39 protein-coding genes and 1 riboswitch are annotated in these 43,937 nt (G+C 72.3%); of the genes, 26 read left to right on the plus strand and 13 right to left on the minus strand.

The features are described from left to right. Positions 1-152 precede the first annotated feature (152 nt). The gene (locus ACFC09_RS40510) at positions 153-395 is read left to right on the plus strand and encodes a bacterioferritin-associated ferredoxin (RefSeq protein ID WP_376537179.1); all 243 of its coding nucleotides are present in this window, start codon (positions 153-155) and stop codon (positions 393-395) included. 51 nt (positions 396-446) lie between these two features. Here the strand turns inward: ACFC09_RS40510 and bfr are convergent, their stop codons facing one another. Next, entirely contained in the window at positions 447-926 is a 480-nt protein-coding gene (gene bfr, locus ACFC09_RS40515) for a bacterioferritin (RefSeq protein ID WP_376537181.1), read from the minus strand. A 169-nt stretch (positions 927-1,095) separates the two neighbouring features. Here bfr and ACFC09_RS40520 point away from each other — a divergent pair, with 169 nt between their 5' ends. After that, positions 1,096-1,737 carry a sulfite oxidase-like oxidoreductase gene (locus tag ACFC09_RS40520; RefSeq protein WP_376537183.1) on the plus strand — a complete coding sequence of 214 codons (642 nt, stop codon included), beginning with the start codon at positions 1,096-1,098 and terminating at the stop codon, positions 1,735-1,737. Between the two features lie 6 nt (positions 1,738-1,743). Here ACFC09_RS40520 and ACFC09_RS40525 read toward each other — a convergent pair whose 3' ends face one another. The 6 genes from ACFC09_RS40525 to thiO all read right to left on the minus strand — a co-directional run bounded on the left by ACFC09_RS40525 (position 1,744) and on the right by thiO (position 7,864). Then, on the minus strand, positions 1,744-2,223 hold the full coding sequence (locus ACFC09_RS40525; RefSeq protein WP_376537184.1) for a DUF4396 domain-containing protein: 480 nt from the start codon (positions 2,221-2,223) through the stop codon (positions 1,744-1,746). A gap of 197 nt (positions 2,224-2,420) precedes the next feature. Next, the gene (locus tag ACFC09_RS40530; RefSeq protein WP_376537186.1) at positions 2,421-3,323 is read right to left on the minus strand and encodes a deoxyribonuclease IV; all 903 of its coding nucleotides are present in this window, start codon (positions 3,321-3,323) and stop codon (positions 2,421-2,423) included. Between the two features lie 110 nt (positions 3,324-3,433). After that, positions 3,434-5,362, minus strand: coding sequence for a Stk1 family PASTA domain-containing Ser/Thr kinase (pknB, locus tag ACFC09_RS40535; RefSeq protein WP_376537188.1), 1,929 nt, complete (start codon positions 5,360-5,362; stop codon positions 3,434-3,436). A 343-nt stretch (positions 5,363-5,705) separates the two neighbouring features. Beyond that, entirely contained in the window at positions 5,706-6,500 is a 795-nt protein-coding gene (locus ACFC09_RS40540; protein ID WP_376537190.1) for a thiazole synthase, read from the minus strand. A 3-nt stretch (positions 6,501-6,503) separates the two neighbouring features. Next, positions 6,504-6,704 (minus strand): sulfur carrier protein ThiS, encoded by a 201-nt coding sequence (gene thiS / locus ACFC09_RS40545; protein ID WP_376537192.1) that lies wholly within the window; start codon positions 6,702-6,704, stop codon positions 6,504-6,506. Beyond that, positions 6,701-7,864 (minus strand): glycine oxidase ThiO, encoded by a 1,164-nt coding sequence (gene thiO, locus ACFC09_RS40550; protein WP_376537194.1) that lies wholly within the window; start codon positions 7,862-7,864, stop codon positions 6,701-6,703. The genes thiS and thiO overlap by 4 nt, the downstream gene beginning before the upstream one ends. Beyond that, positions 7,862-7,973, minus strand: a riboswitch (TPP riboswitch). (Overlaps the previous gene by 3 nt.) Before the next feature lie 342 nt (positions 7,974-8,315). Here thiO and ACFC09_RS40555 point away from each other — a divergent pair. From ACFC09_RS40555 to ACFC09_RS40575, 5 genes are all read left to right on the plus strand, one after another. Continuing rightward, entirely contained in the window at positions 8,316-9,557 is a 1,242-nt protein-coding gene (locus tag ACFC09_RS40555) for an NAD(P)/FAD-dependent oxidoreductase (protein ID WP_376537250.1), read from the plus strand. Positions 9,558-9,624: 67 nt separating this feature from the next. Further along, on the plus strand, positions 9,625-9,990 hold the full coding sequence (locus ACFC09_RS40560; protein WP_028803215.1) for an Rv2175c family DNA-binding protein: 366 nt from the start codon (positions 9,625-9,627) through the stop codon (positions 9,988-9,990). 309 nt (positions 9,991-10,299) lie between these two features. Continuing rightward, positions 10,300-11,058 (plus strand): thiamine phosphate synthase, encoded by a 759-nt coding sequence (gene thiE, locus ACFC09_RS40565; RefSeq protein WP_376537197.1) that lies wholly within the window; start codon positions 10,300-10,302, stop codon positions 11,056-11,058. A gap of 107 nt (positions 11,059-11,165) precedes the next feature. Further along, positions 11,166-12,089, plus strand: a complete 924-nt coding sequence (metF, locus tag ACFC09_RS40570; protein WP_376537199.1) for a methylenetetrahydrofolate reductase [NAD(P)H] — start codon at positions 11,166-11,168, stop codon at positions 12,087-12,089. A gap of 57 nt (positions 12,090-12,146) precedes the next feature. Further along, positions 12,147-13,175 carry a hypothetical protein gene (locus tag ACFC09_RS40575; protein WP_376537201.1) on the plus strand — a complete coding sequence of 343 codons (1,029 nt, stop codon included), beginning with the start codon at positions 12,147-12,149 and terminating at the stop codon, positions 13,173-13,175. A gap of 25 nt (positions 13,176-13,200) precedes the next feature. Here the strand turns inward: ACFC09_RS40575 and ACFC09_RS40580 are convergent, their stop codons facing one another. Together ACFC09_RS40580 and ACFC09_RS40585 are read right to left on the minus strand one after the other, a co-directional pair. Beyond that, positions 13,201-14,739 (minus strand): phytoene desaturase family protein, encoded by a 1,539-nt coding sequence (locus ACFC09_RS40580; protein ID WP_376537203.1) that lies wholly within the window; start codon positions 14,737-14,739, stop codon positions 13,201-13,203. 582 nt (positions 14,740-15,321) lie between these two features. Next, positions 15,322-15,951, minus strand: a complete 630-nt coding sequence (locus ACFC09_RS40585) for a TetR/AcrR family transcriptional regulator (protein ID WP_376537205.1) — start codon at positions 15,949-15,951, stop codon at positions 15,322-15,324. A 203-nt stretch (positions 15,952-16,154) separates the two neighbouring features. Between ACFC09_RS40585 and ACFC09_RS40590 the strand changes: the two genes are divergently transcribed. From ACFC09_RS40590 to ACFC09_RS40600, 3 genes are all read left to right on the plus strand, one after another. Further along, positions 16,155-16,718, plus strand: a complete 564-nt coding sequence (locus tag ACFC09_RS40590) for an SAV_6107 family HEPN domain-containing protein (RefSeq protein WP_376537207.1) — start codon at positions 16,155-16,157, stop codon at positions 16,716-16,718. A 186-nt stretch (positions 16,719-16,904) separates the two neighbouring features. Continuing rightward, positions 16,905-17,732, plus strand: coding sequence for a methyltransferase (locus ACFC09_RS40595; protein ID WP_376537209.1), 828 nt, complete (start codon positions 16,905-16,907; stop codon positions 17,730-17,732). A gap of 276 nt (positions 17,733-18,008) precedes the next feature. Beyond that, a complete protein-coding gene (locus ACFC09_RS40600) occupies positions 18,009-18,407 on the plus strand; it encodes a DUF3040 domain-containing protein (protein ID WP_376537211.1) in 399 nt (132 codons plus the stop codon). 279 nt (positions 18,408-18,686) lie between these two features. On the opposite strand, the gene ACFC09_RS40605 is transcribed toward ACFC09_RS40600, so the two are convergent. From ACFC09_RS40605 to ACFC09_RS40620, 4 genes are all read right to left on the minus strand, one after another. Next, positions 18,687-21,071, minus strand: coding sequence for a DUF3488 and DUF4129 domain-containing transglutaminase family protein (locus tag ACFC09_RS40605; protein ID WP_376537213.1), 2,385 nt, complete (start codon positions 21,069-21,071; stop codon positions 18,687-18,689). A gap of 397 nt (positions 21,072-21,468) precedes the next feature. Next, complete coding sequence (locus ACFC09_RS40610) at positions 21,469-22,851, minus strand: DUF58 domain-containing protein (protein WP_376537215.1); 1,383 nt, start codon at positions 22,849-22,851, stop codon at positions 21,469-21,471. Beyond that, positions 22,851-23,882: an AAA family ATPase gene (locus ACFC09_RS40615; protein WP_376537217.1), complete on the minus strand. Its 1,032-nt coding sequence runs from the start codon at positions 23,880-23,882 to the stop codon at positions 22,851-22,853. Before ACFC09_RS40615 ends, ACFC09_RS40610 begins: the two co-directional genes overlap by 1 nt. Before the next feature lie 242 nt (positions 23,883-24,124). Next, the gene (locus ACFC09_RS40620) at positions 24,125-24,673 is read right to left on the minus strand and encodes a beta-class carbonic anhydrase (RefSeq protein WP_376537219.1); all 549 of its coding nucleotides are present in this window, start codon (positions 24,671-24,673) and stop codon (positions 24,125-24,127) included. A 437-nt stretch (positions 24,674-25,110) separates the two neighbouring features. On the opposite strand from ACFC09_RS40620, the gene rsmH reads away from it, so the two are divergent. From rsmH to ACFC09_RS40700, 16 genes are all read left to right on the plus strand, one after another. Beyond that, positions 25,111-26,115 (plus strand): 16S rRNA (cytosine(1402)-N(4))-methyltransferase RsmH, encoded by a 1,005-nt coding sequence (rsmH, locus tag ACFC09_RS40625; protein ID WP_376537221.1) that lies wholly within the window; start codon positions 25,111-25,113, stop codon positions 26,113-26,115. Positions 26,116-26,832: 717 nt separating this feature from the next. Continuing rightward, positions 26,833-27,402 (plus strand): septum formation initiator family protein, encoded by a 570-nt coding sequence (locus tag ACFC09_RS40630; RefSeq protein ID WP_376537223.1) that lies wholly within the window; start codon positions 26,833-26,835, stop codon positions 27,400-27,402. Between the two features lie 5 nt (positions 27,403-27,407). Further along, a complete protein-coding gene (locus ACFC09_RS40635; RefSeq protein WP_376537225.1) occupies positions 27,408-29,405 on the plus strand; it encodes a peptidoglycan D,D-transpeptidase FtsI family protein in 1,998 nt (665 codons plus the stop codon). Positions 29,406-29,579: 174 nt separating this feature from the next. After that, on the plus strand, positions 29,580-31,097 hold the full coding sequence (locus ACFC09_RS40640; RefSeq protein ID WP_376537251.1) for a UDP-N-acetylmuramoyl-L-alanyl-D-glutamate--2,6-diaminopimelate ligase: 1,518 nt from the start codon (positions 29,580-29,582) through the stop codon (positions 31,095-31,097). A 4-nt stretch (positions 31,098-31,101) separates the two neighbouring features. Further along, positions 31,102-32,514 (plus strand): UDP-N-acetylmuramoyl-tripeptide--D-alanyl-D-alanine ligase, encoded by a 1,413-nt coding sequence (gene murF / locus ACFC09_RS40645; protein ID WP_376537227.1) that lies wholly within the window; start codon positions 31,102-31,104, stop codon positions 32,512-32,514. Further along, entirely contained in the window at positions 32,514-33,584 is a 1,071-nt protein-coding gene (mraY, locus tag ACFC09_RS40650; RefSeq protein WP_376537253.1) for a phospho-N-acetylmuramoyl-pentapeptide-transferase, read from the plus strand. Before murF ends, mraY begins: the two co-directional genes overlap by 1 nt. After that, a complete protein-coding gene (gene murD, locus ACFC09_RS40655; protein ID WP_376537230.1) occupies positions 33,566-34,990 on the plus strand; it encodes a UDP-N-acetylmuramoyl-L-alanine--D-glutamate ligase in 1,425 nt (474 codons plus the stop codon). Before mraY ends, murD begins: the two co-directional genes overlap by 19 nt. A 133-nt stretch (positions 34,991-35,123) precedes the next feature. Then, a complete protein-coding gene (gene ftsW / locus ACFC09_RS40660) occupies positions 35,124-36,485 on the plus strand; it encodes a putative lipid II flippase FtsW (RefSeq protein WP_376537232.1) in 1,362 nt (453 codons plus the stop codon). 6 nt (positions 36,486-36,491) lie between these two features. Further along, positions 36,492-37,583: an undecaprenyldiphospho-muramoylpentapeptide beta-N-acetylglucosaminyltransferase gene (gene murG, locus ACFC09_RS40665; RefSeq protein ID WP_376537234.1), complete on the plus strand. Its 1,092-nt coding sequence runs from the start codon at positions 36,492-36,494 to the stop codon at positions 37,581-37,583. 136 nt (positions 37,584-37,719) lie between these two features. After that, positions 37,720-38,511 (plus strand): cell division protein FtsQ/DivIB, encoded by a 792-nt coding sequence (locus ACFC09_RS40670; protein WP_376537236.1) that lies wholly within the window; start codon positions 37,720-37,722, stop codon positions 38,509-38,511. Positions 38,512-38,788: 277 nt separating this feature from the next. Continuing rightward, a complete protein-coding gene (gene ftsZ, locus ACFC09_RS40675; protein WP_376537238.1) occupies positions 38,789-39,985 on the plus strand; it encodes a cell division protein FtsZ in 1,197 nt (398 codons plus the stop codon). After that, complete coding sequence (gene pgeF, locus ACFC09_RS40680) at positions 39,982-40,710, plus strand: peptidoglycan editing factor PgeF (RefSeq protein ID WP_376537240.1); 729 nt, start codon at positions 39,982-39,984, stop codon at positions 40,708-40,710. The genes ftsZ and pgeF overlap by 4 nt, the downstream gene beginning before the upstream one ends. 6 nt (positions 40,711-40,716) lie before the next feature. After that, on the plus strand, positions 40,717-41,475 hold the full coding sequence (locus ACFC09_RS40685) for a YggS family pyridoxal phosphate enzyme (RefSeq protein ID WP_376537242.1): 759 nt from the start codon (positions 40,717-40,719) through the stop codon (positions 41,473-41,475). A 128-nt stretch (positions 41,476-41,603) separates the two neighbouring features. Continuing rightward, a complete protein-coding gene (locus tag ACFC09_RS40690; RefSeq protein ID WP_376537244.1) occupies positions 41,604-42,245 on the plus strand; it encodes a cell division protein SepF in 642 nt (213 codons plus the stop codon). Between the two features lie 49 nt (positions 42,246-42,294). Then, the gene (locus ACFC09_RS40695; protein ID WP_376537246.1) at positions 42,295-42,579 is read left to right on the plus strand and encodes a YggT family protein; all 285 of its coding nucleotides are present in this window, start codon (positions 42,295-42,297) and stop codon (positions 42,577-42,579) included. 52 nt (positions 42,580-42,631) lie between these two features. Continuing rightward, complete coding sequence (locus ACFC09_RS40700) at positions 42,632-43,858, plus strand: DivIVA domain-containing protein (protein WP_376537248.1); 1,227 nt, start codon at positions 42,632-42,634, stop codon at positions 43,856-43,858. Positions 43,859-43,937 lie beyond the last annotated feature (79 nt).

Consider the following 43,937-nt stretch of genomic DNA (forward strand, 5'->3'; position numbering starts at 1 on the left):
CCCATACCCCATAGGGGCGCGGGGACCTGCGCAACACCCCCCACCCCCCCCCCCGCCGCTCTTGCTACGCTGCTCGCGACAGGTAAGGTTAGGTTTGCCTCACCGAGAATCGGGGTGGCGTCAGTGACCGGCCCCGGTGGGAGGTGGACCCCGTGTACGTCTGTAGTTGCTTCGGCATCACCGAGCAGCAGGTGAAGCGGCACACGGAGGACGGCGCCCGCACCCCCCGCCAGATCGCCGGCGCCTGCAAGGCGGGCACCGACTGCGGGTCCTGCGTGCGTCGGATCCAGGCGCTCCTCGGCCGCGCCGCGAGTCCGCGGCGCGCAGCGGCCGAGCCGGGCCGCCCGGTGCCGGCCGGCGTCGAAGCGGTCGGGGCCCTGGACGAGGCCGCGTAGCTCCGCAACGACGCGCGGAGCCCTGCCGGCCAGGCTTCCCGCCGGGGCTTCTCAGCCCTTCGGCTGCCTGATGATCTGTGCGATGTAGAGCGCCTCGCCCAGCTTGTCCACCAGCTCAAGCTGGGTGTCCAGATAGTCGATGTGGTGCTCCTCGTCCTCCAGGATCGCCTCGAAGATGTTCGCCGAGGTGATGTCGCCCTTGTCGCGCATCGTCCTGATCCCGCGCCTGAGCCGGTCGATCGCCTCCACCTCGATCTGCCGGTCCGCCTCGAACATCTCCTTGACGGTCTGCCCCACCCGCACGTGGAACAGCCGCTGGTAGTTGGGCAGCCCCTCCAGCAGCAGGATCCGGTCGGTCAGCACCTCGGCGTGCCGCATCTCGTCGAACGACTCGCTCCGCGTGTACTTCGCGAGCTTGTACCAGCCGAAGTTCTCCTGCATCTTCGCGTGCAGGAAGTACTGGTTGATCGCGGTGAGCTCGCCGGTGAGCTGCTCGTTGAGGATCTCGATGACCTCGGGGTCGCCCTGCATCGCCAAGGCTCCTTCCACAGGGGATGGGGGGTGCGGCCGCACGGTGGTACTGGCAACAGAAGATCGGGTGGTAAGTGCGCTCTTAGCAAGTAAGTACATGCCTGTGATCTATTGTCCTGTTTTAGACTCCTGGTCGGGTGCATCGCTCCGGGTCTGTCAGGATGGAGCCATGGGGCATCCGGTGGAGCGCTGGTCTGGAGAGTCAGCAGAGGGCGTACGGTCCGAGCTTCCGCCGGGGCAGCGGCCGCAGCGCGGCTGGCCGGTCACGCACTACGGCCCGGTGCCCAAGTTCCGTCCCGAACGGTGGGAGTTCAGGGTCTTCGGCGCCACCGCCGACGGGGCGAAGCGCTGCTGGAACCACGAGGAGTTCACGGCCCTGCCGTACGCCACGATCGTGGCCGACCTGCACTGCGTGACCAAATTCAGCATGCTCGGGGCCGAGTGGGGCGGCATTCCGGCGAGCGTGATCCTGGAGATCGCCCCGCCCGCCCCGGATGTCACCCACGTGATGGTCTGGGCGGAGTACGGCTTCAGCTCGAACCTCCGCCTCTTCGACTTCGCCGCCGAGCGCACCGTCTTCGCGACGCACAAGGACGGCGAACTGCTCACCGCGGAGCACGGCTTCCCGGTCCGGCTCGTGGTGCCCCACCTGTACGCCTGGAAGGGCCCCAAGTGGGTCCGCGGCGTCGAGTACATGACCGCCGACCGCCGCGGCTTCTGGGAGGAGCGCGGCTACCACAACGTCGGCGACCCCTGGCGGGAGCAGCGCTACTCCTACCAGGAGGAGCCCGGGGACGGTCCGGAGCCCTGACCGGCGTCAGTGGTGGTACTGGTGCACCACCGCGTGGCCCTTGCCCCGCCCGATCGTCCACTTGTTGACCGGCGTGGTGATGACGAAGGCGGCCGCGAGCGAGAGCGCCAGCGTGGACCAGAACAGCGGGTCGCCGAGGTGCGCGTCCATCGCGTCCGGCCACAGTGCGATCACGCCGTTGTCGATCAGCTCCATCACGGCGATCGACAGGGTGTCCGCGGCCAGCGCCACGCGCAGGGCGGTGCGGAAACCGACGCCGGCCTTCAGTACCCCGCGCAGCGTGAGCGAGTAGCCGAAGAAGAACGCCAGCACGATCGCCAGGATCATGGTCGGCAGGTTGCCCCAGCCGAGCGCGGTGCCGACGACCATGCCGAGCACTTCGCCGATGGCGCAGCCCGTGAGGCAGTGCAGGGTGGCCTGAACGGCCATCGGCCAGTCGGCCGCCGGTGCGTGGGTGTGCTGGTGGGCGTGTGCCTCGTGGTCCATGGGTACCCCCGGGGTCGAGTGACGATTCCTCGTGCGACGGGTAGGAACCGTATACCCCTTGGGGGTATTCCCGGAATGGGGGCGACCATATAGGTGGGATCGGTGGGGTTGGTGGGGCTGAGAGGGCGCTGGGGGCTGGCGGGGCTGGTGGGATTCGAGGGGCGGCGGGGATCGGTGGGGCCGATGGGTGTGTGCCGTCAGCCGGCGGCGGTCCGCAGTTCCTTCAGCCGGGCCACGTCCGCCGCGTGCCCCTCCTTGCCGCCCGGCGTCTCGATGACCAGCGGTACGCCCGCGGTCGCCGGGTGCGTCATCAGTGCCCGGAACGGATCCGCGCCGATGTGCCCGGCACCGATGTTCTCGTGCCGGTCCTTGTGGGCCCCCGCCACGTCCTTGGAGTCATTGGCGTGGATCAGCTTCAGCCGCCCCTCGCCCACCGTGTCCACCAGCAGGTCCAGCGTCCGGTGCATGCCGCTCGGCCCCGTCAGGTCGTGCCCGGCGGCGAAGATGTGACAGGTGTCCAGGCACACGCCCAGCTTCGGGTGCGCGTCCAGCGCCGCGAAGTACGGCCCGAAGTCCCAGGTCCGGAAGCACAGCGAGGCTCCCTGCCCGGCGGTCGACTCCAGCAGCAGGAACGGGTCGTCGTCCAAGGTCAGCTCGTCCAGCAGCGGCAGCATGTGCTCGCGCACCTGCTTCAGAGCCACCTCCCGCGGCCGTCCGCCGGTCGCGCTGCCCGTGTGCACGACCACGCCCAGCGCGCCGATCTCCCGCGCCCGCCGCAGCGAGTGCCGCAGCGACGCCACCGACCTCTCCACGGTCGCCGCGGTGTGCGAGCCGAAGTTGATCAGGTACGGGGCATGCACGTACACCGGGACGGAGTCCTCCGCGCACGCCGCTCGGAACGCCTCGTCCTGCCGGGGATCGCCGATGGGGGTGGCCCAGCCGCGCGGGTTGGCCACGAAGACCTGCACGGTCTCCGCCTTCAACTCCCGGGCGTACGACAGCCCCACGGAGTGCAGCCCACCGGCCACGGGGACGTGACCGCCCACGGGATTGCGGGAACGACCGTGCGCGGGGGCGGAACGGGACTGCTGACGCTTCACCCGTTCAGCCTGTCACGCCGGCCCGCTCCCAGGGAAAACGGGCCCGCCGTCCGCCTCCGCGCCTCGTCACCTGACGGACCTGACGGACCTGACGGCTGTCGTGAACGTCGTCACCGGATCGTTATCGTGATCGTCGAGCCCTTGGGTGCCGTCTTGCCGGCGTCCACCGACTGCTTCTGCACGGTGCTCCCGAACAGCCCCAGCAGCCCGCGGTCCTCCGAGACCTTGAACCCGGAGGCTTCCAGCTGCTTCGTCGCGTCGTTGACACCGGTCCCGACCACGTCCGGGACCTCGACCATCTCCGGGCCCTTGGACAGCGTCAGCCGCACCGTGTCGCCCTCGGCGGCCTCACTGTCGCCCTCCGGGGTCTGCTCGGCCACCTCGCCCGCGTCGTGCTCCGAGTTGACCTGCTCGGCGGAGACCTCCACCTTGAGCCCGGCTTCCTCCAGTCGCTCCCGCGCGCTGTCCAGGTCGTCACCGGTGACGTCGGGCACGTCGATCGGGCTGCCCTTGCTGACGGTGAGCGTGATCGCCGACCCCGCGCGCCGCACGGTGCCGGGTGCCGGGTCGGTGCCGATCACCGAGTCCTTGGGCACGCTGTCGCTGAACGCGCGCGTGACCATGCCGGGCTCCAGGCCGCCCTCCTTCAGCAGCGCCTCGGCATCGGCCAGGCCACGGCCCGCCAGTTCGGGCACCTTCACGGTCTCCGGGCCGTCGGAGACGGTCAGCGTCACCGAGTCGTTGTTGCGGATGCGGGCGCCGGCCTCGGGGTCGGTGCTGATGACCGTGCCGCGCCGCACCGTGTCGCTGTAGGCGTGCTCGACCTGCTTCACGTCGAGCCCGTCCGCCCTGAGCCGCTCCCGTGCCTGTGCCTCGGTCTTCGCCAGCAGCGGCGGCACCCGTGTGAACTGCCCCGAGTTGATGTACCAGACGCCGATCCCGCCGCCGAGGACCACCAGCACGGCGACGACCAGCGTGACGAGCCTCCGTCCCGGCCGCACGGACCACCGCCGGGGCGGCAGCGCCGAGGTCTCGAACCGGGCCGTCCGGTTGCCGACCGCACCGGGGAGGTCGTCGTCGTTCACCGGCAGCAGCCGCGGGATCGCCAGCGAACGCGGAATCACGCTCGTACGGTCCTCGGTGATGTCGTGCTCCGCGGTGAGCGCCTGCGGAGGCACCGCGTCCAACTGCTGGGCGGTGAGTCCCGCGCGGGCCCGCCGCACCTGGGCGAGCAGTGCCACGGCGTCCCGCGGCCGGCCCTCCGGATCACGGGCGGTGGCCGAGGCGACCAGCCCGTCCAGCTCGTACGCCAGGCCGGGCACGGTGGCGGACGGCGGCGGCACGTCCTCGTGGAGGTGCTTGTAGAGCACCGCGGCGGGGGAGTCCCCGTCGTGCGGCTTCGCACCGGTGAGCATCTCGTGCAGGACGACACCGCACGCGTACACGTCGACGCGCGGATCGGTGGTCCCGTTCTCGATCTGCTCGGGCGCGAGGTACGAGACGGTTCCCAGCACGGCCCCCGTCGTACTGGTCACGGTGTCCACCGACCGCACCAGCCCGAAGTCCGCGACCTTGACCCGCCCGTCGTCCCCGATGAGCACGTTCTCGGGCTTCATGTCCCGGTGCACGAACCCGGCGCGGTGCGCGGCGCCGAGCGCGGCCAGCACCGGTTCCAGGATGTCCAGCGCGGCCCGCGGCTGCAACGCGCCCCGCTCGCGCAGCACGTCGCGCAGCGTGCACCCGGCGACGTACTCCATGGCGAGATAGACGTACGCCCTGTCCATGCCCTGGTCGAAGACCTGTACGACGTTCGGGTGGGCGAGCCGGGCCACCGACTTCGCCTCCCGGATGAACCGCTCGACGAACGACCCGTCGGCGGCGAGGGCCGGATGCATCACCTTGAGCGCGAGGATGCGGTCCAGACGGGTGTCCAGGGCCCGGTAGACCGTGGCCATCCCGCCGACCGCGATCCGGGCGTCGACGCGATAACGGCCGTCGAGCACCTGCCCGACCAGGGGGTCCTGAAGGGTCGTATCCACGCAGGTGAGTCTACGAGCCGGTACCGACAGTCCTCCTCGTTACCGAGAGATCGGACCGGGACTGCGGCCGACCTGTGACCCGTCCCGCGACACCCCGTCACCCCGTCACCCCCGGAACCCCCCACCCGCCACCCACGGCCCGTGACCGGGCCCGACGCCCTCACCGCCCCACCCGGACCGACGGCCCTCTCCGACCCTTCACCGGCCCCGGAATCCCCGGCCCCACGAACCCGCCCCCCGCAGCCACCACCGACGCCGGGCCCCCACGGGAAACGTCCACCGCTCGGCGGACGGCAAACGGGTGGCGCGTGGTGGGCAGCGCGTCCCGGCACGACCGCCCCGCTCAGAACGCGGGCCGCTCCGGATCGAGCACGGCCAGGCCCTCCGGGGGAGACGACGCCTCGGCGAAGTGCCGACGAGGGATCCGCCCCGCCAGCCGTGCCAGCCGCCCCGCGTCCACCGCGTGCCGCATCGCCTCCGCCATCCGCTCCGGTTGCTGCGACCGGGTGACGGCCGAGGCCAGCATGACCCCCGCGCACCCCAGCTCCATCGCAAGCGCCACGTCCGACGCCGTACCGGCTCCCGCGTCCAGGATCACCGGTACGCGCGCGTGCTCCACGATCAGCTGGAAGTTGTGCGGATTGCGGATCCCGAGCCCGGAACCGATCGGCGAGCCGAGCGGCATCACCGCCGCGCACCCCACGTCCTCCAGCTTCCGCGCCAGCACGGGATCGTCGTTCGTGTACGGCAGCACCGTGAAACCGTCGTCCACCAGGGTCTCCGCCGCGTCCAGCAGCTCGATCGGGTCCGGCAGCAGTGTCCGCTCGTCGGCGATCACCTCAAGTTTGATCAGATCGGACCCGAGCGCCTCCCGGGCCAGCCGCGCGGTCAGCACCGCCTCGCCCGCGGTGAAGCAGCCCGCCGTGTTGGGCAGCACCCGGATGCCGAGCCGTTCCAGGACCGAGAGCACGGACCCGTGCACATCGGGGTCGACCCGGCGCATCGCCACGGTGGTCAGCTCCGTTCCGGAGGCGACCAGCGCCCGCTCCAGCACGTCGAGGCTGGGCGCACCGCCCGTACCCATGATCAACCGGGACGTGAAGGACGTACCGCCGAGGACGAAGGGATCGTCGGCCATGGCTCAGCCTCCTTGGACGGCGGTGAGGACTTCGACGCGGTCCCCCTCGCTCAGGGCGGTGGCGGGCCACTGCGCGCGCGGGACGACGGTTTCGTTGAGCGCGGCGGCCACTCCGCCGGCCGCCGTGGTGAGGGTCTGCACGAGGGCGTCGAGGGCCGTGCCGGGCGCGATCTCCCGGTGCTCCCCGTTGACGGAGATGATCATGCGGGCTGCTCCGTGAGGGCGGCGGCGCCGAAGCGCGCGGGGGTGAACGGACGGGCCTCCTCCGGGAGCGTCCCGGTGGCCAGGAGGTGCGCCATGACATCCCCGGTGACCGGGGTGAGCAGCACACCGTTGCGGTAGTGCCCGGTGGCCACGTGCAGCCCGTCGAGCGCGGTCGGGCCGAGCAGCGGCGCGTTGTCCGGGGAGCCGGGCCGCAGCCCGGCCCGGGTCTCGGTCAGCGGCAGTTCGGTGATCCCGGGCACCAGCTCGTGCGCGTCCCGCAGCAGCTCGTACACGCCGCCCGCGGTCACCGTGGTGTCCCAGCCCAGTTCCTCGTCGGTCGCCCCGACGACCAGTTCACCGTTCTCCCGCGGCACCAGGTAGACCTGGCTGCCGCGCACCACGGCCCGCACGGTCCGGCTCAGGAACGGCGCGTACCGCTTCGGCACGGTCAGCCGCAGCACCTGGCCCTTCACCGGCCGCACCGGCGGCAGCACGGCCTCCGGCAGGCCCGCCAGCCGGCCGCTCAGGCTGCCGGCCGCGAGCACCAGCTGACCGGCAGCCAGTTCGGTGCCGTCCCCGGTGGTCACCCCGACGGCCCGGTCCCGGCGCACCGCGCAGCGCTCGGCCCAGGCGCGATGGAACACCACTCCCGCCCGTTCGCAGGCTGCCAGCAGTGCCGCCGCCAGCCGCCGCGGGTCGATCTGGTGGTCGCCGTCCACCCGCAGCCCGCCCCGCACCCCCGGCGCGAGCATCGGCTCCAGACGACGGCAGTCCCGGCCGGACAGCCACTCGGACTCAAGACCGGAGCGCTGTTGCAGTTCGTGCAGGTCGCGCAGGTGCGCGCGGTCGTCGGCGTCCAGTGCGACGGCGAGCGTGCCGCACCGGCGGTAGCCGAGGTCGCGGCCGGTCAGCTCGGTCAGCTCGGCCGCGAAGTCCGGATAGCGGCGCGCCGAGGCCAGGTTCAGGCCGAGCAGCGTCTGCTCGCCGTGGTGCAGTTCGGTGACCGCGGCCAGCATGCCGGCCGCGACCTGCGCGGCCCCGCCACCCGGCTCGGGATCCACGACGGCCGTGGCGAATCCGCGCTGCGCGGCCCGCCAGGCCGTGACCAGGCCGATGATTCCGCCCCCGATGACGAGGACATCTGACGTACGTGACGACATGGGCGTCCAGCCCCTCCCTTCGCCGGCATGACCCGGATCAGGTTCGTACGGTCGGAGGCCGCCAGCCTCCCTCTCAGCCCGGTGCGTCCGGGCTCCCGCGAGTGCTTGTACGGTGGCCACCCTAGCCCGCCGCCGCCCGCCTCGAAAAGGAAGCCTCGGCCCGCACCGCGCTCGCGGCCCCGGCCCGCACCGCGCTCGGCGGGCTCCGGTCGCACCGCGCTCACGGCCTCCGCACCGCGCTCACGGCCTCCGCACCGCGCTCACGGCCTCCGCACCGCGCTCACGGCCTCCGCACCGCGCTCACGGCCCCCGCACGCGGCTCGGCGGGCTCCGGTGGGCGGCGCGGCGCGCACGGAAGAACGGCCGGCACGGGCCCCTGGCGGACACCGGACGATCCCGTGTGCAGCAGGTCACCCAGCATGCCCCCTGCCTGACAAAACGTCAGTTGACTATGGTGATCAGCGTGAGCCAGCAGACGCAGCAACGGAGCACGTCACAGGTGCGGCGCGTGGTCGTCGCCGGCGCGGGCATGGCCGGGGTGCAGACCGCGGTCGCCCTGCGGGAACAGGGGTTCAAGGGCATGGTGACCGTGGTCGGCGCGGAGCCCCACGCGCCGTACGACCGGCCACCGCTGTCCAAGGCCGTGCTGCTCGGCAAGGTCGAGGGCTCCGCCTTCGACGTCGATTTCGGCGCGCTCGGCATCGACCTCGAACTGGGCCGGGAGGCGCTCGGCGTGCGCCCCGGCGACCACGAGCTGGACACCGCGGCCGGTCCGGTGCCGTACGACGTCCTGGTCCTCGCCACCGGCGCCGAACCGATCCTGCTGCCCGGCGCGGAGGGCGTCCCCGGCGTGCACCTGCTGCGCACCCTCGACGACGCCCAGGCGCTGCGGCCGGTGCTCGCCCGGCAGCACGACATCGTGGTCGTCGGCGCGGGCTGGATCGGGGCCGAGTTCGCCACGGCGGCCCGCGAGGCGGGCTGCGCGGTCACGGTCGTCGAGGCCGCCGACCGCCCGCTCGCGGGCGCGCTCCCGGCCGAGGTCACGGCGCCGATGGCGGCCTGGTACGCGGACAGCGGCACCGAACTGCGCACCCACGCGCGCGTGGCGCGCGTCGAGCCCGGTGCGGTGGTGCTCGACGACGGCTCGCGGCTGCCCGCGGGCGCCGTCGTGGTCGGCATCGGCGCCCGCCCCGCCACCGCCTGGCTGGCGGGTTCCGGCATCGAGCTGGGCGCCCATCGCGAGGTCGTGGCCGACGACCATCTGCGCGCCTCCGCGCCGGACGTCTACGCGGTCGGCGACTGCGCGTCCTTCCCCTCCGCCCGGTACGGCGAGCGCCTGCTCGTCCACCACTGGGACAACGCCCTCCAGGGGCCGCGCACGGTCGCCGCGAACATCATCGGCGACACCCCGGCGGCCTACGACCCGGTGCCGTACTTCTGGTCCGAGCAGTTCGGGCGTTTCGTGCAGTACATCGGCCACTACCCGGCGGCCGACACGCTGCTGTGGCGCGGCGACCCCGCCGGGCCCGCCTGGACCGTCTGCTGGCTGGGCGCGGGCCGGCTGGTCGCCCTGCTGGCGGTGGGCCGGCCGCGTGATCTGGCGCAGGGACGGCGGCTGATCGAGGCGGGCACGCCGATGGATCCGCGGCTGCTCGCGGACCCGGCGCGGCCGCTGAAGGAGGCCACCGCGTGACGCGCGATATCCCCAGGTCGGACGGGCCTGGCTTCCGACTGTCGGTCCGGGATGGCACGCTGTTTCCGTGACCGAGATTGACGCAAAGATCGATGCTCTCGTCCCTGCATGGCTCACCCTCCCCGACATCGCCGAGCAGCTCGGCGTCGAGGTGACACGTGTCCGGCAGCTGGTCAAGGAGGGCCAGCTCATCGCCGTACGCCGTGGCGAGAACCGTGCGCTGCACGTCCCTGCCGCCTTCATCGACGGGGACAAGGTCGTCAAGGGTCTGTCCGGGACCCTGACGCTCCTGCGGGACGACGGCTTCACGGACGAGGAAATGCTGGAGTGGCTCTTTACTCCTGACCCGACCCTGCCCGGCACCCCCGCGCAGGCCCTCAGCGAGAACCGCGGCACGGAGGTGAAGCGCCGCGCCCAGGCGCTCGCCGTCTGATCCGAACGCCCTCCGACGTACGGGCCGCGGCTCCGGACGGGCCACGGCCGTGGTGAACCACGGCCCAGGGCCCGTCCGACGCCCGGCCGCCTGACCCGGTGCCGCGCTTCGCGGTCCCGCGCCCGGTCGCCGGGCCACCGTGCCGCCGCTCCCCGCGGGGCCGCGGGCCCGCGCCCCGTCCGGGCGGCTCGCCCGGACGGCCGGAACGGGCGGTCCGCCCCGGAACGGGCGGTCGGCCCGGCCCGTACGTCACGACACCTCACCACTGCACCACCGCACCGACCTCGCACCCATCCCGGGGGGACACACATGCCGGACACCGACATCACGGCCGACAGCGCGGCCGTCAACACCGACAGCGCGGCCGTCAACACCGGCAACGCGGCCGGCACCGAGACCGTTGCCGGCACCGGCACCGCCGCCCGCACAGCGCGTGACCGGCTCGCCGACGCCCGGCTCTATCTGTGCACGGACGCCCGCAAGGACCAGGGCGACCTCGCCGAGTTCCTGGACGCGGTCCTGGCCGGCGGCGTCGACGTCGTGCAACTGCGCGACAAGGGCATGGAGGCGGCCGAGGAGCTGGCGCACCTGGAGGTGTTCGCCGACGCCTGCGCGCGGCACGGCAAGCTGCTCGCGGTCAACGACCGCGCGGACGTCGCCCACGCCGCCCGCGCCGCCGTGCTCCACCTCGGACAGGGCGACCTCCCCGTGCCCGCGGCCCGCGCCGTCCTCGGCGACGAGGTGCTCATAGGCCGCTCCACGCACGCCCCGGAGGAGGCCGCGGCGGCGGCCGTCCAGGACGGCGTGGACTACTTCTGCACCGGCCCGTGCTGGCCCACCCCCACCAAGCCAGGCCGGCCCGCGCCCGGCCTGGACCTGGTCCGTTACACGGCCGCGCTGGGCACCGCCCGGCCCTGGTTCGCCATCGGCGGCATCGACCTGGGCAACCTCGACGAGGTGCTGGACGCCGGGGCCCGCCGGGTGGTCGTCGTCCGCGCGATCACCGAGGCCGACGACCCAGGAGCGGCGGCGGCCGAGTTCACCGGGCGGCTGCGGCGGGACGGCTAGCAATCACCTGGCCAGGCCCTGTCCAAAGGATGGACAAGAGTTCGGCAATTCGGGCAAATCTCCGGCGCCCGGTTGGGGGACCGCCCGTGCCTGGCTAACCTGCGGGTATGGCCCTTGGAACCGCATCCACCAGGACCGACCGCGCGCGCACCGTGCGTGACATCCTGAGCACCGGCAAGACGACGTACTCGTTCGAGTTCTACGCGCCGAAGACGCCCAAGGGTGAGCGGAGTCTGTGGAACGCGCTGCGCAGGGTCGAGGCGGTGGCCCCCGACTTCGTCTCCGTCACTTACGGCGCCGGCGGCACCACCCGCGCGACCACGGTCAAGGAGACCCAGCAGATCGTCGCCGACACCACGCTGACGCCGGTCGCCCACCTCACCGCCGTCGACCACTCCGTCGCCGAACTCCGCAACATCATCGGCCAGTACGCGGACGCCGGGATCCGCAACATGCTCGCCGTCCGCGGTGACCCGCCGGGCGACCCCATGGGCGAGTGGGTGCCGCACCCCCAGGGCCTGACCTACGCGGCCGAACTCGTCGCGCTCATCAAGGAGTCGGGCGACTTCTGCGTGGGTGTCGCCGCCTTCCCGGAGATGCATCCGCGCTCCGCCGACTGGGACACGGACGTCGCCCGCTTCGTGGACAAGTGCCGCGCGGGCGCCGACTACGCCATCACGCAGATGTTCTTCGAGCCGGAGTCGTACCTGCGGCTGCGCGACCGGGTCGCGGCGGCCGGCTGCGAGACCCCGGTCATCCCCGAGATCCTGCCGGTCACGAGTCTGCGGATGCTGGAGCGGCTGCCCAAGCTGAGCAACGCCAGGTTCCCGCGGGCGCTGGAAGAACGGATCCTCACAGCCAAGGACGATCCGGCGGCGGTACGCTCCATTGGCATCGAGTTCGCCACGGAGTTCTGCGCCCGGCTGCTGGCCGAGGGAGTGCCCGGACTGCACTTCATCACGCTCAACAACTCCACGGCGCCACTGGAGATCTACGAGAACCTGGGCCTGCACCATCCTCCGCAGACCTAGACCGGCATCACCGAGATACGACACACTGCGTAGCGGTCACTGGGAGAGGGGCGTTACATGGGCTGGGCGGTCCTCTACCTCGCGTTCGGCATCGTCGCGCTGTGGTTGCTCGGCGAAGTGCTGTTGCAGTACAAGGCGCGGCTGCGCTGGCGGCTGCTGGCGTTCGTCGGCTTCCTCATCGTCGTGCTCGGTGTGCTGATGCCCTCCGTCGTCGTCATCGCGCTGGGCGCGGTGGCCTTCGCGGTCGGCCAGACGTACGTCACGCTGTCGTTCCGCCGCGGCTTCGCCGAGGGCTGGGCGGTGCGCCGGGGAGCGGACGGCGGCAAGCGCAGGGGCGGCGATCCCGACCACCGGGACGACCGGGACACCGATCCGGAGGCCCAGGATCCGTCGGCGGCCCGGAGCGGCCAGGGCGCGGACGGACCGGACGCCGGTTACCGGCAGGACGGCGAGTACGGCCAGGACGGCGGTTACGGCCAGGACGGCGCCCAGCACGGTGGCCACGACGGCGACTACGACCGCGACGACGTGTTCGCCGCGGCCCACCCCGGCCGACAGGCCGCCGCCGACGCCACAGCCGTCTACGAACCGCAGCCCATGCCCGAGGACACCGGCTCCTACGGCATATACGGCGACTCCGCCCACGCGGCCGCGGCCCAGCACCAGGACCCGGGCTACGCGGCCACCGCCCAGGGCGCCGACCAGGGCTACTCGTACGACTACTCCGGCTACGGCCAGCAGCAGTACGGCTACGACACGGGCGGCCAGCAGCAGTACGCCGACTACTCCGACCCGTACGCCGGCGCCCAGAACTACGGCGGCACCGCGTACGACAACGGCTACGGCGGTCAGCAGTACGGCCAACAGCCCTACGGCCAGGACCAGTACGGCAACGGCGGCTACGGCGAGACCCCGGCCGGCGGCGTCTGGGTCCCGCAGCAGCGCACCGACGAGACCTACGGCGGCGACCTCCCGCAGGAGCAGCCCTACCCGTACCAGGGCGACGGCCAGCACCAGGGCCACGGCCAGCAGCAAAGTCACGGCCAGCAGCAGGGCAACGGGTACGACGAGCACTACCGCTTCTGACCGGCCGCCGCCCGGACGGCGGGACTCACCGCGAGCCGCGGAAGTCCGGCCCCTCCACGATCAGCCCGGCGACCAGCGCGCCCGACATGCCGGCGTGCGGCAGACCACCGCCGGGATGCGACCAGCCGCCCACCCCGAACAGGCCCGGTACCGCCGTGGCGTTGGACGGATGCAGCGTCCCCCCGGCCGCGGCCAGCGACGGCGGCGGAACGGCCCCGCCCTCCGCTCCGGTCTCCCGCGCGGTGTCCACCGGCGTGCGCACCTCCCGCCACAGCACCCGCTCGCGCAGCCCCGGCACCGCCCGCTCGGCGGCGGCGACCATACGGTCCGCGAAGGCGTCGGCGGCGCCGGGCGCGGTCCAGTCGTACCCCGCCGCGGACGGCACGGTCGCCGTCACCACCATGGACTCGTGCGCCGCGTCCGGACGCAGGGCGGGGTCGTCCGGGCGGTCGACGCGGACCGTGGGACGCTCGGGCGTGCCCTCGGCCGTGAACAGGCTCAACTCGCCCGTAGCCGCCGGGGAATGCACCACCGTGCGGTGCGCCGCGCCCGGCTCGCGCCGGCCGCGCAGCGCGAGGCACACCACGACCCGCCCGGGGAACAGCCCCTCGGCGGCCGGTGCGACGGCACCCGGCCCGTACAACTCCTGGTCGGGCAGCAGACCGCGCAGCCGCCAGGGGCCCGTGCCGACGACCGCGTCCGCCTCGGCCACCGTGCGCCCCCCGGAGCCGACGGCCCCGTCGGCGCCCCGGGCCAGCTCGACGCCCGCCGCGCGGCCGTCCTTCTCCAGGATCCCGGTGACCTCGGCGCCGAAGACGAACTCGACCTTGCGCCGTACGCACCGCTCGTACACCGCCCGCGCCAACTCCCGCATGCCGCCGTGGACATACCAGACACCGAAGGCGTGCTCCATGTACGGCAGCACGGCCGCGCTCGCCGGAGCGGTGCCGGGGTCCAGGCCGTACCCGAGCGCGTGGCCCGCGAGCAGGGCGGCGAGCCGGGGATCACGCAGCTCCCAGGCCCCGATCTCGGCGAGCGTCGCGGCCCGCCGGGTGCGCAGCAGCCGCTTGTGCGGGACCGCCGGATAGGGCTCGCGGTCCGTCAGCACCGACCAGTTCGGCCACAGCGGCTCCTCCAGGAGGGGGCGGCGCGTGCGGTCCCAGGCCTCGCGGGCACGCACCAGGAAGTCGCCCCAGCGCTGTCCCGCACCGGACCCCAGGGCCTCGTCCAGGGCCGCGACGACACCCGCGCGCGAGGCGTTCGGCAACGACACCTCGGTGCCGTCCGCGAACACGTGCCGTGACGACGGGTCGACCTGGGTGAGCCGGACGCGGTCCTCCAGCGGTTCCTTGCCGGTCTTCAGGAACAGGTCGCGGTAGACCGCGGGCAGCGACAGCACACCCGGGCCCGTGTCGAAACCGAAGCCGTCCCGCTCGAAGCGGCGCACTGCCCCGCCGTACGTCTCCGTGCGCTCGTACACCACCACCCGGTGGCCCGCGACGGCCAGCCGGGCGGCAGCCGCCATCGCGCCCATCCCGGCGCCGATCACCGCAATCCGTGCCATGCCCGCGACTTTATCCACCGCCACTGACAGTCCGGACCGCAGGCGCCCGCTCGGTGGTCCGTCGGGCGGCGGGTCGGTCGCCCGGCGGGGTCAGTCGGGCGGCGGGTCGGTCGCCCGGCGGGGTCCGTCGGGCGGCGGGGTCAGTCAGGTGGACGGGTGGAGCAGCCTCACGGCGTAGACAGGGAGGCCACCGGCCCTCCCCCTGGTGGACACCAGGGGGAGTACGGACACGGAGGCGATCGTGACCAGCCGGCCGCGCCGCGTCCTGCGTACCGGTGCGGACGGCTGAGTACGAGTACCTAGGCGGCCAGATGAGTAGGTGCACGGATGGGCCCCGACCTGCGGGAACGAGACAGTGGAGGCACGGCAGGGGGACGAGGCCCGGGACCGCCGGCACGGGGCGGCGGAACGGTGACCTCCCCGGCCGCTCCTTCCGCCGGCTCGTCGGCGGGAGCGAGGCACGGGGGAACCCGGGGAAGACCGCGACGGGGGGCTCCCACGGGGGACGTACGGGGAGCAGGAAGGAGCGCCGGTCCGAGCCGGCCCGCGGGGGACGGGCCAGGGCGGACCGGCGCTTTCCGGTCAGCCCCGGCCGCTCACCCGTCCCTGCAACAGCCGGGACAGGGCGGCGTGGACGTCGTCCAGGGAACGCTCCGGCTGGAACGACTTCCAGTCCAGCGCCGCCACCAGCACCATGCCGACGAGCGCCGCCGCCGTCAGCGGGACGTCGATCTCCGCGCTGAACTCGCCGGCCGCCACCCCCGCGCGCAGCACCCCCTCCACCACCGCGACGACCTCCTGCCGCACCACGAGCAGGGTGGACTGCCAGGCGCGGTTGGTGCGCCACAGCTCGGCCACGTACAGCTGGGTGAAGGCCGGGTAGCGGTCGATGAAGACGAGACCGGCGCGGATCATCGCGTCCAGGGCGTCCACCTTGCCGCCGCCCCCGCGCGCGGACCGTTCGGCGGCGTCCCGCAGGGAGGCGGTGAGCAGGCCCACGCCGTGCCGCAGTAACTCCTCGAAGAGGACCGACTTGCTCGCGAAGTTGTAGTAGACCGTGCCCTTCGCGACCCCGGCCCGCTCGGCGATCTCGTCCACCGTGGTCGCGGAGAAGCCCTGCTCGGCGATGAGCGTGACGGCCGCTTCGTAGAGCCTGCGCCGGGTGGCCTCGCGGCGCGTGGCGCCGCCCGGCGCGGTGCTGCTGCTTTCCATGGTCACGATTCTCACAGCAACGGCCCCGCCCCCGCCCCACCCCTCGCCAGCGCGTAGGACCTGCCCCCGCCCGCACCCGATCCGAACTGTCGATCGAATCAAAAGCCCAGGTCAGAACGGATTGTCAGTGGCATACCGCACGATGGGCACATACGGCACCCCGGACCAGGGCGTGCCGTCACACAGACGACAGGAGGTTCGTCATGGCCAGCTCGTCCGCAGCAGCCGCCCGCCGGCGCCGCGCATCCGGCCCTGCCCCCTCACTGACCGGCCCGGCGAGCGACGTGCACCCCGTGCTCCGCCGGGCCACGGCCCCGCCCGCCGCCCTCGACCTGCTCGCCAAGGCCCGTGCCGGACTCGACGAGGCCGCCGTCCTGCCCACACCCAACGAGCGCTATGCCACCGCTCACCTCGCCGCGCTGCGCACCGCCGCCGCCGTCCTCGCCGCGCGGGCCCGCCCGGAGTCCCCGACCAGGCGCCGCCCCCGCATCCGCAGCGCCTGGGAGGTGCTCCCCGAGATAGCGCCCGAACTCACCGAATGGAGCGCCCTGTTCGCCTCCGGCGCCGCCCGCCGGGCCCGGGCCGAGGCGGGCATCCGGGACGCCGCGAGCCGCCGGGACGCCGACGATCTGATCAGGGACGTGGCGATGTTCGTCCGCATCGTCGAACGGATGCTGGTGCTCCAGCCCGTCCTGCCACAGCCCCGGCAGGAGACCGGAGAACCGGCCGGCCACGCCAGCGGGAGGGAGCTGCCGGACGCGGGCTGACAGCGACGGGCCCGGCCCGCGCGGGCCCCGGCCGGCCGGGCCGCCCCCGTGGTGACCAGGTACGGCGGCCGAGGCAATAGGGTGGAGAACGCCTGAAGCCTTCCCTCCTCCCGCGTCCCGGGCGGGGGAGGGAACCCGTTCGCGCCGCCGGGCAACAGGCGGTGCCACGCCGAGGAGTCGACTGCCGTGCCGGACCCGATGCGACCGCCTGTCTCCCACCACTGCCCGCAACCGGCGTCGCCGCGCTCCGACCCCTCGCGGCCCCGGGCCTCGCTCCGTACCGCCGTGGTCTGGGAAGTCCTCCGGGACGCCCTGGACGGGCGGGCCAAGGCCACGGGCCGGGACTCGCTCGACGTCCTCGACACCGGAGGCGGCAGCGGCAACTTCGCCGTGCCCGTCGCCCGCCTCGGGCACCGCGTCACCGTCGTCGACCCCAGCCCGAACGCGCTGTTCGCACTGGAGCGCCGGGCCGCCGAGGCCGGTGTCGCCGACCGGGTGCGGGGCGTCCAGGGCGACGTCCACGGCCTCTTCGAGGTGGTCGAGCGCGGCGGCTTCGACGCGGTGCTGTGCCACGGCGTCCTGGAGTACGTCGACGAGCCGGCCGAGGGCGTCCGCAACGTGGTGGCGGCGCTGCGCGCCGGAGGCGTCCTGAGCCTGCTCGCGGCCGGACTCGGCGGTGCCGTGCTCGCCCGCGCCCTGGCGGGCCACTTCACCGAGGCCAGGCAGGCCCTCGGCGATCCCCACGGCCGCTGGGGCGCCGGCGACCCGGTGCCGCGGCGCTTCACGGCGGAACAGCTCACCGCGCTGGTCGAGGGCGCGGGGCTCGCCGTCGGCGCCGTGCACGGTGTGCGGGTCTTCGCCGACCTGGTGCCCGGGGTCCTCGTCGACACCGAGCCCGGAGCCCTCGACGCCCTGCTGAAGCTGGAGGCGGCGGCGGCCGAGTTGCCCGCGTTCCACTCCGTGGCCACGCAGCTTCACGTGCTCGGCGAGGCGCCCGGCGGCGGCGCCGGCTGAGCCGCCTTCAGGCACACCGCTGATCAGGGCCGCGACAGCAGATGGAGTACGCCACAGGCCCTCCGATCGAGGGGTTTGCGCCGTATGATCGAGGTAGATCTTCCCGGCATGACGGGTCGGCCGCTGGGGAATGGAAGTTTCAGCGAGCCGGGACGGCCATGGCGGGAACCGGTTGGCCAATTGGCCTAGAGGGGCGGGTTTCACGGGGGCGATTCCCTGCCTATCCTGAAGGGACCCCCCGGGTCGCCCCGGCGACTGCACGATGAGGAGGACTCCGTGCCGCTCTCGGAGCACGAGCAGCGCATGCTCGAGCAAATGGAGCGAGCGCTGTACGCCGAAGATCCCAAGTTCGCGACAGCGCTTGAGGGAAACGGGCTGCGCACGTACACCCGGCGACGGGTTTATCAGGCGGTCGCGGGATTCCTCGTAGGAATCGCGCTCCTCATGGCCGGTATGGTCGCACAACAGATCTGGGTCAGCGTGGTGGGCTTCCTCGTCATGCTGGGGTGCGCGGTACTCGCTGTGACGGGCTGGCGCAAGGCTCCCAAGCCGGGAGAGCGGGCGCCCGCGGGCGGTGCCCCGCAGGCACGCCGACAGGCACGGGCGAAGCGCTCCATGATGGATCGTATCGAGGAGCGCTGGCAGCGCCGCCGGGACGAGCAGGGCGGCCGCTAGCGCGAGGACGATGTTCGGGCATGTATGAGGGGTGATCACCCATCGCGGGTGATCACCCCTCATACATGCCCGTATGGACCTCCGGCCTGTGCGGTCCGCAGTCCGTGAGCCCCAGCCCCCTGAGCCGCTGAGGATCTGAGCCGGCTGCCCCTGAGCCCCGGTCGACGGCATCCGCTCCTCGGCGCCCTGGCTGCGGGCACCCTCGACCAGGGCGCAGGGCGCAGGGCACAGGACTCGGGCTGAGGGCACCGCCTCAGCGCCGTTCCGGCGTGTGCTGCCTCAGTTTCCCTGGCCGGACGGTCTGCGCAGGGTGGGCCGTGCCGTCGTGACCCGTCCCTTGAGCGCCGCCGACCGCGCCGACGCCGCCCACAGGGCGCGCACGGCCGAGCGCGGGGCGAACAGCGCCCGCAGCCGCGCGCCGCGGGTGGCCGCGCCGCCCAGTGCCCCGGCCACCCGGCGCACCTCCTCCGCGAGACCGGTCGTCGGCTGCGGCCGGGGTGCGTAGAGAACCTGCTCCACGGCGTCCGCCACCCGGTGCACCGCGCTTCCGGCCGCCGTGTCGAGGCTCCCGAGCCGGACGATCCGGGCGGCCGCCCCGCGCGGGGTCTGCGACTCGTCCGGCGGGATCCCGAAGTCCCACGCGGTGTCGGTCAGCTCCTGCCACGCCGCCAGGGTGTGGGCCGCCGCACCCTCCTCGGTGCGGGCATGCCCGCCCAGCCGTACGGCACGCAGCCGTTTCCGCCACAGCAGCGGCGACAGCGGGATCAACAGGACGAGGAGTCCGCCGAGGGCCCACAGGGCCGACTGCCACCACTTCGGGCCGTCGTCCCCGCCGGACACCGTCGCAGCCGTCGAGGGACTGTCGCACGCCTCCAGCTTCCGCATCTGTGCCGTGCAGCTCTCGCTCGGCGAGGTCCCCGTGGACGGCGCCGCAGACGACTGCTGCGAAGGACGCGCCACGTCCGGCAGGGACGTGCCGGGCGTGTCCGACAGCGTGTAGTCGGGCGTCGTACCCCGGGTCGGGGTCGGCTCGAAGCGGGTCCAGCCCACGCCCTCGAAGTACAGCTCGGGCCAGGCGTGCGCGTCCTTCAGACCGACCGACACCGTGCCGTCCGACTGCGGGGTACCGGGTGCGAAGCCGACCGCGACCCGGGCCGGGATGCCCAGGGTGCGGGCCATCGCGGCCATCGCGAAGGAGAAGTGGATGCAGAAGCCCTGCTTCTTCTCCAGGAACGTGGCGATCGCGTTCGGGCCCTGGCCCACCTGCACCTGGGTGTCGTACTGGAATCCCCCGGTCACGGCGAAGTAGTCCTGGAGCTTGACCGCCTGCTCGTACTCGTTTCTCGCGCCCTCGGTGACCTGCTTGGCCGTCTCCGCCACCACGGACGGCAGCGACTTCGGCACCTTGGTGTACTCGCGCTTCAGTGCCGCCGACGGTGCCGGCGCCGAGGCCAGCTGGTCCGCCGTCGGCTGCACGTCCAGGCTGGTCACCTCGTACACCGCGCCACGGGTGTTCTGGCCGTGGTCGCCGACCAGGGTCATGCCCACCGGCTCGTAGCGCCACTTGCCGGAGACCTGCACGCCGCTCGGCGGGTACGGCATCGGCAGCCAGTCCTGCGCGTACCAGTCGGCGGCCGCGATCCGGGTCCTCACCTCCGAGCGCCTGACGTCCGGGCTCAGGCCGGCCGGCGTGGGGAACCGGTTCGGCACGCCGACGATGTGCCGCTGGGACGGCTTCCAGGTGGTGCCGTCGAAGTCGTCCAGGGAGACGATCCGCAGATACAGGGCGGAGGTGTTGTTCGAGTCGGTCTTCAGGGACAGGACCTGGCGGTCCTCGTCCACGTTCAGGCTGTCGCGCAGGGACACCAGCGGGTTGATCGCGGAGATGGTGCCGCCGTTGCCGTTGCCCGCGCCCATGCCGGTTCCGGCACCGTCCAGGAGGCCGCCCTCTATGGCAGGCAGGGCCAGGGGCACCACCAGGGCGACGCCCAGCGCGACCACGCCGATGCGCCGGCCCGTGCGGACGGGGGCCACCGCGCCGCCCGACGGGCCGCCGGGGGAGCGGGCGGCGCCGCTGAAGACGCGGCCCCACTGGGAGAGCCGTTCCCGGCCCTCCGCGAGCAGCAGCATCAGGTAGCCCGCGGCGGCGACCAGGAACCACAGCCAGTCCGTGCCGCCGTCGGACAGGCCCGCGGCGACGGAGTACAGGGCCAGCAGGGGCAGCCCGGCGGGTGCCGCGCTGCGGAAGGTCACCGCGAGCATGTCCACGATCAGCCCGATCACCAGGACACCGCCGACGAGCATCAGCCGGATGCCGTCGGACAGGGGGGCCGGGATCGCGAACCGGCTGACGTCGTTCGAGCCCTGCTGGAGCAGGTCGGCGAAGTAGCGGAAGGTGTCCGGCTCGGGGATCACCCCGAGGAGCGCATGCCCCTGGGCACAGACCAGGGTCAGCAACATGAGGCTCACCAGGGCCTGAGCCGCCACGGTCAGCGGCCGGGCCAGCGGCACCCGCCGGGTCACCGCGCCCACGCCCGCCTGCACCGCGACCAGGAAACCCGCCTGAAAGAGCCAGGTCATCGGGGTGACCAGCGGCAGCAGGGCGCACGCCGCCATCATCGTGGCAGCGGCGGCACAGAGCGCGAGCCGTGCCCGTGCGCTCATGCCGGAACCTCCTGTCCACCGACCACGCCACCGGGACGCGGGGCCGGCACCGCGGCCCCGCCCGGTCGTGTCCCGCGGACCCGCGCCCCGACCGGTTGTATCCGATCCGACCACATGCCGACCGGCCGTGCACCGCTCCTCGGCGGCTCGTGCCTGACCGTCCCGACCGGCCGCGCCCCGCTCATCGGCGCCCCGCTCATGGGCACGTCATCCATCAGCGCTCCGACCGGCCGCGCCACGTGCGTCGGCACCTCGCTCATCGGTGCCCCGACCCACGGTGTCCTGCTCGACCGCGTCCGTCCCGGCCGTACCCGTCCCAGCCGTACCCGTCCCGCCCGTACCCGTTCTGGCCGTGTCGGCGCCGGTCGCGCCCGCTCCGGTCGCCTCCCGTCACCGTTCATGACCGTGCCTCCCCGCCGCTCAGCGCCGCCGCGCCCATGCGTTCCTGGTCCATCTGGCGCCACAGCTCGCCGAGCGCGGCACCGCGCGGCACGCTCGCGGCCGTCCAGCCCGCCTCCCGGAGCAGCCGCAGCCGCTCCGCGGTCCCGTTCACCGTGCCGGGACCGTCCGCCGGGCCTGGCGCGTCAGCCGGTTCCCGCATCCAGGTGTCCGGGTCCAGCAGGAAGGCGATGGCGCCGCCGCCGCGCCGGCGCATCTTGGCGACCACGCCGGCCTGCTCCTCGTCCAGGTCGCCTATGAAGGCCACCAGCAGCCCCTCGTTGCCGCCGCGCAGCACGTCGTACGCCCGGGACAGGCCCGTGCCGTCCGAGTGGTCGAGCACGGCGAGGGTGTCCATCATCAGCCCGGCCGCGTCCGCCGTCTCCTGGTTGGAACCGGCGAACCCGTCGGCGCCCTCCCCGGGCACCGAGTTGCCGGTGTCCGTCAACAGGCGTACCGAAAAGCCCCGTTCGAGCATGTGCACCAGCACGGAGGCGGCGCCCGAGACCGCCCACTCGAAGGCCGAGTCCGGGCCCGCCCCCGCGAAGCCGATGCCCCGGGTGTCCAACAGCACCGTGCACCGGGAGCGCTGCGGCTGCTCCTCCCGGCGCACCATCAGTTCGCCGTAGCGCGCGGTGGACCGCCAGTGCACCCGGCGCAGATCGTCGCCGTGGCGGTAGCCGCGCGGGATCACGTCGTCCTCGCCCGCCAGGGCCAGCGAACGCTGCCGCCCGTCGCCGTACCCCTTGGCCTCCCCGCCGAACCGCACCGGTGGCAGCGCCTCCACGCGCGGGATCACCGTCAGGGTGTCGTACGTCGAGAAGGAGCGGGTCAGCTCGCACATCCCGAAGGGGTCGGTCAGGCGCAGTTGCAGCGGACCGAGCGGGTAGCGGCCCCGCAGGTCCGAGCGGACCCGGTAGGAGACCTCCCGGCGGCCGCCCGGCTCCACCCGGTCCAGTACGAACCGGGGCCGCGGCCCGAGCATGTACGGCACCCGGTCCTGGAGCATCAGCAGGCCCGTGGGCAGCCGTGAGACGTTGTCCATCCGCAGGTGGACCCGAGCCTCGCCGGCCGCGGGCACGCGGGAGGGGGAGAGCCTGCGGCTGCCCGCCACCCGGTAGCGGGTGCGGTGGAGCACCGTCGCGCAGACCAGGGGCAGCGCGGCCAGCAGCAGCCCGACCCGGAGCAGATCGCTCTGCCCCAGGACGTACGCGCAGACGGCGGCGGCGATGCCGGCGGCCAGGAACGAACGGCCGCGCGTGGTCAGCCCGGCCAGGGCGGCGCGGACGCCGCTCTTGTCGTCGCCCTCGGGCTCCGGCTGTCCGGTCCCCCCGCCGCTCATCACAGCCTCCGTGGCGGCTGTTGGCCGAACGCGGTCGCACCCAGCCCGCCGAAGCCGCTCTGCTGCGACGCCGCGGGCACCGGGGTGCGTTGCAGGATCTCCTGGACCACCTGCTCCGACGTACGCCGGTTGAGCTGGGCCTGCGCGGTGGGCAGCAGCCGGTGCGCGAGGACCGCCACCGCCAGGGTCTGGATGTCGTCCGGCAGCGCGTACTCCCGGCCTGCCAGGGCCGCCGCGGCCTTCGCCGCGCGCAGCAGGTGCAGCGTCGCACGCGGGGACGCGCCGAGTCGCAGATCGGGGTGGGCGCGGGTGGCGGCCACCAGGTCCACCGCGTAGCGCCGGACGGTGTCCGCGACGTGCACGTCGCGGACCGCCTCGATCAGTTTCAGGATCTCGTGCGCGTGGGCCACCGGCTGGAGGTCGTCCAGGGGCGAGGCGCCGCCGTGCACGTCCAGCATCCGCAACTCGGCCTCGACGCTGGGGTAGCCGACGGAGACGCGGGCCATGAAGCGGTCGCGCTGGGCCTCCGGCAGCGGGTAGGTGCCCTCCATCTCGACCGGGTTCTGCGTGGCCACCACCATGAAGGGGCTGGGCAGTTCATAGGTCTGCCCGTCGATGGTGACCTGCCGCTCCTCCATGGACTCCAGCAGCGCGGACTGGGTCTTGGGCGAGGCGCGGTTGATCTCGTCGCCGATCACGATCTGGGCGAAGATCGCGCCCGGCTTGAACTCGAAGTCCCTGCGCTGCTGGTCCCAGATGGACACACCGGTGATGTCCGACGGCAGCAGGTCGGGAGTGAACTGGATGCGGCGCACCGAGCAGTCGATGGACCGTGCCAGCGCCTTGGCGAGCATCGTCTTTCCCACGCCGGGGACATCCTCGATCAGGAGGTGCCCCTCGGCGAGCAGCACCGTCAGGGAAAGCCGTACGACCTCGGGCTTGCCCTCGATCACTCCTTCCACCGAACTGCGGACACGCTCCACAGTGGCGGTCAGATCTGTGAGGCTCGCTCGATCGTCATAGGTCGTCACCCGGCCCTCCTCGGCCCGTTCTCACTCCGGGCCGCCGCTCTGCGCCGCGGACCGGCCCACCCCGAAACACGGACACCACCCGGGAAAAGTTCCGCGTGACGCCACACCCGCATTCTTGCCGCCGTTACCGATTCGTGTCACTCGCCTGTGGACAACTGTCGGCGCCAGGTCGGTCCCACGGCTCCCCGGCGGGCCGCCGAAGCACCGGGTACCGGCGCTTCTCGGGGCGGCCGCCGGACCGTTCAGACCGCGTCGATCTCCCGCAGCAGACCCGTCCTGACATCGAACACGAAGCCACGCACGTCCTCGGTGTGCAGCAGGAACGGCGAGGTGCGCACCCGCTGCATGGACTGCCGCACATCCTGGTCGACATCCCGGAAGGACTCCACCGCCCAGGACGGGCGCTGGCCGACTTCCATCTCCAGATCGTGCCGGAACTCCTCGGTCAGGGACTCCATGCCGCACCCCGTGTGATGGATGAGGACGACGCTGCGGGTACCGAGGGCACGCTGGCTGATCGTCAGGGAACGGATCACGTCGTCGGTGACGACCCCGCCCGCGTTGCGGATGGTGTGGCAGTCGCCGAGTTGCAGGCCGAGCGCGGCGTGCAGGTCGAGCCGGGCGTCCATGCAGGCCACGACCGCGACGCGGAGTACGGGACGGGCGTCCATCCCGGGGTCGGCGAACGCGGCGGCGTACCGCTGGTTGGCCTCCACGAGACGGTCCGTGACGGTGCCGTCGCCCGTTATGGCGTCCTCGGACCCGGCGGGAACTGCTGCAGAAGTCGTCATACTCACGACGTTACTGGTCACCTGCCGCGCGGTCCTGCTGGGAGGCCGGACAAAAGAAGTCATCGTCGCGGGGTGTGAGCTAACCCACACGGACGATAAAGCGGGGCTGTACGGGTGATTCTTTCCGGATTGCGGCGCCTGCCGGAGGGCCAACCGCGACGCGCAAGCCGGTTGATTGACCGCGCGACACGGTGGACTAAAGTGACGCGAAGCGGGAGGCGAATCACTCTCCGCTGGACTGAATTCACCCGGAGACCCCGGCACCCGCAACCCCACGTGCGCGGCGTGTACGCACGGCTCGGCCTCCACCCCCTCCCGCCGACTGACGCCACCGGCGCCGGCACTTCCCTCGACCGGGGGGCATCCCGGAGTCAGTCGGGAGAGGGCGGGGACCCGGCGGTGCGTACGGCCCGCGCCGGATCTGAGAGGCCCGAGAGATGAAAGGGCGCGACGCGCTTCCGAACCAGGGCGGTGGCGGGCGACAGGCGGGAGAGAGCCGACACGTCCCGGTGATGCTCCAACGCTGCCTGGACCTGTTGGCGCCCGCACTTGAGCGACCCGGATCCGTGGTCGTGGACTGCACCCTGGGCCTCGGCGGGCACAGCGAGGCGCTGCTCGGCCGGTTCCCCGACGCCAGGCTCGTCGCCCTGGACCGCGACAAGGAGGCGCTGAGCCTGTCCGCGCAGCGGCTCGCGCCCTTCGGCGACCGGGCCACGCTCGTGCACGCCGTCTACGACGAACTGCCGGACGTCCTGGACCGGCTCGGCATCGCGCGCGTGCAGGGCGTCCTCTTCGACCTGGGTGTCTCCTCCATGCAACTCGACGAGGCCGACCGCGGCTTCGCCTACGCCCAGGACGCCCCCCTCGACATGCGCATGGACCAGTCGACGGGGATCGGCGCCGCCGAGGTACTCAACACCTATCCGGCGGGCGAACTCGTCCGCATCCTGCGCGCCTACGGCGAGGAGAAGCAGGCCAAACGGATCGTCGCCGCGATCGTCCGCGAGCGGGACAAGGAGCCCTTCTCCACCAGCGCACGCCTGGTGGAGCTGGTCCGGGACGCGCTGCCGCAGGCCGCCAAGCGCACCGGCGGCAACCCGGCCAAGCGCACCTTCCAGGCGCTGCGCATCGAGGTCAACGGCGAACTGGATGTCCTGGAGCGGGCGATCCCCGCCGCGGTCAGGGCGCTCGCCGTGGGCGGGCGGATCGCCGTCCTGTCGTACCAGTCACTGGAGGACCGTCTGGTCAAGCAGGTCCTGGCCGCCGGTGCCACCAGTACCGCGCCGCCCGGACTGCCGGTCGTGCCCGAGCGCTACCAGCCCCGGCTCAAGCTGCTCACGCGCGGTGCCGAACTTCCGAGCGAGGAGGAGGTCGCCGACAACCGCCGGGCGGCCCCGGCGCGGCTGCGCGGCGCCGAGCGCATCAGGGAGGACATCGAGTGAGCGAGCCGGGTCCCCGGACCCACCGGAGGACGAGTGGCCCCTCGGTGTGCCCGGGGACGGATGGTCTCCGGACCCACCGAGGGGCGTGCGGTCTCGGGTCCTGTCCGGTGACGTACGGGTTCCGGGGCCGTCGGGGGGTGACTGGTCTTCGGGCGGTCTGCCCCAGGACGTGCGGGGTCCGGATCCGCCGGGAGGTGTGCGGTCTCCGGCCTGCCCGGGGACATGTGGTCTCCGGACCTGCCGGGGGGCGCGTGGTCTCCGGGCCGCCTGCCGCAGAACGTACGGTCTCCGGGCCCACCGGACGGTGTGTGCTCTCCGGACCTGCCGGCGGACACGCGGGGCCCCGGCCCGCCGCGGGACGTGCGGTCCCGGGGCCTGTCCGGGGACGTATGGGTTCCGGGGCCGCCGGAGGGCGACTGGTCCCCGGGTGGTCCGCCGCAGAACGTGCGGTCTCCGGACCTGCCGGGGGGCGCATGGCCTCCGGGCGGTCCGCCCCAGGTCCTGCGGTGCCCATGCCCGCCGGAGGGCGTATGGGTTCCGGACCCGCCGGAGGGCGGATGGTCTCCCGATGGCCCGCCCCAGGACCTGCGAGACCCCGGCCCGCCGGAGGACGTGTGGTCCAAGGATCCACCGCGGGACATGCGGGGCCCCGGCCCGTCGCCCGACGTACGAGGCCCCGGCCCGCCGGCGGACGAGGCGAGACTCACCGGAGGACACGTGGCTAGGAATCCCGAGCTGCGGGGCAGAGCCGCCCGGCTCGGCCGACTTTTCCCGGCCGGCCGGGCCCGGGCGGCCCGTACCCCGTTCGTGCTCCTCGTCGTCCTGCTCCTCGGCGGCGGCCTCATCGGCCTGCTCGTGCTGAACTCGGCCCTCAGCGAAGGCTCGTTCAGACTCGACGACCTCCAGAAGCGCACGAAGAACCTCACCGACGAGGAGCAGGCGCTACGGCGCGACATCGACGCCTACTCCGCCCCGGACGCCCTCCAGCGCCGCGCCCGCGAACTCGGCATGGTGCCCGGCGGCGATCCGGCCTTCCTCGACCCCGACGGCTCCGTCAAGGGCGTCCCCAGCCCCGCCGCCCGGCAGTCCGTGGCCCGCTCGCCCGCGCCCCGGCCCCCGGAGGCGCTGGCCACCGTGAGCCCGGCCGCCCCGGCCACCGGCCCGTCCGGTCCGGTCGGCGGCCCCGCCCCGCCGCCGAGCCCGGCCGCCCCGGCACCCACCGCCTCCGCCCAGGTGCCGTCCCCCTCCGCCCCCCGGTCCACCCCGACCCCGACCCCCGGCAGGTGACGGAAGTGTCCGACAAGCAGCCGCCGCGCCGCCGCGTGCCCGGCCCCGCGCGGCCCGTCCAGCCCCGGATCCGCGCGGACCGCGGCGCCCCTCACCGGTCGGGTTCCGCCGGCCGGCGGCAGCCCGGACCCGGTGCCCGCCCGGCCCGGCGCCCGAGCCCGCCCCGGTCCGCCCCGCCGGCCCTCCGGCTCGGCAGCCCCCGCCCCCGCCTGCGCCTGGTCGGTCTCGCCCTGACGCTCGTGCTGCTCGCCTTCGTCGTCCGGCTGCTCCAGGTCCAGGCCGTCGACGCCAGCGCGTACGCCGCCAAGGCCGAGCAGAACCGCTATGTGGTGCACACCCTGACCGCCGAGCGCGGCGAGATCACCGACCGCAACGGCACGGCCCTCGCCGTCAGTGAGGACGCCGAGGACATCACAGCCGACCCGACGATGTTCACCCGCAAACAGCTCGGCATCGACGACGGCCCCGAGCAGGCCGCCGCGCTGCTCGCGCCGATCCTCGGCCAGGACCAGGCCGACCTGGTCCGCAAGCTGCGTCCGGCGAACAGGGAACTGCGCTACGTCAAGCTCGCCGGCCGGCAGACACCGCAGGTCTGGAAGCAGATCAAGGACCTCAAGAGCGCCCTGGCCGACAAGGCCCAGACGGACAAGTCCACCGTCAACGTGCTCGCCGGCGTCTTCTCCGACCCCAGCAGCCAGCGCGTGTACCCGAACGGCGACCTCGCCGCCGGGCTACTGGGCTGGGTCAACGCCGAGGGCAAGGGCGGCGGCGGCATCGAGCAGCAGCTGGACAAGGAGCTGGCCGGCAAGGACGGCAGCCTCCGCTACGCCCAGGCCGGCGGCCGGCAGGTGCCCACCGCGGGCTCCACCGAGACGCCCGCGGTCCCCGGCTCCGACGTCGAGCTGACCATCGACCGCGACATCCAGTGGGCCGCGCAGAACGCCATCACCGAGCAGGTCAAGAAGTCCAAGGCCGACCGCGGCTACGTGATCGTCCAGGACGCCCGCACCGGTGAGATCCTCGCCATGGCCGACTCACCCGGCTTCGACCCCAACGACCTGTCGAAGGCCGACCCCTCGGCGATGGGCAACGCGGCCCTCCAGGACGCCTACGAGCCCGGCTCCACCGCCAAGGTGATGTCGATGGCCGCCGTACTGGAGGAGAACGCCGCCACCCCGCTCACGCACGTCGAGGTCCCCAACCGGCTGCACCGCGGCGACCGGCTCTTCCAGGACGACATCGACCACGCGACCTGGTACCTCACGCTCAACGGCGTGCTGGCCAAGTCCAGCAACATCGGCACCATCCTCGCCACCGGCCAGCTCGGCAAGACCCAGCAGGCGGCGAACCAGGTCCTCTACTCCTACCTGCGCAAGTTCGGCATCGGCGGCTCCACCGGGCTCGGCTTCCCCGGCGAGACCAAGGGCATCCTGGCCGCGCCGGACACCTGGTCGACGTCGCAGCAGTACACGATCCCGTTCGGCCAGGGCTTCTCCATCAACGCCTTGCAGGCCGCCTCGGTCTACTCGACGATCGCCAACGGCGGCGTCCGCGTCGAACCGACCCTGGTGCGCGGCGACAAGGGCGCCGACGGCCGCTTCACCCCGGCCCCGGAGCCCGAGAAGACCCGGGTGGTCAGCGAGAAGACGGCCAAGACCCTGGCCCAGATGCTGGAGTCCGTCGTGGACGACGAGCAGGGCACCGGCGGCAAGGCCCGCATTCCCGGCTACCGGGCCGCGGGCAAGACCGGCACCGCCAACCGCGTGGATCCGGCCACCGGCAAGTACCGCGGCTACACGTCGTCCTTCGCCGGATTCGCACCCGCGGACAACCCTCGGATCACCGTCTACTGCGCGATCCAGAACGCGACCTCCGGCAGCTACTTCGGCGGCGAGATCTGCGGCCCCATCTACAAGCAGGTCATGGAGTTCGCCCTGAAAACCCTCCAGGTGCCACCGACCGGCACCAAGGCCCCCAACCTGCCCGTCACCTACAAACCCTGATCAGCACTGCCGGGAACGACCACCAGGAACCAGCTCGTGACAACGATCACTCCCGAACCCGGGAACCACACACCGTCCGCGTCCTCGCTTCGCTCCGAGGCGGCCGAGCCCGGTACGCTCACCGCCGTGCCACACGCTGATCAGTCCCAAACCACCCAGAAGGGCGCTTCCACGATGTGTCCGGGGCCGCCCCGACCGGTTCGGGTCTCCGCCACACCCCTCGCGGAGCTCGCCGATCAGCTGGGTGCCGCCGTACCGGACAGCACCGCCGGGGTCACGGGCATCACCCACGACTCGCGCGCCGTCCGCCCAGGTGACCTGTACGCCGCCCTGCCGGGCGCCCGCCTGCACGGCGCCGACTTCGTCGCCCAGGCCGCCGGGCTCGGCGCGGTCGCCGTGCTGACCGACCCGGCGGGCGCCGAGCGCGCCGCCGCGACCGGCCTGCCGGCCCTGGTGGTCGACGACCCGCGCGCGCGGATGGGCTCACTCGCGGCCACGATCTACGGCGATCCCGGCCGCGACCTGCTCCAGATCGGCATCACCGGCACCTCGGGCAAGACCACCACCGCCTACCTCGTCGAGGGCGGCCTGCGGACGGCCGGAGACACCGGCCTGATCGGCACGGTCGAGATGCGCATCGGCGACGAGCGCATCAAGTCCGAGCGCACCACCCCCGAGGCCACCGACCTGCAAGCACTCTTCGCCGTCATGCGGGAACGCGGCGTCGAGGCGGTCGCCATGGAGGTCTCCAGCCACGCCCTCGTCCTCGGCCGGGTCGACGGCTGCGTCTTCGACGTGGCCGTCTTCACCAACCTCAGCCCGGAGCACATGGAGTTCCACTCCGACATGGAGGACTACTTCCAGGCCAAGGCGCAGCTGTTCACGCCCGCGCGCAGCAGGCTCGGTGTGATCAACACCGACGACCCGTACGGCCGGCGGCTCGCCGCGGAGGCGTCCGTCCCGGTCGTCACCTACTCCGCCGAGGGCCATCCCGACGCGGACTGGCGTGCCGAGGACGTCCGGATCGGCCCGCTGGACTCGACGTTCACCGCGGTCGGCCCCCGCGGGAAGCGGATCGCCGCCAGGTCGCCGCTGGCCGGGCCCTTCAACGTGGCCAACACCCTCGCCGCCGTCGTCGCCCTGGCCGCCGCGGGCCTGGACCCGCAGTCCGCGGCCGACGGCATCGCCGCCGTGCCGGGCGTGCCGGGCCGGCTGGAGCGGGTGGACGCCGGGCAGCCGTATCTCGCGGTCGTGGACTACGCCCACAAGACCGACGCCGTCGAATCGGTCCTCAAGGCGCTGCGGAAGGTCACGAAGGGGCGGCTGCACATCGTCCTCGGCTGCGGCGGCGACCGTGACACGACCAAACGCGCCCCGATGGGCGCCGCCGCCGCCCGGTTCGCCGACACGGCCGTACTGACCTCCGACAACCCTCGCTCCGAGGACCCCCTCTCGATCCTCGCCGCCATGCTCGAAGGCGCGGCCTCGGTGCCCGCGCACGAGCGCGGCGAGGTGCTCCTCTTCGAGGACCGGGCCGCCGCCGTCGCCGCCGCGGTCGGCCGCGCGCAGCCCGGGGACACCGTGCTGGTCGCGGGCAAGGGCCACGAGCAGGGCCAGGACATCGCCGGGGTGGTCCGTCCCTTCGACGACCGCCAGGTGCTTCGCGAAGCTATCCAGCAGACCCAGGGATGAACTTGTGATCGCCCTCTCTCTCGCCGAGATCGCAGAAATCGTCGGCGGGCAGACCCACGACATACCGGATCCGTCCGTCCAGGTCACCGGGCCGGTCGTCCGCGACTCCCGCGAGGCGGCACCCGGCAGCCTGTTCGCCGCCTTCGCCGGTGAAAACGTGGACGGCCACGACTTCGCGCGCGCGGTCGTCGAGGCGGGCGCGGTCGCCGTACTGGCGTCGCGCCCCGTCGGCGTGCCCGCGATCGTCGTCACGGACGTCCAGAGCGCCCTCGGCGCCCTCGCCCGGCACGTCGTCGCCCGGCTCGGCGCCACCCTCGTTGCCCTCACCGGCTCCGCGGGCAAGACCAGCACCAAGGACCTGATCGCCCAGGTGCTCCGGCACCAGGCGCCGACCGTGTTCACGCCCGGCTCGCTGAACAACGAGATCGGGCTGCCGCTGACCGCCCTGTCCGCGACCGAGGAGACGAAGTTCCTCGTGCTGGAGATGGGTGCCCGCGGGATCGGCCACATCCGCTACCTCACCGGCCTCACCCCGCCCAGGATCGGCCTCGTCCTCAACGTCGGCACCGCGCACATCGGCGAGTTCGGCGGCCGGGAGCAGATCGCACAGGCGAAGGGCGAACTCGTGGAGGCGCTGCCCGCGGCGGCCGACGGCGGCGTGGCGGTGCTCAACGCCGACGATCCGCTCGTACGGGCCATGGCCGCCCGTACGAAGGCGAAGGTGATCCTTTTCGGAGAGTCCGGCGAAGCGGACGTACGCGCCGAGAACGTGAGACTCACGGACAGCGGTCAGCCCTCCTTCCGGCTTCACACACCCTCCGGTGCAAGCGATGTGACCATGCGCCTGTACGGTGAGCATCACGTGTCGAACGCGCTCGCCGCCGCCGCCGTCGCCCATGAGCTGGGCATGTCCCCGAATGAGATCGCGACAGCGCTCTCCGAGGCGGGCACCCTCTCCCGCTGGCGGATGGAGGTCACCGAGCGCCCGGACGGCGTGACCATCGTCAACGACGCCTACAACGCCAACCCCGAGTCCATGCGGGCCGCCCTGCGCGCGCTGGCAGCCATGGGCAAGGGGCGCCGCACGTGGGCGGTGCTCGGCAGGATGGCCGAGCTCGGGGACGAGGCGCTCGCCGAGCACGACGCGGTCGGACGGCTCGCCGTCCGGCTCAACGTCAGCAAGCTCGTCGCGGTCGGGGGCAGGGAAGCGTCCTGGCTGCAACTGGGCGCATATAACGAGGGTTCGTGGGGTGAGGAGTCGGTGCACGTGTCCGACGCACAGGCGGCGGTCGACCTGTTGCGCAGCGAGTTGCGCCCGGGGGACATGGTCCTCGTGAAGGCGTCCCGTTCGGTGGGTCTGGAGAGCGTTGCGCAGGCGCTCCTCCAGACCGGTGCCGAGGGTGTTGATGCCCGATGATGAAGCAGATCCTGTTCTCGGGCGTCATCGGTCTCTTCCTGACGCTGATCGGCACCCCGCTGCTGATCAAGCTCCTTGCCCGCAAGGGCTACGGGCAGTACATCCGCGACGACGGCCCGCGCGAGCACGCCAGCAAGCGCGGTACGCCGACGATGGGCGGTATCGCCTTCATCTTCTCGACGGTGGCCGCCTACTTCCTGTCCAAGGTGATCACCGGCTACCCCCCGACCTACTCGGGCCTGCTGGTGCTCGGCCTGATGTGCGGCATGGGTCTGGTGGGCTTCCTCGACGACTACATCAAGATCGTCAAGCGGCGTTCGCTGGGTCTGCGGGCCAAGGCGAAGATGGCCGGCCAGCTGATCGTCGGCATCGCCTTCGCGGTGCTCTCGCTCCAGTTCGCCGACGCCCGCGGCAACACCCCGGCGTCCACGAAGCTGTCGTTCATCACGGACTTCGGCTGGTCCATCGGCCCGGTGCTGTTCGTGGTCTGGGCGCTGTTCATGATCCTCGCGATGTCGAACGGCGTGAACCTGACCGACGGTCTGGACGGTCTGGCCACCGGCGCCTCCGTGCTCGTCTTCGGCGCGTACACGTTCATCGGGGTCTGGCAGTTCCAGGAGTCCTGCGCCAACGCGGCGACCCTGACCAACCCCAACGCCTGCTACGAGGTGCGCGACCCGCTGGACCTCGCGGTGATCGCCTCCGCGCTGATGGGTTCCTGCCTCGGCTTCCTGTGGTGGAACACCTCACCGGCCAAGATCTTCATGGGTGACACCGGCTCCCTGGCGCTCGGCGGCGTCGTCACCGGCCTGGCGATCCTCTCCCGTACGGAGCTGCTGGTGGCCGTCATGGGCGGTCTGTTCGTCCTGATCACCATGTCGGTCGTCATCCAGGTCGGCTCCTTCCGGCTCACCGGGAAGCGCGTCTTCAGAATGGCGCCGCTCCAGCACCACTTCGAACTCAAGGGCTGGTCCGAAGTCCTCGTGGTGGTCCGTTTCTGGATCATTCAAGGCATCTGTGTGATTGTCGGACTGGGCCTCTTCTATGCGGGATGGGCAGCGGACAAGTGACCGACTGGCAGGGTAGGAACGTCACCGTCGCGGGACTCGGCGTCTCCGGCGTCCCGGCGGCCAGGGCACTGCACGGCCTTGGCGCGCGGGTCACCGTGGTCAACGACGGCGCCGACGAGCGGGCCCGCGCCCAGGCCGCCGAGCTGACGGCGCTGGGCATGACCGTGCGCCTCGGTGACGGAGACACCCTGCCGGAGGGCACCGACCTGGTCGTCACCGCGCCCGGCTGGCGGCCGGACAAGCCGCTGTTCGCCGCCGCCGCGCAGGCCGGCGTGCCCGTCTGGGGCGACGTCGAACTGGCCTGGCGGCTGCGCGGCGAGGACGCCCCGCCCTGGCTCGCCGTCACCGGCACCAACGGCAAGACCACCACCGTCCGGATGCTCGCCGCCATCCTGGAGGCGGCGGGCCTGCGCACCGCCGCCGTCGGCAACATCGGCGTCTCCCTGCTCGACGCGGTCCTCGGCGACACCGAGTACGACGTCCTCGCGGTGGAGCTGTCCAGCTACCAGCTCCACTGGGCCCCCTCGCTGCGCGCCCACTCCGCCGCCGTCCTGAACCTGGCACCCGACCACCTCGACTGGCACGGCTCCATGGAGGCGTACGCCGCCGACAAGGGCCGCGTCTACGAGGGGAACCGGGTCGCCTGCGTCTACAACGCGGCCGACAAGGCGACCGAGGACCTGGTGCGCGCGGCGGACGTCGAGGAGGGCTGCCGGGCCATCGGGTTCACCCTCGGCGCCCCGGCCCCCTCCCAACTCGGCGTCGTGGACGGCATCCTGGTCGACCGTGCCTTCGTCCCGGACCGGCTGAAGAACGCCCAGGAGCTGGCGGAGGTCTCCGACATCGACCCGCCCGCCCCGCACAACATCGCCAACGCGCTCGCCGCCGCGGCCCTCGCCCGCGCCTACGGCGTACCGGCCAGGGCGGTACGGGACGGCCTGCGGGCCTTCACCCCGGACGCCCACCGCATCGCGCACGTCGCCGACGTGGACGGCGTCGCCTATGTAGACGACTCCAAGGCCACCAACACGCACGCGGCACAGGCTTCGTTGGCCGCCTATCCGTCCGTCGTGTGGATCGCGGGCGGCCTGGCGAAGGGCGCGGCCTTCGACGAACTCGTCGCCGGGGCGGCACCGCGGCTGCGCGGCGCCGTCCTGCTCGGCGCGGACCGCGCCCTGATCCGGGAAGCCCTCGTGCGACACGCCCCCGAGGTACCCGTGGTCGACCTCGACCGGACCGACACTGGGGCGATGCTCCAGGCTGTCCAGGAGGCGAAGCGGCTGGCGCGGCCCGGCGATACAGTGCTCCTCGCCCCGGCCTGTGCCTCCATGGACATGTTCACCAACTACAACAAGCGCGGTGACGCGTTCGCGGAGGCGGTCCGCGAACTCGGCGCGGGCGCCTGACGGCGGGTCTCGGCCACGGCGGGTGCTTCGGGACCCATGGAGGGACGCGTGACTCGGATGTGGCTGCCAGTGCCCGAACGGATCGGGGTGCTCCCCGGCGGGAGGCTCTCCCGCGGCCGGGCAGGAGCCGGTGATGTCCGGTAGCCGTACGGGCCGTCCTCCCTTGCAGCGGTCCGTGCGGCGGCCCACGCCCTCCGTGTCGTACCGGGACCATCCGGTGCGCCGCCTGCGCAGGCGTCTGAAGAAGGCCTGGGACCGGCCGCTCACCGCGTACTACCTGATCCTCGGCGGCAGCCTGCTGATCACCGTGCTCGGCCTGGTGATGGTCTACTCGGCCTCCCAGATCAAGGCGCTCCAGCTGGCGCTGCCGGGGTCGTACTTCTTCCGCAAGCAGTTCCTGGCCGCCGTCATCGGCGGCGGGCTGATGTTCGCCGCCGCCCGCATGCCGGTGAAGCTGCACCGGGCGCTGGCCTACCCGATCCTCGCGGGCGCCGTCTTCTTCATGGCCCTGGTGCAGGTGCCGGGGATAGGGATGGCGGTCAACGGCAACCAGAACTGGATCTCCCTCGGCGGCTCGTTCCAGATCCAGCCGAGCGAGTTCGGCAAGCTCGCGCTGGTGCTGTGGGGCGCCGACCTGATCGCGCGCAAGCACGACAAGAAGCTGCTGGCGCAGTGGAAGCACATGCTGGTGCCGCTCGTCCCGGTCGCCTTCCTGCTGCTCGGGTTGATCATGCTCGGCGGCGACATGGGGACGGCGATCATCCTGACGGCGATCCTGTTCGGACTGCTGTGGCTCGCGGGGGCGCCGACCAGGCTGTTCGTCGGCGTCCTGTCGATCGCCGCCGCGCTCGGGGCGATCCTCATCAAGACGAGCGACAACCGGATGAACCGGCTCGCCTGCATCGGCGCCACCGAACCCGTGTCGGGCACCGTCGACTGCTACCAGGCCGTGCACGGCATCTACGCCCTCGCCTCCGGCGGACTCTTCGGCTCCGGCCTCGGCGCCAGTGTGGAAAAATGGGGCCAACTCCCCGAAGCCCACACCGACTTCATCTTCGCCGTCACCGGTGAGGAACTGGGCCTCGCGGGGACACTGTCGGTGCTGGCCCTCTTCGCGGCTCTAGGCTATGCGGGTATCCGCGTGGCCGGACGCACGGAGGACCCCTTCGTGAGGTATGCCGCGGGAGGCGTGACCACCTGGATCACCGCCCAGGCAGTGATCAACATCGGTGCGGTGCTCGGCCTGCTGCCGATCGCCGGCGTCCCCCTCCCGCTGTTCTCCTACGGAGGGTCCGCCCTGCTGCCGACCATGTTCGCCATCGGGCTGCTGATCGCCTTCGCGCGCGACGACCCCGCTGCGCGGGCAGCGCTTGCGGCGCGGCAACCTCGCTTTGGTAGAAAGCGGGCGAGGGGCTCCGGTCTCGGCCGGCAGCCTCGGAGATGGAACACGATGCGACGGCGTGCCCCTGCGGCGCGTCCGTCCGGAGAGCGGTGAATTTCGGTGCATGTCGTACTCGCCGGCGGGGGTACCGCGGGCCACATCGAGCCCGCGCTCGCCCTCGCGGACGCCTTGCGCAGGCAGGACCCGACCGTGGGGATCACGGCCCTGGGCACGGAGCGCGGCCTGGAGACCACGCTCGTCCCCGAGCGCGGCTACGAGCTGGCGCTGATCCCGGCGGTACCACTGCCGCGCAAGCCCACCCCCGAGCTGATCACCGTCCCGGGCAGGCTGCGCGGCACCATCAAGGCGGCCGAGCAGATCATGGAGCGCACCAAGGCGGACGCCGTCGTCGGCTTCGGCGGCTACGTCGCCCTGCCCGGCTACCTGGCGGCCAAGCGGCTCGGCGTGCCGATCGTGATCCACGAGGCCAACGCCCGGCCCGGCCTGGCCAACAAGATCGGCTCCCGGTACGCGGCCCAGGTCGCCGTCTCCACCCCGGACAGCAAGCTGCGCGGGGCCCGCTACATCGGCATCCCGCTGCGCCGTTCCATCGCCACGCTGGACCGGGCCGCCGCGCGCCCGGAGGCCCGCGCCCGGTTCGGCCTCGACCCCAACCTGCCCACGCTGCTCGTCTCCGGCGGCTCCCAGGGCGCCCGCCGCCTCAACGAAGTGGTCCAGCAGGTCGCCCCCTGGCTCCAGCAGGCCGGCGTCCAGATTCTGCACGCGGTCGGCCCGAAGAACGAGCTGCCGTATGTCCAGCAAATGCCGGGAATGCCCCCCTATATCCCGGTAAGTTACCTGGATCGGATGGACCTCGCGTACGCGGCGGCCGACATGATGCTCTGCCGCGCGGGCGCGATGACCGTCGCCGAACTCTCCGCCGTCGGGCTCCCGGCCGCCTACGTCCCGCTGCCGATCGGCAACGGCGAACAGCGCCTGAACGCCCAGCCGGTGGTGAAGGCCGGCGGCGGGCTCCTCGTCGACGACGCGGAACTCACGCCCGAGTGGGTGCAGCAGAACGTGCTGCCCGTGCTCGCCGATCCGCACCGGCTGTACGAGATGTCCCGCGCCGCGAGCGAGTTCGGCCGCCGCGACGCCGACGACCTGCTCGTCGGCATGGTGTACGAGGCCATCGCCGCGCACCGGCACTAGCATCGGCGAGTGAGCCGGAGGGACGCGCCGGTGCCGGGGCCCGAACGCGCGCGGGCGCACAGGATCGAGCACGATCGCACCCCCGGCACCCGCTCAGGCGCCCCGGAGGCGAACCGAGCCAGGAAAGGGAACGTGCGTGGCCGGACCGAGCACCGCCGAGCGCGGTGAACGCCAGCAGGAGTCGTCCGGCCCGCCGCCCGCCCGCCTGTTGAGGAAACGCCGCCTTCGTACGATCGTCATCCTGGCCGTGTCCGTACTCCTCGGGGCCGGTTGCGTCTGGCTGTTGTACGGATCGTCGTGGCTGCGCACGGACCGGGTCTCCGTCTCCGGGACGCGGGTGCTGACGCCCGAGCAGGTGCGTTCGGCCGCCGCGGTTCCGGTCGGGGGGCCGATGGTGTCGGTCGACATCGACGCGATCGAGGCCCGACTCCGCCGGAAACTGCCGCGAATTGACACGGTCGACGTCTCCCGCTCATGGCCGCACACCATCACGCTGAAGGTGATCGAACGCACTCCGGTTCTGGTCATGAAGAAGGGCGCGGGGTTCGTCGAAGTGGATGCGGAAGGTGTCCGTTTCGCCACGGTTCCCCAGGCGCCGAAGGGCGTTCCCGCACTGGAACTGGCGCTGTCCCGATCGGGTTCGGCCACCGCGAGTCTGCGGCGTTTCGGCACCGACGCCGTCGTGCGCGCCGCGGTGCGGGTCGCCGCCGACATCCCGGTCGCCGTCGCGCACACCACCAGGACCGTCAAGGTCGCTTCCTACGACGCCATCTCCCTGGAGTTGAGCGGGGGGCGCACGGTGGTGTGGGGAAGTGCCGAGAACGGCCGGGCGAAGTCCCGCGCGCTCACCGCCCTCATGAAAGCCGCACCCGATGCGCGGCACTTCGACGTCACGGTCCCCACCGCACCCGCGTCAGCAGCGAGTTGACGTACATCAGCGCAGGCCAGCACCCTGGGTGGGCACTGCTACGGCTGATCACATAGGGTGAAAAGAAAAACGGGAGGTTCGGCGTGTTCGTTGAACGTGCGCCACTTGTCGACTTAGTGTCCTGTTCGGAAGAGTCCAAGGAACAGACACACTGGTAACCCTAAACTTCAGGGTTAGGGTTCGGGTCGGCGTTCGGACCGTCCCATTCGGCATCAGTCGTCGGCTCGCGGCAGGATCGCGAGGCGGCGACACGTAATCGAGGCGAGAGGCCTTCGACGTGGCAGCACCGCAGAACTACCTCGCAGTCATCAAAGTCATCGGTGTCGGCGGCGGTGGTGTCAATGCCATCAACCGGATGATCGAAGTCGGTCTCAAGGGTGTCGAGTTCATCGCCATCAACACCGACGCGCAGGCGCTGTTGATGAGCGACGCCGACGTCAAGCTCGACGTCGGCCGCGAACTCACCCGCGGACTCGGCGCCGGCGCCAACCCGGCCGTCGGCCGCAAGGCCGCAGAGGATCACCGCGAGGAGATCGAGGAGGTCCTCAAGGGGGCCGACATGGTCTTCGTGACGGCCGGTGAAGGCGGCGGCACCGGCACCGGCGGCGCGCCCGTCGTGGCCAACATCGCGCGCTCCCTCGGCGCCCTCACCATCGGCGTGGTCACCCGCCCGTTCACCTTCGAGGGGCGGCGCCGCGCGAACCAGGCCGAGGACGGCATCGCCGAACTCCGCGAAGAGGTCGACACCCTCATCGTCATTCCGAACGACCGGCTGCTGTCCATCTCGGACCGCCAGGTCTCGGTGCTCGACGCCTTCAAGTCCGCCGACCAGGTGCTGCTCTCCGGTGTCCAGGGCATCACCGACCTGATCACCACGCCCGGTCTGATCAACCTCGACTTCGCCGACGTGAAGTCGGTCATGTCCGAGGCCGGCAGCGCCCTCATGGGCATCGGCTCGGCCCGCGGCGACGACCGCGCGGTGGCCGCCGCCGAGATGGCGATCTCCTCGCCGCTGCTGGAAGCCTCCATCGACGGCGCCCGGGGCGTGCTGCTCTCCATCTCCGGCGGCTCCGACCTCGGGCTGTTTGAGATCAACGAGGCCGCCCAGCTGGTCAGCGAGGCGGCCCACCCGGAGGCCAACATCATCTTCGGCGCGGTCATCGACGACGCCCTCGGCGACGAGGTGCGGGTCACGGTGATCGCGGCCGGCTTCGACGGCGGCCAGCCGCCGGCCCGCCGGGACAACGCCCTCGGCTCGGCCTCCGCGGGCCGCCGCGAGGAACCCGCTCCGGTGCGGCAGCCCGAGAGCCGCCCGTCCTTCGGCTCGCTGGGCAGCGTGACCCCGAAGGAGGAGGCGGAGCCCGTGCCCGCCCCGGTCAGCGAGCCCCCGGTCGCGCCGCCGGTGCCGCCGGCGCCGCGGACCTACGCGGACAGCGCGGCCGAGGAGCTGGACGTGCCGGACTTTCTGAAGTGATAGGACAGCGCGACACCGAGAACGGCGCGCACTTCGCCTTCACCGACAGGTGGGGCGGGGTGAGCGCCGTTCCGTACGAGGAGCTGAACCTCGGCGGCGCGGTCGGCGACGACCCGGCCGCCGTACGCACGAACCGCGAACTGGCCGCCAAGTCGCTCGGCATCGACCCGACGCGGGTGGTCTGGATGAACCAGGTGCACGGCGCCGGGGTCGCGGTGGTCGACGGTCCTTGGGCGGACGAGCCGGTGCCGGAGGTCGACGCGATCGTCACGGTACGGCCCGGACTCGCGCTCGCCGTGCTCACCGCGGACTGCACACCGGTCCTGCTCGCCGACCCCGTCGCCCGCGTCGCCGCCGCGGCCCACGCGGGCCGGCCCGGCCTGGTCGCCGGGGTGGTGCCCGCCGCGGTCCGGGCGATGATGGAGCTGGGCGCGGATCCCGCCCGGATCGTCGCCCGCACCGGACCCGCGGTCTGCGGCCGGTGCTACGAGGTACCGGAGGCGATGCGTGCCGACGTCTGTGCCACCGAACCGGCGGCGCACTCCGCGACGAGCTGGGGCACACCGGCGGTCGACGTGAGCGCCGGCGTGCACGCACAGCTCGAACGGCTCGGGGTGCGCGATCGGGCGCAGTCACCGGTGTGCACGCTGGAGTCGGACGATCACTTCTCGTACCGCCGCGACCGCACCACCGGGCGGCTCGCGGGCTATGTGTGGCTGGACTGATAGGGCATGACGGACCGTAAGGCTGAACTCGCCGCAAATCTGGCGAAGGTGGAGGAACGGATCGCCGCGGCGTGCACGGCGGCGGGGCGCGCGCGGGAGGAGGTGACCCTGATCGTGGTCACCAAGACCTACCCGGCGAGCGATGTGCGGATCCTCTCGCACCTCGGTGTGCGGCACGTGGCCGAGAACCGCGACCAGGACGCCGCGCCCAAGGCCGCCGTCTGTGCGGATCTGCCTCTCACCTGGCACTTCGTCGGTCAGTTGCAGACCAACAAGGTGCGCTCCGTGGTCGGTTACGCGGATGTCGTGCAGTCCGTCGACCGTTCCCGGCTCGTCGCGGCGCTCTCGAAGGAGGCCGTGCGCACCGGCCGCGAGGTGGGCTGCCTCATCCAGGTCGCGCTCGACGCGGCGGACCCGACGGGCCCGGCGGCACCGGTGTCACCGGCCGGGGGAGCGGCCGGTGGCGAGCGCGGCGGCGTGGCGCCGGGTGGAATCGAAGAGTTGGCCGATCTCGTCGCCGGTGCTCCGGGGCTGCGGCTCGACGGGCTGATGACCGTCGCCCCGCTCACCGGTCAGTACGCGGGGCGTCAACGAGCGGCGTTCGATCGGTTGATGGTTTTGTCGACCGACCTGCGTCGAGCCCATCCGGCTGCGAACATGGTGTCAGCGGGGATGAGTGCGGACCTCGAACAGGCCGTGGCCGCCGGGGCGACACATGTGCGCGTCGGCACCTCGGTACTCGGAGTCCGCCCCAGGCTCGGGTAACGTCGCCAAGAAGTCGGACCACAGCAGAAAATATGGTCAATGTCGTCGAAAGGCGGCGCAACGACCTCGTGGATCGCAGGCACTTGGCAGTCGTCAGTCGATCCACCACAGAGCGGAGGACTCAGAGCATGGCCGGCGCGATGCGCAAGATGGCGGTCTACCTCGGCCTCGTGGAGGACGATGGGTACGACGGCCGGGGATTCGACCCCGACGACGACTTCGAGCCCGAACTGGACCCGGAGCCGGAGCGGGACCACCGACGGCACGAGCCGTCACACCAGTCGCACGGGTCACATCAGTCCCAAAGGGACGAATCGGCACGCGTGCTGCAACCACCGGCACCACGCGAACCGGTGTCCCATTCCGCTTCGCTGTCCGCGGAATCCGGGCGTCCTGCGCGCATCGCGCCCGTGGCGTCCATCACACAAGAACGTCAGTCCCTGGAGAAGAACGCACCGGTGATCATGCCCAAGGTCGTGTCGGAACGAGAGCCTTACCGGATCACCACGTTGCACCCCCGGACCTACAACGAGGCCCGTACCATCGGGGAACACTTCCGTGAGGGCACCCCGGTGATCATGAATCTGACTGAGATGGACGACACAGACGCGAAGCGACTTGTCGACTTTGCCGCGGGATTGGTGTTTGGTCTTCATGGCAGCATCGAGCGGGTGACGCAGAAGGTGTTCCTGTTGTCTCCTGCTAACGTCGATGTCACGGCGGAGGACAAGGCCCGAATCGCAGAGGGCGGGTTCTTCAACCAGAGCTGAGACACAACACCGGACAGCGCGCGGAACAGGGGAGAGGGAAGCACGGATCATGAGTGTGTTCCTGGACGTGATCTACATCGCGTTGATGTGCTTCCTCATCGTGCTCATCTTCCGGTTGGTCATGGACTACGTCTTCCAGTTCGCCCGCTCGTGGCAACCCGGCAAGGCGATGGTGGTCATTCTGGAGGCCACCTACACTGTCACCGATCCACCGCTCAAGCTTCTGCGGCGGTTCATCCCGCCGCTGCGTCTCGGGGGCGTGGCGCTCGACCTGTCCTTCTTCGTACTGATGATCATCGTCTACATCCTGATCGCGATCGTGAGTCGGCTGTGAGCGATGTGAACTACCGTCTTGCCGAAGCCGACGACTACGTTGAGGTGAAGAGATGCCGTTGACCCCCGAGGACGTGCGGAACAAGCAGTTCACGACCGTCCGCCTCCGAGAAGGCTATGACGAGGACGAGGTCGATGCCTTCCTCGACGAGGTCGAAGCCGAGTTGACCCGTCTGCTCCGTGAGAACGAGGACCTGCGCGCCAAGCTGGCGGCCGCCACGCGTGCCGCCGCCCAGAACCAGCAGAACATGCGCAAGCCTCCGGAACCGGACCAGCAACAGGGCATGCGAGGTCCCGGCGCTCCGGTGCCCGCCGGCATATCGGGCCCGCCGCAGCAGCAGATGGGTGGCCCCATGGGTGGCCCGCCCCAGCTGCCGAGCGGTGCCCCGCAGCTGCCCGCCGGACCCGGTGGTCAGGGTCCCGGCCCGCAGGGACCGGGTCAGCAGGGCCCCGGCCCGATGGGTCAGGGTCCGATGGGCCAGGGCCCCGGCCCGATGGGTCAGGGTCCGATGGGCCAGGGCCCCGGCCCGATGGGTCAGGGCCCCATGGGTCAGGGCCCGATGGGTGGCCAGCCCCCCATGCAGCAGCAGATGGGTGGCCCGATGGGCGGGCCCATGGGTGGTCCGATGGGCGGCCCCGGTCAGGGTGGCGGCCCGATGGGCGGCCCCGGTCAGGGCCCCGGCGGCGACAGTGCCGCCCGTGTCCTCTCGCTGGCCCAGCAGACCGCCGACCAGGCGATCGCCGAGGCCCGCTCCGAGGCGAACAAGATCGTCGGCGAGGCCCGCAGCCGCGCCGAGGGCCTGGAGCGTGACGCCCGTGCCAAGGCCGACGCCCTGGAACGGGACGCGCAGGAGAAGCACCGTGTCGCCATGGGCTCCCTGGAGTCCGCGCGCGCCACGCTGGAGCGCAAGGTCGAGGACCTGCGCGGCTTCGAGCGCGAGTACCGTACGCGCCTGAAGTCGTACCTGGAGTCGCAGCTGCGCCAGCTGGAGACCCAGGCCGACGACTCGCTGGCTCCGCCGCGCACCCCGGCCGCCCCGTCGCTGCCGCCGTCCCCGGCGCCTTCCATGGCCCCGGCCGGTGCCGGTGCCTCGTCCTACGGCGGCAACCAGACGATGGGCGGCCCGCCCGCGCCGCCCGCCCCGTCCTACGGCGGTCAGCAGCAGATGTCCCCGGCGATGACCCAGCCGATGGCTCCCGTCCGTCCGCAGGGCCCCGGTCCGATGGGCCAGGCTCCCTCGCCGATGCGCGGGTTCCTCATCGACGAGGACGACAACTGAGGGCCGCCGCACGGTAAGGAGTACGCCGTAGGCGTCGGCAGCGTTCACTAGGGCGGGGCCCCGGATCGAAATCCGGGGC

The organism is Streptomyces sp. NPDC056161, from assembly GCF_042268025.1.
GTDB lineage: Bacteria > Actinomycetota > Actinomycetes > Streptomycetales > Streptomycetaceae > Streptomyces.

What these genes read in the sequence shown, in the direction of transcription:
- ACFC09_RS40640 (WP_376537251.1), top strand. Translation starts at nt 29,580, where the DNA reads ATGTGTCCGGGGCCGCCCCGACCGGTTCGGGTCTCCGCCACACCCCTC.
- ACFC09_RS40540 (WP_376537190.1), bottom strand. Translation starts at nt 6,500, where the DNA reads ATGGCCGACGATCCCTTCGTCCTCGGCGGTACGTCCTTCACGTCCCGG.
- ACFC09_RS40620 (WP_376537219.1), bottom strand. Translation starts at nt 24,673, where the DNA reads ATGACGACTTCTGCAGCAGTTCCCGCCGGGTCCGAGGACGCCATAACG.
- ACFC09_RS40605 (WP_376537213.1), bottom strand. Translation starts at nt 21,071, where the DNA reads ATGAGCGCACGGGCACGGCTCGCGCTCTGTGCCGCCGCTGCCACGATG.
- ACFC09_RS40700 (WP_376537248.1), top strand. Translation starts at nt 42,632, where the DNA reads ATGCCGTTGACCCCCGAGGACGTGCGGAACAAGCAGTTCACGACCGTC.
- ACFC09_RS40590 (WP_376537207.1), top strand. Translation starts at nt 16,155, where the DNA reads ATGGCCAGCTCGTCCGCAGCAGCCGCCCGCCGGCGCCGCGCATCCGGC.
- thiE (WP_376537197.1), top strand. Translation starts at nt 10,300, where the DNA reads ATGCCGGACACCGACATCACGGCCGACAGCGCGGCCGTCAACACCGAC.
- ACFC09_RS40580 (WP_376537203.1), bottom strand. Translation starts at nt 14,739, where the DNA reads ATGGCACGGATTGCGGTGATCGGCGCCGGGATGGGCGCGATGGCGGCT.
- bfr (WP_376537181.1), bottom strand. Translation starts at nt 926, where the DNA reads ATGCAGGGCGACCCCGAGGTCATCGAGATCCTCAACGAGCAGCTCACC.
- ACFC09_RS40685 (WP_376537242.1), top strand. Translation starts at nt 40,717, where the DNA reads ATGACGGACCGTAAGGCTGAACTCGCCGCAAATCTGGCGAAGGTGGAG.
- ACFC09_RS40585 (WP_376537205.1), bottom strand. Translation starts at nt 15,951, where the DNA reads ATGGAAAGCAGCAGCACCGCGCCGGGCGGCGCCACGCGCCGCGAGGCC.
- ACFC09_RS40555 (WP_376537250.1), top strand. Translation starts at nt 8,316, where the DNA reads ATGGTGATCAGCGTGAGCCAGCAGACGCAGCAACGGAGCACGTCACAG.
- mraY (WP_376537253.1), top strand. Translation starts at nt 32,514, where the DNA reads ATGAAGCAGATCCTGTTCTCGGGCGTCATCGGTCTCTTCCTGACGCTG.
- ACFC09_RS40520 (WP_376537183.1), top strand. Translation starts at nt 1,096, where the DNA reads ATGGGGCATCCGGTGGAGCGCTGGTCTGGAGAGTCAGCAGAGGGCGTA.
- murD (WP_376537230.1), top strand. Translation starts at nt 33,566, where the DNA reads ATGGGCAGCGGACAAGTGACCGACTGGCAGGGTAGGAACGTCACCGTC.
- ftsW (WP_376537232.1), top strand. Translation starts at nt 35,124, where the DNA reads ATGTCCGGTAGCCGTACGGGCCGTCCTCCCTTGCAGCGGTCCGTGCGG.
- ACFC09_RS40575 (WP_376537201.1), top strand. Translation starts at nt 12,147, where the DNA reads ATGGGCTGGGCGGTCCTCTACCTCGCGTTCGGCATCGTCGCGCTGTGG.
- thiS (WP_376537192.1), bottom strand. Translation starts at nt 6,704, where the DNA reads ATGATCATCTCCGTCAACGGGGAGCACCGGGAGATCGCGCCCGGCACG.
- ACFC09_RS40695 (WP_376537246.1), top strand. Translation starts at nt 42,295, where the DNA reads ATGAGTGTGTTCCTGGACGTGATCTACATCGCGTTGATGTGCTTCCTC.
- ACFC09_RS40525 (WP_376537184.1), bottom strand. Translation starts at nt 2,223, where the DNA reads ATGGACCACGAGGCACACGCCCACCAGCACACCCACGCACCGGCGGCC.
- metF (WP_376537199.1), top strand. Translation starts at nt 11,166, where the DNA reads ATGGCCCTTGGAACCGCATCCACCAGGACCGACCGCGCGCGCACCGTG.
- ACFC09_RS40610 (WP_376537215.1), bottom strand. Translation starts at nt 22,851, where the DNA reads ATGAGCGGCGGGGGGACCGGACAGCCGGAGCCCGAGGGCGACGACAAG.
- rsmH (WP_376537221.1), top strand. Translation starts at nt 25,111, where the DNA reads ATGAAAGGGCGCGACGCGCTTCCGAACCAGGGCGGTGGCGGGCGACAG.
- ACFC09_RS40690 (WP_376537244.1), top strand. Translation starts at nt 41,604, where the DNA reads ATGGCCGGCGCGATGCGCAAGATGGCGGTCTACCTCGGCCTCGTGGAG.
- thiO (WP_376537194.1), bottom strand. Translation starts at nt 7,864, where the DNA reads ATGTCGTCACGTACGTCAGATGTCCTCGTCATCGGGGGCGGAATCATC.